This is a genomic window from Bradyrhizobium sp., from assembly GCF_035652035.1.
Lineage (GTDB): Bacteria > Pseudomonadota > Alphaproteobacteria > Rhizobiales > Xanthobacteraceae > Bradyrhizobium.
This window is the reverse complement of sequence record NZ_DASREO010000041.1, coordinates 1-54628: the sequence shown is the minus strand read 5'-3', so window position 1 is coordinate 54628 and position 54628 is coordinate 1. Positions and strand designations below refer to the sequence as shown.

General features: G+C 61.6%; 54 protein-coding genes and 1 pseudogene. 33 read left to right on the top strand and 22 right to left on the bottom strand.

Going from position 1 to position 54628, the window contains the following annotated elements; all coding sequences use genetic code 11:
* Positions 1 to 179: 179 nt before the first annotated feature.
* Entirely contained in the window at positions 180 to 605 is a 426-nt protein-coding gene (locus tag VFB05_RS13225) for a SufE family protein (RefSeq protein WP_325013029.1), read from the bottom strand.
* Between the two features lie 96 nt (positions 606 to 701).
* Positions 702 to 1133 (bottom strand): DUF5330 domain-containing protein, encoded by a 432-nt coding sequence (locus VFB05_RS13220; protein ID WP_325013027.1) that lies wholly within the window; start codon positions 1131 to 1133, stop codon positions 702 to 704.
* A gap of 448 nt (positions 1134 to 1581) precedes the next feature.
* On the opposite strand from VFB05_RS13220, the gene VFB05_RS13215 reads away from it, so the two are divergent.
* The 5 genes from VFB05_RS13215 (at position 1582) to VFB05_RS13195 (ending at position 5754) form a co-directional block, all read left to right on the top strand.
* Positions 1582 to 3435, top strand: coding sequence for a PAS domain-containing sensor histidine kinase (locus VFB05_RS13215; RefSeq protein WP_325013024.1), 1854 nt, complete (start codon positions 1582 to 1584; stop codon positions 3433 to 3435).
* Positions 3428 to 4165, top strand: a complete 738-nt coding sequence (locus tag VFB05_RS13210; RefSeq protein WP_325013022.1) for a peptidoglycan-binding domain-containing protein — start codon at positions 3428 to 3430, stop codon at positions 4163 to 4165. Before VFB05_RS13215 ends, VFB05_RS13210 begins: the two co-directional genes overlap by 8 nt.
* A gap of 121 nt (positions 4166 to 4286) precedes the next feature.
* Positions 4287 to 4631 (top strand): DUF1491 family protein, encoded by a 345-nt coding sequence (locus VFB05_RS13205; protein ID WP_325013020.1) that lies wholly within the window; start codon positions 4287 to 4289, stop codon positions 4629 to 4631.
* A gap of 205 nt (positions 4632 to 4836) precedes the next feature.
* Positions 4837 to 5142 carry a hypothetical protein gene (locus VFB05_RS13200; RefSeq protein WP_325013018.1) on the top strand — a complete coding sequence of 102 codons (306 nt, stop codon included), beginning with the start codon at positions 4837 to 4839 and terminating at the stop codon, positions 5140 to 5142.
* 213 nt (positions 5143 to 5355) lie between these two features.
* Positions 5356 to 5754 (top strand): VOC family protein, encoded by a 399-nt coding sequence (locus VFB05_RS13195; RefSeq protein ID WP_325013015.1) that lies wholly within the window; start codon positions 5356 to 5358, stop codon positions 5752 to 5754.
* Between the two features lie 113 nt (positions 5755 to 5867).
* On the opposite strand, the gene VFB05_RS13190 is transcribed toward VFB05_RS13195, so the two are convergent.
* Positions 5868 to 6839 carry a DUF2336 domain-containing protein gene (locus VFB05_RS13190; RefSeq protein ID WP_325013013.1) on the bottom strand — a complete coding sequence of 324 codons (972 nt, stop codon included), beginning with the start codon at positions 6837 to 6839 and terminating at the stop codon, positions 5868 to 5870.
* 565 nt (positions 6840 to 7404) lie between these two features.
* Here VFB05_RS13190 and VFB05_RS13185 point away from each other — a divergent pair.
* On the top strand, positions 7405 to 7743 hold the full coding sequence (locus tag VFB05_RS13185; protein WP_325013011.1) for a hemerythrin domain-containing protein: 339 nt from the start codon (positions 7405 to 7407) through the stop codon (positions 7741 to 7743).
* A 200-nt stretch (positions 7744 to 7943) separates the two neighbouring features.
* Here VFB05_RS13185 and VFB05_RS13180 read toward each other — a convergent pair whose 3' ends face one another.
* The 3 genes from VFB05_RS13180 to VFB05_RS13170 form a co-directional block, all read right to left on the bottom strand.
* Positions 7944 to 9077 carry a nickel/cobalt transporter gene (locus tag VFB05_RS13180; protein ID WP_325013009.1) on the bottom strand — a complete coding sequence of 378 codons (1134 nt, stop codon included), beginning with the start codon at positions 9075 to 9077 and terminating at the stop codon, positions 7944 to 7946.
* The gene (locus tag VFB05_RS13175; protein WP_325013007.1) at positions 9074 to 9715 is read right to left on the bottom strand and encodes a DUF1007 family protein; all 642 of its coding nucleotides are present in this window, start codon (positions 9713 to 9715) and stop codon (positions 9074 to 9076) included. The genes VFB05_RS13180 and VFB05_RS13175 overlap by 4 nt, the downstream gene beginning before the upstream one ends.
* 889 nt (positions 9716 to 10604) lie before the next feature.
* Positions 10605 to 11576 (bottom strand): GTP-binding protein, encoded by a 972-nt coding sequence (locus VFB05_RS13170; RefSeq protein WP_325013005.1) that lies wholly within the window; start codon positions 11574 to 11576, stop codon positions 10605 to 10607.
* Positions 11577 to 11799: 223 nt separating this feature from the next.
* Here VFB05_RS13170 and VFB05_RS13165 point away from each other — a divergent pair, with 223 nt between their 5' ends.
* The 4 genes from VFB05_RS13165 (at position 11800) to VFB05_RS13150 (ending at position 17952) form a co-directional block, all read left to right on the top strand.
* Complete coding sequence (locus VFB05_RS13165; protein WP_325013033.1) at positions 11800 to 12702, top strand: metal ABC transporter substrate-binding protein; 903 nt, start codon at positions 11800 to 11802, stop codon at positions 12700 to 12702.
* Positions 12703 to 12764: 62 nt separating this feature from the next.
* Positions 12765 to 13769 carry a hypothetical protein gene (locus VFB05_RS13160; protein ID WP_325013031.1) on the top strand — a complete coding sequence of 335 codons (1005 nt, stop codon included), beginning with the start codon at positions 12765 to 12767 and terminating at the stop codon, positions 13767 to 13769.
* Between the two features lie 351 nt (positions 13770 to 14120).
* Positions 14121 to 14537, top strand: coding sequence for a DUF2946 family protein (locus tag VFB05_RS13155; protein ID WP_325013003.1), 417 nt, complete (start codon positions 14121 to 14123; stop codon positions 14535 to 14537).
* Positions 14538 to 14727: 190 nt separating this feature from the next.
* Positions 14728 to 17952: a TonB-dependent receptor domain-containing protein gene (locus VFB05_RS13150; protein ID WP_325013001.1), complete on the top strand. Its 3225-nt coding sequence runs from the start codon at positions 14728 to 14730 to the stop codon at positions 17950 to 17952.
* A 221-nt stretch (positions 17953 to 18173) separates the two neighbouring features.
* On the opposite strand, the gene VFB05_RS13145 is transcribed toward VFB05_RS13150, so the two are convergent.
* The 3 genes from VFB05_RS13145 to VFB05_RS13135 all read right to left on the bottom strand — a co-directional run bounded on the left by VFB05_RS13145 (position 18174) and on the right by VFB05_RS13135 (position 22116).
* On the bottom strand, positions 18174 to 20135 hold the full coding sequence (locus tag VFB05_RS13145) for a carbohydrate porin (RefSeq protein ID WP_325012999.1): 1962 nt from the start codon (positions 20133 to 20135) through the stop codon (positions 18174 to 18176).
* 246 nt (positions 20136 to 20381) lie between these two features.
* Entirely contained in the window at positions 20382 to 20753 is a 372-nt protein-coding gene (locus VFB05_RS13140; protein WP_325012997.1) for a transcriptional repressor, read from the bottom strand.
* Between the two features lie 46 nt (positions 20754 to 20799).
* Positions 20800 to 22116 (bottom strand): Nramp family divalent metal transporter, encoded by a 1317-nt coding sequence (locus VFB05_RS13135; protein WP_325012995.1) that lies wholly within the window; start codon positions 22114 to 22116, stop codon positions 20800 to 20802.
* Positions 22117 to 22278: 162 nt separating this feature from the next.
* Here VFB05_RS13135 and mntR point away from each other — a divergent pair, with 162 nt between their 5' ends.
* From mntR to VFB05_RS13085, 10 genes and pseudogenes are all read left to right on the top strand, one after another.
* Positions 22279 to 22758: a manganese-binding transcriptional regulator MntR gene (mntR, locus tag VFB05_RS13130; protein WP_325012993.1), complete on the top strand. Its 480-nt coding sequence runs from the start codon at positions 22279 to 22281 to the stop codon at positions 22756 to 22758.
* A 607-nt stretch (positions 22759 to 23365) separates the two neighbouring features.
* Positions 23366 to 23755: a hypothetical protein gene (locus VFB05_RS13125; RefSeq protein ID WP_325012991.1), complete on the top strand. Its 390-nt coding sequence runs from the start codon at positions 23366 to 23368 to the stop codon at positions 23753 to 23755.
* A 564-nt stretch (positions 23756 to 24319) separates the two neighbouring features.
* Complete coding sequence (locus VFB05_RS13120; RefSeq protein WP_325012990.1) at positions 24320 to 24619, top strand: hypothetical protein; 300 nt, start codon at positions 24320 to 24322, stop codon at positions 24617 to 24619.
* Positions 24620 to 24949: 330 nt separating this feature from the next.
* Positions 24950 to 25312, top strand: a complete 363-nt coding sequence (locus tag VFB05_RS13115; RefSeq protein WP_325012988.1) for a DUF2946 domain-containing protein — start codon at positions 24950 to 24952, stop codon at positions 25310 to 25312.
* An 86-nt stretch (positions 25313 to 25398) separates the two neighbouring features.
* Positions 25399 to 26268, top strand: a complete 870-nt coding sequence (locus VFB05_RS13110; protein ID WP_325012986.1) for an outer membrane protein — start codon at positions 25399 to 25401, stop codon at positions 26266 to 26268.
* A 106-nt stretch (positions 26269 to 26374) separates the two neighbouring features.
* Entirely contained in the window at positions 26375 to 27481 is a 1107-nt protein-coding gene (locus tag VFB05_RS13105) for a hypothetical protein (RefSeq protein ID WP_325012984.1), read from the top strand.
* A gap of 77 nt (positions 27482 to 27558) precedes the next feature.
* Complete coding sequence (locus VFB05_RS13100) at positions 27559 to 28323, top strand: outer membrane protein (RefSeq protein WP_325012982.1); 765 nt, start codon at positions 27559 to 27561, stop codon at positions 28321 to 28323.
* Between the two features lie 93 nt (positions 28324 to 28416).
* Positions 28417 to 28956 (top strand): TlpA disulfide reductase family protein, encoded by a 540-nt coding sequence (locus tag VFB05_RS13095; protein WP_325012979.1) that lies wholly within the window; start codon positions 28417 to 28419, stop codon positions 28954 to 28956.
* 30 nt (positions 28957 to 28986) lie between these two features.
* The gene (locus tag VFB05_RS13090) at positions 28987 to 29505 is read left to right on the top strand and encodes a hypothetical protein (RefSeq protein WP_325012977.1); all 519 of its coding nucleotides are present in this window, start codon (positions 28987 to 28989) and stop codon (positions 29503 to 29505) included.
* Between the two features lie 306 nt (positions 29506 to 29811).
* Positions 29812 to 30003: pseudogene (locus tag VFB05_RS13085) on the top strand (copper chaperone PCu(A)C); the annotation flags it as partial.
* A gap of 111 nt (positions 30004 to 30114) precedes the next feature.
* Here the strand turns inward: VFB05_RS13085 and VFB05_RS13080 are convergent.
* Entirely contained in the window at positions 30115 to 30375 is a 261-nt protein-coding gene (locus VFB05_RS13080) for a KUP/HAK/KT family potassium transporter (RefSeq protein WP_325012975.1), read from the bottom strand.
* Between the two features lie 335 nt (positions 30376 to 30710).
* On the opposite strand from VFB05_RS13080, the gene VFB05_RS13075 reads away from it, so the two are divergent.
* Both VFB05_RS13075 and VFB05_RS13070 read left to right on the top strand, forming a co-directional pair.
* On the top strand, positions 30711 to 31355 hold the full coding sequence (locus tag VFB05_RS13075; protein ID WP_325012973.1) for a hypothetical protein: 645 nt from the start codon (positions 30711 to 30713) through the stop codon (positions 31353 to 31355).
* Positions 31356 to 31427: 72 nt separating this feature from the next.
* Positions 31428 to 31706 carry a hypothetical protein gene (locus tag VFB05_RS13070; RefSeq protein WP_325012971.1) on the top strand — a complete coding sequence of 93 codons (279 nt, stop codon included), beginning with the start codon at positions 31428 to 31430 and terminating at the stop codon, positions 31704 to 31706.
* 235 nt (positions 31707 to 31941) lie between these two features.
* On the opposite strand, the gene VFB05_RS13065 is transcribed toward VFB05_RS13070, so the two are convergent.
* From VFB05_RS13065 to VFB05_RS13030, 8 genes are all read right to left on the bottom strand, one after another.
* Positions 31942 to 32241, bottom strand: coding sequence for a hypothetical protein (locus tag VFB05_RS13065; protein WP_325012969.1), 300 nt, complete (start codon positions 32239 to 32241; stop codon positions 31942 to 31944).
* Between the two features lie 139 nt (positions 32242 to 32380).
* A complete protein-coding gene (gene dapA / locus VFB05_RS13060; protein WP_325012967.1) occupies positions 32381 to 33301 on the bottom strand; it encodes a 4-hydroxy-tetrahydrodipicolinate synthase in 921 nt (306 codons plus the stop codon).
* Positions 33298 to 33774 carry a hypothetical protein gene (locus tag VFB05_RS13055; RefSeq protein WP_325012965.1) on the bottom strand — a complete coding sequence of 159 codons (477 nt, stop codon included), beginning with the start codon at positions 33772 to 33774 and terminating at the stop codon, positions 33298 to 33300. Before VFB05_RS13055 ends, dapA begins: the two co-directional genes overlap by 4 nt.
* Complete coding sequence (locus VFB05_RS13050; protein ID WP_325012963.1) at positions 33764 to 33982, bottom strand: hypothetical protein; 219 nt, start codon at positions 33980 to 33982, stop codon at positions 33764 to 33766. The genes VFB05_RS13055 and VFB05_RS13050 overlap by 11 nt, the downstream gene beginning before the upstream one ends.
* 355 nt (positions 33983 to 34337) lie before the next feature.
* Entirely contained in the window at positions 34338 to 34529 is a 192-nt protein-coding gene (locus tag VFB05_RS13045) for a hypothetical protein (RefSeq protein WP_325012961.1), read from the bottom strand.
* 89 nt (positions 34530 to 34618) lie between these two features.
* Positions 34619 to 35074: a hypothetical protein gene (locus VFB05_RS13040; RefSeq protein ID WP_325012959.1), complete on the bottom strand. Its 456-nt coding sequence runs from the start codon at positions 35072 to 35074 to the stop codon at positions 34619 to 34621.
* Between the two features lie 226 nt (positions 35075 to 35300).
* Positions 35301 to 35582: a hypothetical protein gene (locus tag VFB05_RS13035; RefSeq protein ID WP_325012957.1), complete on the bottom strand. Its 282-nt coding sequence runs from the start codon at positions 35580 to 35582 to the stop codon at positions 35301 to 35303.
* 31 nt (positions 35583 to 35613) lie between these two features.
* The gene (locus tag VFB05_RS13030; protein ID WP_325012955.1) at positions 35614 to 35997 is read right to left on the bottom strand and encodes a hypothetical protein; all 384 of its coding nucleotides are present in this window, start codon (positions 35995 to 35997) and stop codon (positions 35614 to 35616) included.
* A gap of 516 nt (positions 35998 to 36513) precedes the next feature.
* Between VFB05_RS13030 and VFB05_RS13025 the strand changes: the two genes are divergently transcribed.
* From VFB05_RS13025 to VFB05_RS12975, 11 genes are all read left to right on the top strand, one after another.
* Positions 36514 to 36603 (top strand): K(+)-transporting ATPase subunit F, encoded by a 90-nt coding sequence (locus tag VFB05_RS13025; RefSeq protein ID WP_325012953.1) that lies wholly within the window; start codon positions 36514 to 36516, stop codon positions 36601 to 36603.
* A gap of 40 nt (positions 36604 to 36643) precedes the next feature.
* On the top strand, positions 36644 to 38347 hold the full coding sequence (gene kdpA / locus VFB05_RS13020; RefSeq protein ID WP_325012951.1) for a potassium-transporting ATPase subunit KdpA: 1704 nt from the start codon (positions 36644 to 36646) through the stop codon (positions 38345 to 38347).
* 26 nt (positions 38348 to 38373) lie between these two features.
* Positions 38374 to 40485 (top strand): potassium-transporting ATPase subunit KdpB, encoded by a 2112-nt coding sequence (gene kdpB / locus VFB05_RS13015; protein ID WP_325012949.1) that lies wholly within the window; start codon positions 38374 to 38376, stop codon positions 40483 to 40485.
* A 10-nt stretch (positions 40486 to 40495) separates the two neighbouring features.
* Positions 40496 to 41101 carry a K(+)-transporting ATPase subunit C gene (locus VFB05_RS13010; RefSeq protein WP_325012947.1) on the top strand — a complete coding sequence of 202 codons (606 nt, stop codon included), beginning with the start codon at positions 40496 to 40498 and terminating at the stop codon, positions 41099 to 41101.
* 37 nt (positions 41102 to 41138) lie between these two features.
* On the top strand, positions 41139 to 43859 hold the full coding sequence (locus tag VFB05_RS13005) for a sensor histidine kinase KdpD (protein ID WP_325012945.1): 2721 nt from the start codon (positions 41139 to 41141) through the stop codon (positions 43857 to 43859).
* A complete protein-coding gene (locus VFB05_RS13000) occupies positions 43856 to 44545 on the top strand; it encodes a response regulator transcription factor (protein WP_325012943.1) in 690 nt (229 codons plus the stop codon). Before VFB05_RS13005 ends, VFB05_RS13000 begins: the two co-directional genes overlap by 4 nt.
* 25 nt (positions 44546 to 44570) lie before the next feature.
* Positions 44571 to 45047: a PTS sugar transporter subunit IIA gene (locus VFB05_RS12995; RefSeq protein ID WP_325012941.1), complete on the top strand. Its 477-nt coding sequence runs from the start codon at positions 44571 to 44573 to the stop codon at positions 45045 to 45047.
* A gap of 902 nt (positions 45048 to 45949) precedes the next feature.
* On the top strand, positions 45950 to 49954 hold the full coding sequence (locus tag VFB05_RS12990; protein WP_325012939.1) for an autotransporter domain-containing protein: 4005 nt from the start codon (positions 45950 to 45952) through the stop codon (positions 49952 to 49954).
* A 194-nt stretch (positions 49955 to 50148) separates the two neighbouring features.
* Positions 50149 to 50337, top strand: a complete 189-nt coding sequence (locus tag VFB05_RS12985) for a hypothetical protein (protein ID WP_325012937.1) — start codon at positions 50149 to 50151, stop codon at positions 50335 to 50337.
* Positions 50338 to 50449: 112 nt separating this feature from the next.
* Positions 50450 to 51211 (top strand): hypothetical protein, encoded by a 762-nt coding sequence (locus VFB05_RS12980; protein WP_325012935.1) that lies wholly within the window; start codon positions 50450 to 50452, stop codon positions 51209 to 51211.
* Between the two features lie 101 nt (positions 51212 to 51312).
* On the top strand, positions 51313 to 52053 hold the full coding sequence (locus VFB05_RS12975) for a hypothetical protein (RefSeq protein WP_325012933.1): 741 nt from the start codon (positions 51313 to 51315) through the stop codon (positions 52051 to 52053).
* Positions 52054 to 52117: 64 nt separating this feature from the next.
* Here the strand turns inward: VFB05_RS12975 and VFB05_RS32165 are convergent, their stop codons facing one another.
* From VFB05_RS32165 to VFB05_RS12960, 4 genes are all read right to left on the bottom strand, one after another.
* Positions 52118 to 52225, bottom strand: coding sequence for a 4Fe-4S binding protein (locus VFB05_RS32165; RefSeq protein WP_414643194.1), 108 nt, complete (start codon positions 52223 to 52225; stop codon positions 52118 to 52120).
* 137 nt (positions 52226 to 52362) lie between these two features.
* A complete protein-coding gene (locus tag VFB05_RS12970; RefSeq protein WP_325012930.1) occupies positions 52363 to 52956 on the bottom strand; it encodes a DUF1254 domain-containing protein in 594 nt (197 codons plus the stop codon).
* Positions 52953 to 53531 (bottom strand): DUF1214 domain-containing protein, encoded by a 579-nt coding sequence (locus VFB05_RS12965; RefSeq protein ID WP_325012927.1) that lies wholly within the window; start codon positions 53529 to 53531, stop codon positions 52953 to 52955. Before VFB05_RS12965 ends, VFB05_RS12970 begins: the two co-directional genes overlap by 4 nt.
* Before the next feature lie 12 nt (positions 53532 to 53543).
* Positions 53544 to 54628, bottom strand: a 1085-nt coding sequence (locus VFB05_RS12960; protein WP_325012925.1) for a transglycosylase domain-containing protein, incomplete at its 5' end; no start/stop codon positions are given.

Genomic DNA, 54628 nt, shown 5'->3' with positions numbered 1-54628 from the left:
ATTGCGCCAAACTGGGTGCGGATAGCGGTCGGTCTGTCGGTAGCATGATCGAGCAACATCGTTCGTCTCCAGGTGAGTGGTTTGAGCAACCTCAGTCTGGCTTCAGAACTGGTCGCTATCCACTCCCCATGGAATCTTCGCTTCGCTCGCAATGACGGCTGGGTTCGAAATGACGGCGGTCAGGCCGTCGCCAGCGCCGCGCGGGCGTCGTTGCGGATGCGCTCGACCATGGAGCGCAGGCCGTTGGAACGCTGCGGCGTCAGGTGATCGCGAAAGCCGAATTCGTCGAACACCTCGATCGCGTTGGTGGCAAGGATGTGCTGCGGGCTCTTGCCGGAATACAGCGTGAGCAGGATCGCGATCAGGCCGCGCACGATATGGGCGTCGCTGTCGCCGCGATAGTTGAGCACTACGTCGGCGCCATTGCGCTCGAGTTGTTTCGATAGCCAGACCTGGCTGACGCAGCCCTGCACCTTGTTCTCGGCCGAATGCTCGGCCTCGGGCAGCGGATCCAGTGTGCGGCCGAGCTCTATGACATACCGGTAACGGTCGTCCCAGTCCTCCAGCAGCGCAAAATTGTCCCTGATATCGTCGATCGTGGTCATGGCAGCCCGTGTTGATCCCATACGGTCTATATAGGATCGCGCGGCGCCGAAAGCGATATGTTCCGGCGGGCGTTTGCGGCGTCCATCAGGCGGTTTTCAGGGCAATCCGCGCCATTCCACCGCAAGATCGTCCGGCGTCAGGGTGTCGCGCGGTACATCGGGCTGCAGGATGTCAATACCCTCGCCGCCGATCGAGCCGGTGTGGTCCGGCGACTTCTTGTCCGCTTCGGGCTTCCTGTCCGTCTTGTTCTCGATCTTGTTCTCGGGCTTGTCGGTGATGGTCTGGTAGATCTTGCGCGCGCCTTCCTGGGCCCGCACGCCGATCACGGTTGCGGCCTGGCCGCCGACCTCGCAGGCCTGCGGCTGGCGCTTGCAGAACTGGCTCATATCGGACACGGCGGCGCTTGCAGCCGTCACCGCGTCGGACACGCTGATCTGCGGGAGCTTCTGCGATTCGGGCGTCTTGTCCCGCGGCAGCAGCACGAGCACGAGCCCGAGCCAGAATGCCATGCGCAGCAGAAAGAACATTGTCGCGACCCCGGTCGTCCTTGCGTCACGTCCGCTTGTTGTGCTGCGCTTTGCGATTCCGGCTCGCAAGGCGCGCGGCCCTTTGAGAGCCTTCGATAAAGCCCAAGTGATTGCGGTGAGCTTAATTTGAGGCGCATTTGGCCAAAAAAATCGCCGGGTGGTTCCGCGCCCGCAGGTTTACGGTTTCCTGTGATTCGCTTGAGGCGTGCTGCAAGCTCCGCGCGCATCGAGCCTTTCGAAATCGTAAAAGGCTGCGCGCAGAAACCTGTCGTTCACCATCCGCGTCGAATAGCGTGCACGTTTGCGGGCAAAAGCGCCGCGAACACCCGGTGTTTTGCCGCAGTCCGCTCCACCTTAGCGTTCGTTTAAGGTCACTCTGACACGGTGCGGCATGCGAAGGGGGGCGTACCGGCACGTCTGACCGACGAACAGCCGAGGCGCGAGTGTCGTGACCGTTTTGAACATCATCCGCGATTGCCTCGATGCGCTGCTGCACCCGTCGGCGCGCTTCGATGCGTTGACCCGCGCTCGCCATCGCGCCTTCATCGCCCCGCGGCTGCTCGGAAGCCTCGCGGCATTCGCAGCCTTTCCGGTCTATCTGGTCGCGCGCGGCGCGCCAAGCGCGCTGGAGGTTGCAGGGTTCACCTGGCTGACCGCGCCGATCCTGTTGTCCTGGTTCCTGTCGCGCACCGGCCGCTATGAAAGCGCCCACGTGCTGTCCTCGCTCGCGCTCGCCTGTCTCGTCATGGCGGTCGCGATGACGACCGGCGGGATTGCATCCTTCGCAGCCGTCTGGCTCGTGCTGGTTCCCCTGGAAGCCGCGCTGTCGGCCTCGCGCCGCGTGGTCGCATTCGCTTCACTCCTGGCCTTATCCTGTGCGGCGCTTCTGATCGCGCTCGGCCATTTCGACCTGCTGGCCCAGGCCGAGGCCAGCACGCCGCGGCAGGCCATGATGATGGCGTTCGGCGTGGCCTCCGCGACGCTTTACGCCGCGGGCCTGGCATTCGGCGCCGAATCGCTGGCGCGCACCAGCGTTGCCTTGATCTCGCGCGAGGAGGAGCGCTATCGCCTGCTCGCGCTCAACATGAGCGACGTGATCTCGCGCCATCGTCGCAACGGCGCGGTGCAATTCATCTCGCCGGCCGTCGAAACCTTGCTTGGCGTGCCGGCCCTCGAGCTGAATGGGCATGGCCTGTTCGACCGCGTCCATGTCGCCGACCGGCCCGCTTATCTCACCGCACTGTCCGAGGCCGCACGCGGCGGGGAGGCCAGGAGCGTCGAGTTCCGCGTCAAGCGCGACACCGCGCGGGGCGTCGTCGACTTCATCTGGGTCGAGATGCGCTGCCGGCCCTTCGAACATTCGACCGCGGATTCCGGCGAGGCCGAGGTCGTCGCCGTGATGCGCGACATCACCGACCGCAAGCTGCAGGAGCAGGCGCTGGATCTCGCGCGCAGCGCGGCGGAAGCGGCCGACGCTGCCAAGACGCGCTTCCTTGCCACCATGAGCCACGAGCTGCGCACGCCATTGAACGCGATCATCGGCTTCTCCGAGATGATCACCAAGGAAGACGGCCTGAAGCTGGATGCGGCGCGGCGCAAGGAGTATGCGCAGTTGATCAATGATTCCGGGCAGCATCTGCTCGACGTCGTCAACGGCATTCTCGACATGTCCAAGATGGAGACCGGCAATTTCGAGATCGCGCCGGAGCCGTTCGCGGCGCGCTCGGCCGTGATCAATTGCTGCAATCTTCTCGCCTTGAAGGCGCGCGAGAATGGCGTCGACCTCGTCGCCAATGTGCCGCAGGACCTGCCGCTCTTGAGCGCCGATCCGCGCGCGTTCAAGCAGATCGTGCTCAACCTCGTTTCCAATGCCATCAAGTTCACCGAGCGCGGCGGCAAGGTGACGGTCGCGGCGGAGGCGGAGGGCACGCGGCTTGTGCTGCGCGTGACCGACACCGGCGTCGGGATCGGGCCGGACGATCTGAAGCTGATCGGTGCACCGTTCTTCCAGGCCGGCACCACCTATCAGCGTCGCCACGAAGGCACCGGCCTCGGGCTTTCGATCGTGAAGAGCCTCGTTGCATTACATTCCGGTGAGTTTAAGGTGCAAAGCAAGGTGGACGAGGGCACCACGGTTACCGTGGTGATGCCGCTGGTGTTCGAAAAGCCGCAAGCCCCGCCGGTCGCCAGCAAGATCGCAACGCTGACACCGCCGGCGCGTCTCCTGCCGCAAGAGACGACGGTCCAGACGGCCGTCCAGACAGATCAAAGCGTGAAGCAGAGTGTGAAAAAAAGTGCCTAGGAAGAAAGCCGGCGATGACGAGACCCCGCGACGCCGCCGTGGCGCAGCTGCAGCCGTGGCTGAGCCCGAGCGCGGCCTGTTGCTGCGCGTGCTGCTCTACAGCCCCAAGGACATGCTGGCAGGTCTGATCGCCTTTGCCGCCGCGAGTGCCATCATCGCCAATGCGCTGTTCCTGCAGAGCGGCCCGCATCCGGCGCCGATGTTCGGCAGCGCCGTCCCGTCCTCGACCGCCCTGTTGATGCCAAATCCGTTGCCACGGCCGAGGCCTGCTGAGGCCGATGCGCTGGCGATCAATGAGCCGAAGCGGTCCGACTCCAGCCTGTTCGATCCCAAGCCGGTCGAGCCGCCGCCGGAGCCGAAGCAGGTCGAGCAACGCGCGGTGGTGCCGCGGGCGGCCGAGCCGAGAGGCAATGACGCGCGCGCCAACGATCCCATGGCCAACCTGGTCAAGGCCACCACGTCAACGCCGGCGCCGCCGTCAAACGCGCTGCGGCCACCGGCATCGATCCCCGTCACCGGCTCGATCGGTGGTGCCAAACGCATACTCGCCGTGCAGCGCGTGCTCACCGAGTACGGCTACGCGCAGCTCAAGCCGACCGGCATTCTCGGCCCCGATACCAGGGCCGCGATCGAGCATTTCGAGCGCGAGCGCCGGCTGCCGGTGGATGGCCAGGTCTCCGACCGCCTGGTGCGCGAGCTCTATGCTGCGACCGGGCATGCGGTGGAGTAGGGGCGAGTGGCGAATAGCAAATGGCGAATAGCGAGTGGCGAATAGAAGAAAAACTATTCGCCATTCGCTACTCGCCATTCGCCCCTAGCCTTCGCTTCAGCGCTCGCCTATCGTCCGGTCCATGCGATTGAAAACCAACATATGGGTCGGCGCCTATCTGCGCCGCTGTCAGGTCGCGGGCGCCTTCAGCGCGGTGCGGCGGCGTGGCGCGGAGGAGGCGGGCGCCGTCTTTGTCAAGGTCGCGACGCTCGACGGCAATGCGATGCTGTATGTGCCGGCGCCGCAGACGGTCTATGACGACAGCCGTCCGATCGACCGCTTCTTCGTGCCCATCGCCAAGGACCCGCTGCCGGAATCCGCGGTCGAAGAGCGCCTCCTCAGGGAAATCCGCTTCGATCCAGATGCCTGGATCGTGGAGACCGAGGACAAGCAAGGCCGGCATTTTCTGGATCTGGCCGCCGCGTGACCCCGTCATTCCGGGGCGCCTCGAAGAGGCGAACCAGGCGTGTACCCATAAACCAGAGCGGGATTGGTCTCCGCTTAGGCCCGAACAACAGCGCGAGCGCAGACATTCCGGGACGGGCGCGTCGGGCCAACAGCGGACCTCGCCGCGCGCTAAGCCATTATGGTATTGTTACGCGCAGCGCTTCCTGGCCAAACGAGACCAATCCATGAAAGATGAAAGGCCGAGGGGAACTTTGAAGCTTTTCAGTCCGAAGGCTGAGGCGTCGCCCCTTCCTGCTTCGATAACCGCCCGCGAGCCGATGCGCAGCAACGCCGAACTTGAGCCACTCGCTAAGCAGGTCGCTGAGAATGTCTCCTTAATGAAGAAGTTTCACGCAACGGTCGGGGCTGACGACGAAGCTCGCATGCGCTCGGTAATCGATGAAATCAGAAAGTACGCGGCAGGCATTGATCCCACGTTGACATACGCTGAAGGGGCCAAACTGGCTCTTTTGCTTAGGGACTATCGATGATTGTCCGTCGCACAGTTTAGGCCAGATCACATCAGCGATGATGCCGGTTTCGGGTCAGAAGGGGATTGCTGACTTACACGACGCCACCTCGATCTTCACCTTCGGGCCTGCGCGCCGCATCGATGCTGGCTCCTGCTGACAGGATGCTGTCAGCAGCATGGTGTTACGAGGCAATCGTCGCAACAGAGCCATAGGGAACCTGCAGGAGATCGCATGAAATTTGCTTCGACCCGTCTAATTGCTGCTGACATCAAGACGCTTGTCAGCTTTTACGAGAAAGTGACAGGCAAAACGGCGGAGTGGCTGGCGCCTGTGTTCGCCGAAATAGTCACCCCTTCGGCAACGCTCGCCATCGGTAGCGTCGAGACGGTCGCGCTATTCAAGGAGGGGAGCGCAGAGCCTGCTGCCAATCGAACCGCTATTCTCGAGTTCCAGGTCGATGACATCGAGGCCGAGTTTGCGAGATTGAAAGATCAAGTGGAGGTCGTTCAGGAGCCAAGGCTGATGCCCTGGGGAAACTGCGCGGCTCAATTTCGCGATCCCGAAGGAACGCTCGTGGGACTTTACACGCCCGTCAGCGAAGCCGCCAAAAAACGGTTTGGATCGCGATGAATCGGGAAGGAGGATTTCGTGCTCCTTCCTCGATTAGGCCAGTCCGAGAATCCTGAGATTCCGGGTTCGGTGCTGTGCACCGTGCTCGCATGACGAAGAACTCGCCATAGCGCCTACGACCCGTCCGTCCCGGTGCGCGCGGGCGGGCTTGCGCCAGGCTGCACGGTGCTGCGCGCGATGGCGCCTGCGCCGCGGGCGCGCTGGCGTTCGTCGTCGTAGAGCGTCGGGCGGAATTTCGCACGGGCCGTTGCAGTCGTCGCGCCGCGCCAGGCCGCCAGCATCACCAGCGCCGAGCGCTCGCTGAGGCGATCATAGAGCCGCGACAGCCGGTAGACCATGTGCACGGAGCTGCCGATCTCTTGCTTGAGAAACAACAGCACGCGTTGAAACGCGGGGCTCGGCATCGCAAGGGCGCGCATCGCCACCGCCAGCGGCTCGCCGCCGGCATCATCGACGATCTCGCCCGCAAGCCGCATCGGCAGGATCAGGCTCTCGCTGACCTCGAGCTTGAAATTGTCGACATCGGCGGCAAACGCCGCCATCTCGAGCGTCTCGATGGCGCGCTTTGTCAACTTGTCCGGAATGCGCGGCGCGGCCTTCAGCGGAGCGTCGGCAAGGCTGTGCAGGATCGAGACGCGTTCGCTGCCGCTCGCACGAAAGAACAGCTCGTGGATTTCGGCTGCGTCCTTCGGCTGCATGGCAAGATGGTTCGCCATTCGCGGGGTGATCTCGGCGAGCCCGCGCGATGTTTCAACGACGGGTGCGGGTGCGGCGATTTCCTCGGCGAGCGGCACCGGCAGATCGGGATCGACAGGCCGCAGGCCGAGCTTGCGCAGCACTTCCGGCGGCGTGCCCGGATAGACCGCAAGTCGCGCGCGCACGGCCGCGCGCGTTGCGTCGTCGACCTCGTCGATCAGGCGCGAGGTGAGCTCGATGAATTGCCGCGCCTCGTCGCTCGAATGGGCGCTGGCCTGGACGTAGAGATCGGTCAGCACGCGCAACAGCGTAGGCCTGATGTCGACGCCTTCACGGCGCGACAGCGTCAGCAACCCGTCGAAGCCCGGAAAGAGCGGAGGTCTGGTCATGAAAACTGAACGCGACTTGTTCGAACTTCGCACAAGTCTAGGGCAAGGTGCTTTAACAGCTCGTTAAGATTAATGCGTCCTTGGCATTTTTAACAAACTGAAATTCCTAAAGAATTTCGATTGCACGGTCCGTGGTCCCGGCCGCCCCTTGTGATGGAACATCGGCGCGCAGGCTGCTTCTATGCCGAGGGGCTGTTGGAGATTGTGCCATGACCCTGACCAAACCCCCACGCCGCGCCCTGTTGCAAGCCGGATTTGCTGCCGCATCTGTCACGGTTGTCTCGCATGCCTGGGCGAAGAATGAGAGGCACGGTGAGCAGGCCGAGGACGTCACGCCACCGGAAGACCTGATGCGCGAGCACGGCGTGCTCGACCGCGTGCTGCTCATTTACGATGCAGCGGTCAGGCGACTTTCGGCCAATGAGGATTTTGACCCCGCGGTGATCTCGGATTCCGCCAAGCTCGTGCAGGATTTCATCGAGAACTATCACGAAAAGTCCGAAGAGGATTTCCTCTTCCCGCGTTTCCGCAAAGCGAACCGCTTGTCGACCTCGTCTCAACACTATTGGAGCAGCACCAGGCCGGCCGTAAAGTCACGCGCAAGATACTCGAATCTGCGGGGCAGGTCCGTAGCGAGGCCGAAGCAAAGCGGAGCTGCGTCAGCGCCACGCAGGCATTCATCACGATGTACCGGCCGCACGCGGCGCGTGAGGACACCCTACTGTTTCCGAAGCTCCGCGACATCGTCTCCGGCCATGAGTTCGATGCCATCGGCGAAGAGATGGAGAAGCGCGAACATCAGCATTTCGGCGAGGACGGTTTCGAGAAGGCCGTCGCCCAGGTGGCCGAGCTTGAGAAGAAGGTCGGGCTCTACGACCTCACGCAGTTTACACCGAAGGCATAGCGCAATCAGCATCACGCGGCGTGCTAGGCTCGGATGGCCGCCGGATCCGCTCGGGCTTCTCGTTGCGACCGGAGGTGCGTAGTCGAGCGCAGACGGCGCGGCTCGATGCCCTGGTAACCGAAGCGGTGTCGGTTGATCGCCCGAACGCAAAGTTGAGGCGGGATCACAGATCTGGTCCAGTGTGCACAATCGCGCTAAATCTACCCGGTGAACATCCAGAGTTGCTCGCTGGCCATGTAGCCCGCGAGCAGCAGGATGCCGAACGCGACAATAAGCGCCGCTGCGCCGGCCTCGATCGCGCGCATCGCCAGCATGCCGAGCCCCGCCCGCGTTCGGGCGAAACGGCTAGCGAGTCCGCGTGCACTGACTGCGAGGGTTGCGATTGCCGCGACCGTCGCGGCCGTCCCCAATCCCATGATCAGCGTTGCGCCCACCCCGGTCCAGAACAGATCCTGCGCCAGTGCGAAGATCAGGACGATGATCGCGCCGGAGCAGGGCCTCAGGCCGACCGCGATTACTGCGGCGAGCCCCCGCCGCCACCCGCCCGCGCCGGCGAGCAAGGCCGGCTCGGGCGCATGCGCGTGGCCCCAGGCCGATTCATGGTGCTCATGATCGTGGTGGCACTGGAAGCCGTGGGCATGAGCGGTGCATCCATCGATCTGGCATTGGCCGCCGCGCATGGCCACCGCGCGTGGCCTTTCCTCGGGCAAGTGGAAGGTCGTGGTACTCGGGCCCTTTGCAGTCGAAGCCGACGCGAAGGCGAGGTCGGACGCTTGATGCCAACTCAGTTCGCGGGAGGCGATCAGGAAGCCGCGGCCTTTGACATAGAGAAGGCGCAGGCCGATCAGGATGACGAGAGCATAACTTGTGATCTCGACCAGATGGACGGTCAGTCCGATCGCCTTCGCGGTTGCACCAAGCAGGATGGCAGCGATGGCTACGACGATGATGGCGACCATCGATTGGACGGCCGCAGACACAAATGACAGCACAACACCGCGGCGCCAAGTTTCCTCATTGGCGACGAGGTAGGATGAGATCACGGCCTTGCCATGCCCTGGGCCGACTGCATGGAAAACGCCATAGACGAAGGAGATGCCGAACAGCTCCCACATCGCGGTGCCGTCCTCCTTGGCTGCCAGGATGAAGCCCGAGAGCGAACGGTAGAAAGCGGCCTGCTCGGCAAAAATCCAACCCATCAGGCTGGACGTGGGTATAGCGGCTACAGGATGCGGCGCGCCAAACGGCGCGCTCCATGCTGAATGGATACCGGTCGTGCAGGCGATGAGGATCGCCGCTAGCGCAGTCAGGGCGGCAGCATGCGATCTGTTCATGGGCATTTCACCAGGATCTTGTTGGCGAAGATTTCGCCATAGGTGCTGGAGGCATCGAGCGGCACGGCATCGAGCTGGCTGAGCCGGGCCTGCTCGGCCGGCGTCGGCTGGTGCGGCAGATCGTAGCTTACGACGCATTGCGGCGCGCCGCTCAACGAAACCGGACCGTCCTTGGCGAACTCGAAATCCACAAAGATCGAGGGGTCGTAGACCTCGATCTTGATGGCCTTGGCGGAGGCGGGCGCTTTCAATGGCAGGGTGAAATGCAGCGTGAGGGCGGCCTTCTTGTAGTCGAGCCAGTAGTCGACCGCGTCACCGAATTTCAGCTTCTTGCCGTCGTCGGCGCGTGCATAGGTGAAGTAGTCGTATTCCTTGAGCGAATCCACGTTGGTCTGGGCGAGCGAGGCCAGTTCCTGGCGTGTGTACTGGCCCTTCTTGGCGTGGGAAGTGCCCTGCAGCGCATAGGCCGAAAACATCTCATCGAAAGTCCAGGCGTGGCGGACACCTGTCATGGTGCCGTCAGCGGCGTAGAGCACGTCGCTGTGGAACGTGACCCAGACATGCGGATGCGCCTCGGTGCGGTTGACGGATAACAACAGGAGAAGGATCGCGCAGGAGCAACATGTGCGTTTGATCATGATAGATCTGCCGAATCGAGGAATGAGGGCTCCGCAACAAGCGGTAACGGTGGTCTCAAACGCGCATCGGAGCGTGATCGCGCACTATTTGACGCATGCGCCTTGTGCCGTGCCACACCAGTCTTGTGAGGCCGCAGGCGCGGAGGTGGCAGCAAGTCAGGAGTCAGGCGACGGGGGGCGCGCGCGACAGGAATGCCACGTGGCGCGGTTGAACCACCTGGTAGGAAACCGGATTGAACCTACGGTCAACCTCGGCGAATTGCAGCGAACGCAGGTTACCGGAGCATCGGGCAGCGACGAGTTCGACAGCAGGAAGCCCGAGAAGCAGATTGGGCAGTGGTCATCGTCATCGGCCAGGCGCGACGGCTGCTGCGTTACGGCTTGCCGTGTTGGCCGGGCGGGTCCGGCGCTCACGACATCGGAGCGGTTGAATCCTGAAAAGGCGAGATCATGCTTGTGGACATGCGCGAATGACAGCGCGAGCTGCAGCAACAGCGCCACGAGCGCAAGACAGGCTCCGCATCGCCGGGCGAACGCCCGCGCGAACATTGCTTTCGCCCCTGCCAACGAGCCGTCCCCCTTCCAAGGTCTGGAGCCTCGAGCTAACCCCATCGGCCGAATGCGCGCCATGGCCGCTGCATCGGCAATCACTCCGGCAATGGACGAGCAAAATGTGGCGATCGAGGGGCTACGAACGCCCCGTCACGCGGACGTTTCCTTTCGACGAGCCGGCGTCTCCAGCCCGCTTCCGTTACCGTCCGGCCCCGCGCGGACCGCATCGGCCGGTGGAAAGATGCTGTCGTATATCGCGCGGGCCTCGCGAATGAGCCGAACCCGCTCAAGCTCGGACTTCGAAACAAATCCTACGATCTCGCCCATCCACATTCCCTCAGGCACAGCAGGCTTCAAAGCCTTGCCTCAGCAGGTCCTTTGGCAGGTCACGCCCGATGAAAACAAGCCGCGTCTGCCGCGGCTCCTGCTCCTTCCAGGGACGCCGGCTTCCTCCCTCGATGAGCATGTGCACGCTCTGAACGACGAACTGCCGATCGTCATCCTCGATAGATGCGATGCCCTTCATGCGCAGGATGTCCGGACCAAAGCGCTGGGTGACATCCTGAATCCATGACACGAACCTGTTGGGCTTCATCGGTCGATCGGCGACCAGGGACAGGCTGCCGATCCTGTCGTCGTGCTCGTGATCGTGGTCTTCTGTCAGGAATCCCGGCTCGGCTTCGAGGATGCGCTCGAGACTAAAGGCATCTCGGCCCAATACCTTGGCGAGGTCGAGACCACAACGCTCCGTTCTGTGAATGGTCGCATATGGGTTGATGCTTCGGACACGGCGTTCGACCGTTGCGAGGCCCTCCGCATCGACAAGATCGACCTTGTTGACGAGCACGACGTCGGCGAAAGCCAGTTGTTCCTGCGCTTCCGGCGCCCGATCAATCTGTTCGAGGAGATGCCTGGCATCCGCGACGGTGATGATGGCGTCGAGCTTCGTCTTGCGGCGGACGTCCTCATCGACAAAAAAGGTCTGAGCTACAGGGGCAGGGTCTGCGAGCCCCGTGGTCTCGACGACGATGCCGTCGAAGGCTTGGCTACGCCGCATCAGCCCCGCGATGATACGGATGAGGTCGCCGCGAACCGTGCAGCAGATGCAACCGTTGTTCATCTCGAAGATTTCTTCGTCCGCGTCGACGATGAGATCGTTGTCGATACCGACCTCTCCGAATTCGTTCACGATCACGGCAAACCGCTTGCCGTGCGTCTCGGAAAGAATGCGGTTGAGCAGTGTCGTCTTCCCGGAGCCGAGATAGCCCGTCAGAACCGTGACGGGAATCCGTGTCGCAGCATCGGGCATGGCTATTTCCCTCCGGGATATGCAATGTTATAACATTACATCAAATCTCAGAGGATACAAGGGAAAGAAGCGGGTCAGCTACCGCCAGATCCGGGTTCCATCATTCAAGCAATTCGGAGTGCCACACTTGTATGAGTTGTGTCGCGACAGTCGAGCACCCGCCGACGGCTTCTTTCGACGGTCTCTGTTGTTGATTTTGGTTGGCCTCGCAGCGGCCGCGGCGATGTTGCCCGCCGCTGCCCAACAGGAAGCATCGAAGCTAAAGGTGGTGGCGACATTTTCGATCCTCGGCGATTTCGCCAGAAATGTTGGCGGTGATCGGGTCGACGTCACGACGCTGGTCGGTCCCAACGGTGACGTACACGTCTATTCGCCGACGGCCGCTGATGCGGAAGCGATCAGGAACGCCAGGCTTGTGATCGTCAACGGCCTCGGCTTGGAGGGTTGGCTACCGCGGCTGGTCAAGTCATCCGGCGGCAATGCCACCACCGTTGTCGCAACCCGCGGCATCGTGCCTCGCAAGGTCGCCGCCGGCGAAGGACTGAGCCGTGATCGTGGCGCAGGGTCGGTGGATCCGCACGCCTGGCAGTCTGTTGCAAACGCCGAGATCTATGTCGCCAATATCCGCGATGCCATGGTTGCCGCCGATCCCACCAACGCCGCGACGTATAGAGCCAATGCCTCGGCCTATCTGGCCAAGCTGACCTCGCTTGACCACGAGGTTCGCAAGGCGCTCGCGACGATCCCTGTCGAGCGGCGCAGGGTGATTTCGACCCATGATGCCTTTGGCTATTTCGCCGCCGCCTACGACATCATGTTCATGGCGCCCCAGGGCGTTTCGACCGAAACCGAGCCGAGCGCGCGGGATATCGCGACCATCATTGCGCAGATCAGGAAAGAGAAGATCCCAGCGGTGTTCCTGGAGAATATCAGCGACCCCAGACTGATGCGCCAGATTGCCTCCGAGACGGGTGCTGCGATCGGCGGAACGCTTTATTCGGATAGCCTGACCGGGGAGAATGGCCCGGCTCCGAGCTACATCGAGATGGTCAGGCACAACGTCAGGACGATTGTGCGCGCCCTAGCGAACTCGCCGGCTTTGTCCAGCCGCGTGATCCAGGAGTAACGGTTGAGCACGCCACAATGCTTGAACAGCATGCAGCACGCTTCGACAGGAGTATTGATTCGATGCGGTTAAGACCACTCCTTCACGCTGTCGGCTGCATCTTCGGCCTCCTCATCATCGTCGCCCTATTGGCGTCGCCGCGGTCATTTGCCGCGCAGCAATCAACGGACATTCCGGCTTGGCTGAAGGTCCATGTCGGCGACGGTGAGGGGCAAATCGCCCAAGTGGTCTTGCAAAGGGCGCGCGCGCTCTACCAGCAAAAAATGAGTAACGGTGCTATCAAAAATCCCTGCTACTTCGCCATGGACGCTACGCGTCCCAACGATCTAGGCGACGGCAAATTGGGACGCCGGTTCTACGTCATCTGCGAACGCGACCGATCATTTCAGGCGATTTCGGCGGGGCACGGCGGCGGGCGAGACTTGAAAGGCATCGCGGATTTCGCAAATGGCAGGCGGTGCGCAAAGAACTTCGGCAATGCGATGGATTCGAGACTGACGGCTGGCGGGGCCTATGTGACGAGCGAGACGAAGACGTCTTTCAAAGGTTACTACCGCGTCTCAGCGAAACAAGACGCGGTTTTGATACGCCCATTCGTTCAGTTTGACGGCGAAGGCGAGACCGCAAACGCCAGGGAGCGCGAGATCGGCGGGCATCCGGCCGAATTGTTGAGGAACGTCTGTCTTCGAAAAGATCCGCGCGGTCCATCCGCAAACCATGACGGTTACGTCCCGTTTGGAACCCTGGTGGAATACGCTGGCGGCCGCAGCAATGGCTGCACCAGTTGGTCGCCATCAGACGCCGGGCAAATCATCGCGATGGTGAAGGACGATCCGACGACGCTCTACATTTACCCTGATTCTGCCGACATTGGAGCCGTCGCGCGAACAGTGGCGGCCGGCCGGTTGCTGTCGGTCGCGGGATTGTATTGGAACGCCTCCTGCTTGAGAGAAATCGGCTCTCCGAAGTTTTGGCCAAGGGAAACCCTTGAGCCGATCATCGCTCAATACAAGAAGGATCATCCGGCACCGCCGCAAGGGACGACGCCGATTTGCAAGGGGCAGTGAGCTTTTGCCTCTTGCGCGACAAGGTCCCGATCGAGTTCGAAGACGTCGGCAAGGTGACGATCTCCCTCGATGTCCCGGGGCCGCGCCAGTCCGTTTCCCGCTTTTCCCGCCGCCAAACCCTAGCGTCTCGAAGCTCCACGCATGCAGGCTCGCAGGGTCTCGCGACCGGCAGGGCATGGCGGATCTGTGACGACAGATCGTGCAAGGCGTTGCGCAAATCCCACAGAGTGGCCGAAATCTGGCGAGACTTGGATCGCTGCCGTTGACACTGTTCAGACAAGTCCGCGAAACTTGCCGCAACGTTGACAAGGTCTTGACCCTGAGGCCTTTCGACACAGGGTGCGTTACCTCATGACGTGGGTTCGGTCGAATATCAAATGCGGGTCCTGGATCGCGCTCCTTGCGCTTGTCGTCCAGTTCGCGTTGTCGTTCGGTCATTTCCACCCGATCGCTTCCGCTGCGGCGTCGGCTCCTGAAGTCGGCTCGGTCCTGTCGGGGCTCTCAGTCGCCAGCCGCCTCTCGGGCCAAGTCGCGGAGGTCAGCTCCAAGCGGCAACCTGCGTCCAATCATGACTCGGACGAGCGCTCGGGCGACGTTTGCGCGATCTGCGCCGTCATGGCGATGGCCAACGCGGCGTTGTTCGCGTCGCCGCCAGCATTGCCGTTGCCGCAGGCCATCGAGCTCTCGCATCCGGCCACCAGGGGCGAATCAGTTCGCGTCGCGTCCGTTCGCATCGCGTTTCAGCCGCGCGCCCCTCCAATCTCCTGACATCCATTGACTGCTCCCCAGGGATCGCACGCGCGATCCTAGGGATGAATTGGAATCAGCCCGTCGCGTGTCGACGGCAGGCGCTTCAGGAATCCGTCCACGACGACGGATCCGCTCGCGCCTCATTGGAATTGGGATGATGTCAGCACTTGCAAAACGAATGTTAGCAGCCACGAGCGTGGCGTCGCTCATGATCTCTGGCCTCGGCGGCACCGCGCGAGCGCAGACGCCAGCGCCGTCAGAGACGCCGGCTCCGACGCCGTCGCCGGCCCCGTCGCCTGCGGAAAACGCACCGGCACCGCCGGCCGGCAATGCACCCACAACGCCAAGCGGACATGTGCTTCCCGAGACCAGGGTCGTAGCGCCGAAGCAGGCCGCCAAGCCCAAGCAGAAGCCGCGCGTGGTGACGCGTGAGGCAGCGCCGGCGGCGCCCGCGCCGACCGCGGAGCAGGCCCAGGCCGCGGCCAATCGTCAGGTCGTGCAGCAGACCCAGAATTTCGACCAGCGGCGCGACAACGTCATCCTGCCGAAGACTGGCACCACAAACTACGAGCTCACTCAGAGGGACCTCGAGAATATCCCGCAGGGAAACGCCGCTCAGCTCAGCGACATCGTGCTGCAATTTCCGGGCGTCTCCCAGGACTCGACGAGCGCGGGCGATTTTCACATCCGCAACGAGCATGCCAACGTTCAGTACCGGATCAACGGAATTGTGCTGCCCGACGGCGTGTCCGGCTTCTCGCAGCTTCTGGAGACCTCGTTCATCGGCAGCATTGGGCTGCTCACTGGCGCTCTGCCGGCGCAATATGGCCTGCGTACGGCCGGCGTCCTCGACATCACGACCAAGAGCGGAGCGGCGCTGTCCGGCGGCAGCGTCAGCATCTACGGTGGCAGCCGTCAGACCATCACGCCCAGCTTCGAGTATGGCGGAGTCGAGGGAAAAACCGACTATTATGTGACCGGCCGCTATCTCAGCACCGGACTTGGCCTTGAGAACCCCATCTCTACCCCCAACGCCATTCACGATCATTCGGAACAGGGCAGGTTCTTCGCCTACACCTCAACGGTCCTCGATGATCCGACGACCCGCGTGGTCACCATTTCAGGGTTCGGCCAAACCCGTTACCAGATTCCCAATAATCCGGGACAGCCGGGCAACGCGGGCGGCTTTTGCGGTGGTCCGTTTGACCCTGCAAACCCCTGTGTCAACCCGGATGGCACTCCGAACCCGAACGCTCCCGCCTATACGGCCTTCGGCAAAAGCGCATTCGATTCGGCCACCATCAACCAGAACCAATATGAGAAGAATGCCTACAACGTCATTGCCTGGCAAAAGTCGGAAGGCAATTTCGATGCGCAGCTTTCGTATTATTCGCGTTATAGCGACCTTCATTTCGTACCCGACCCGGTGGGCGATCTCTTCACCAACAACGTCGCATCGGATGTTTACCGCAGCTCGTTCCTGAATGGCGTTTCCGGCGACTTCGCATATCGCCTGAACGATGCGCACACCCTTCGCGCCGGATTCTACACAAACGGCGAGCAGACCCAGATCGCAACCGTAAGCACGGTTCAGCCGCTGGACCCGAACGATCCGAGCGGCCTGACCGCGATCGACGCGCCGTTCAACATTCTCGATAGCAGCAAATTGTTCGGCTGGCAGCTCGGGGCCTATGCCGCGGACACGTGGCGGCTGACCCATGAACTGACGTTCGATTACGGCCTGCGCTTCGATCAGATCTACCAATATGTCGATGCGAACCAGTTCAGTCCGCGCGCAAGCCTGACCTATAAGCCATGGTGGTCGACCGTCTTGCATATCGGCTACATGCGGACTTTCGAGCCGGCGCCGCAGGTGCTGGGTCGAACGATTCCAACCCAGATCTTCAACGGGACCACTGCGGGTGCCCCGACCGTCACCCCCGATCAGGCCGCCGTGCTGCCCGGCCAGGTGGCCGGCCAACCGCTCCAGAATGTCGGTGCGATCCAACCCGAGCGGGCGAATGTGTACGACGCCGGCTTCGTGCAGCAACTGCTGCCGCAATGTCCGACGACGCCAGGCGCAACGCCCACCAAGGCGCCAGTCCCCGCCGCCAATTGTCCGAGCCTCGAACTCGGGGGCAGCGTCTATTACAAGACAGCCAGGGACCTGCTTGACGATGGGCAGTTCGGCCAAGCCTACGTGCTCACGGCGTTCAACTACGACACAGCGTACAATTACGGCGCCGAACTGAAGCTCAGGTTCAGGTACGGAGGCTTCTCCGCCGACACCACTTGGGCCTATGGAGTCCAACACGCGAACAAGGTCGTATCAAACCAGACCCTCTTTAGTCCGGACGACCTAGTCTACATTCAGAACCATTACATCAACACCGACCATGAACAACTTTACACAGGTTCGGGAAGGGTCGCATACCGGTGGACCGATACACATAGCTGGTTAGATGGCACCACCGCGAGCGCAACTTTCATTTACGGCAGCGGCTTGCGTACCGATCTTGTAAATCCAGATGGCACCGTTGTTCCGAACGGTGACCACCTCCCATCCTATTGGCAGGTGAACACCGGCGTCTCGCATGAGTTTGACCATGGCTGGAACGGATTGCCGGTGACGGTCCGATTCGATGTGGTCAACGTGGCCGATTACATTTACCAGATCCGCAACGGCAGCGGCATCGGCGTGTTTGCGCCGCAATACGGACCGCGGCGCGGATACTACTTCGGCCTGTCGCAGAAGATCGGGAATCCGGACAAGACTGTCGGTGTCTTGCCCGGCGTCTACACTAAGGCCCGGGCCTCAGCCCCCACTACCTATTATTGGGCCGGTCTCTATGCCGGCGCCAATTTCGGCGGCGCGTTCAGTGCGGGCGAGAACATGCTCACGCCGATTGGCTACGGCACCACCAATCCAAGCGGCGTGCTCGGCGGTTTGCAGTTCGGCTACAATTATCTGGTCACACCGAACTGGCTGGTCGGACTCGAGGGTGAACTCGGCTGGACGTCAGCGCAGGGCAAGGCCAATTTCGTGGATACTGCAAGCGCAACGGCGCTCTCGATCACCAGCGACCACAACTGGTATGACACGGTGAGCGGCAGGTTCGGCTTTGTCAGCGGACCGCTGATGCTGTTTGCGAAGGGCGGCGCCGCGTGGATGAATGCTGATTACCGGATGGACGTGAACAGCGGGCTCGACGGTTCAACCCAGGTCAGCAGCACCAGGCCGGGATGGGTCGTCGGCGGCGGCTTCGAATACATGCTGGGCTCTCACTGGTCGGCAAAGCTCGAATATGATCATCTCGACTTCGGCAGCAAGAGCTTGAGCTTGACGAACCCGTTCAGCAGCAGCGTGAGCGTCGAGACCTCAGTCAACCAGGTCAAAGCCGGCGTGAACTACCATCTTGATGGATTGTTATAGCCGCTGCTTCGAGCGGGCGCCCGACCAGAAAAAATTGGACGCGCAGATGAGGCCGCGCGTCCGAACTTCCGCTATGCGCTGGTGTAATCGCGCCGAGCCGCAACACATCGATAAAGATGGGCATTCCTATTTTATAACACAGATGACTGCCGTTTGCTTTGATGTAGTCCGCAATGAAGACAAGGCAGGCCACCTCCAGTCATTGCCGAAGGCGCATTTTCTCAGAACTGCGTATGCAACCGTGCACCCAGTACCGACACCGGTCCACGATCGCGGTTGTATGCAGGATTGACAATGAGCTGATAGTCCAGCGTGACCTGGCAGAACGATAGTGGGAACGCATAGTAGGCTTCGATGATCTGTTCGGGGCCGGGATGTGGCAGCTTTCCATCGCCGACGAGAATGCCGAGCCCGCCGGTGTTGAGAAAGGCTTCGTGCTGGGCCGAAATGCCGTTGATAACCCCGGCAAATCCGAAGGTGTCATCCGGCCGGCCCCATTTCGTGCCCTTGAGCGCAAGCCCGCCTGCCAAGGTGCGGTCGATGTCGGTGAACTCGTAAGGCTCGACATCTCCGTTTGCGAGGCCTGCGCGGAGGAATGCACCCAGGTCCGGCGTGATCTCCTGCTCGACATTCATGCTTACGCCGCCGCGGCCTCGATACTGCCGGACCGCGGTGATATCGGCCGGACCTCCAGTGATCTGCGCCAATGCTATGGCGTCCTGGTAGCTGCCCATGCGTCCGCGGCTCAGAAATCCGGTGACCGCGACCTTGCCGGGATGCCCCCATAGTTCATACCGTCGCTCGATTTCGCCGACCCACTGAAACTGCTCAAAGTTCGGATCGAGCTCGGTGCTGTTGGGGACGATCGAAAGGTCGAACACGCCGCCGCGCAGCGTCCAGTCTCCCGCATACCACTCCGCTGCGGCGCCGAGCGTGTAGCCCCAGGCATCGGCGGCATAGTCGAACGTGCCGGTATCGACCACCGCCCAGTTCAGGAAATCACTGCGCGGATCGTGCGCATATTTGTTGGTGTCGAAAACATCGGCGACGCTGAATTTTCCAACCGTTATCACAAGGCGATCGGCAGTCTGGCTTCCGGCAAACTGATTAAGGCCCGCGGCCACTTTTTGCGTCTCGCCGCCGAGATCGATGGTTTGTCGGATGAAAGCACGCTGCAGCCGCGTGTAAGGGTAGTCGGCCCCCAGTTTGTAGGCCTCGCCGCTGGTGAAGCCGGCAACGCCCAGCGTGCCGCTGAGGCCGAATCCCTGGTCGATCTCCGGATTGATCCACAGCTCTGCGCCCTTCCACAGTCGCAGGCCAAGAAAAGCGGTTGCGTCCCACGTCTCGCGTGCCTGATTGGGGACGAGGCTGTTGGCGCCGGCATATGGCGCCCGGAAGGGCGGCGCGTATTGCGATGTGAACGTGGTCTGGCCGTGGACGTTCCAGATGTCTTCCTTCGGACCGATCGCCACGGTCTCGTTCTTGTCCCCCGCGGTCCCAACATCGAAGAAGTGGTAGTTCAGTCCGAACCGCAACTGTTGCAACATCAGGTCGGAAGCGAATGATTGCGGCGTTGCCTGAAAGACCCTGCCGTCCTTTCCGAAACCGCTGACCAGATATTCGGCCTTGGCGGTCCAGTGCGGCGCCACCGGCAGTTCGGCCCCGACGCCTGCCGTCCAGCCCATTCGCCATAGCAGCGCCGTCTCATCGCTGCCAGGATCGAGCGTTCCGCCGGCAAGCTGTGTGCGTGTGAGCTTGTCGTAGCTCCAGGCGAAGCCGCCGGTCGCGTAGAGGAGCCAAGGGTCGAAGGCATAGCCGATGCGCCCGCGCACGGTTCCTGAATGGAGGACCATATCGGTGAAATTCGCCGTTCCTGCGAACGTCGATGTTGCGGTCGAGGAGCCGGCGAACGTGTTTGGGAACGAGGCGTCGGCCTCAATGCCCAGCAGGAATCGAGACGGCAACATGAAGTTGTAGCCGCCCTGAAGTCCGGCAAGGAAGCTGCCCTTGCCTTTGAACAGGTCGAAGCCGTTGAAGAGGTCGAGCGTGCTGCTTGTTCCCGCTCCGACGGGATCGGCAGCGGCCCAGGACGAAGATCCCCCGCCATAGCCGACGTGTCCGCCGACATAAAATCCGGTCCAATCAAGCTGGTTCGCAACAGTTGGCGGCGCCTTTGCCGCCAATTGACTGCCTGGATCATCAGCTCTGGCCGAAGTGCCGACGACGGCCGGCAGAATTGCGAGTCCCAGCCGAAGCGTCGCCGCTTGCGCTGTTCCAATCCTTCGGAAGACGACGGTGTGAGGTTGCTCAGCTCTGATTTGCGATTGCGTCTTATTCGCAACTCTACGCGATAATTTTGCCGGAAGATTCATCCACCCGCCCCAACAATAACCCTAAGCAGTCTTGAGCCGCCGACCTTTGCCTGCCGATCACTGGCGTCCTGTGATCAGCCGCTCGACAACAAACCAGGCCTTCTTTGATCCGGGAAAAACGATACGCTTGAGCACACTCGCCTGTTCACGCCGGCGCAACGTGTAGGTCACTGGCGCCCTTGAGATCTGATATCGCCCTTCTGCGACGTCGGAATAGAGCGCGTCTGCAGTGACCCAATGCCCGCTATACCGATCCAACAACTCCACGAGAGCGATACGCTGGCGAGTTGGCCGCAGTTCAGCCTCACGGAGCCTGCGCCGGATGTAAGCACCGGGGAACGTCGTTCGCCGCTCTCTGCGGTGAGCAAGCGGAGTCGTGTCGAACGGCTCGCTCACAGCAACGATCAATTTGCGATTATGAACATGCATCGTTCATCACCAACCACAGCGTTTCGCGACGATCCTGCTAACCCGCTCAGGCGCCACCAGGTAACCCCGGAATCGATAGGCCGAGGGTTTGCACGATCAGGAAGATATTGAGTAGCAGCACCACGACCATCCCTGCCGCGGCCGCGACAAGGGTCAATCGGCTGTTCACGAACTGACCCATGATGACGCGCCGGCTGGTGAAGATCAGCAGCGAAATCATCGGTAGCGGCAGCGCGATTGAGAGCACGACCTGGCTGATAACGAGCGCATTGGTTGCGTTCGCGCCCATGGCGACCACGACAAAGGCAGGCACCATCGTAACGAGCCGGCGAACCAGGACCGGGATTCTCCAGCGGATGAAACCCTGCATGATCATCTGGCCAGCCATGGTGCCGACAGTCGAACTGGAAATGCCGGAGGCGATGAGCGAGACCAGAAATACGCCTGCGGCGCCGGCTCCGAGCAGCGGCGTCAGCGTGTGATAGGCCGTTTCGATTTCCGCCACGTCCGGGTGACCTGCGTGGAATGCGCTCGAAGCCATCATGACCATGGCCATGTTGACGAGCCCCGCCACCGTAAGCGCAATCACGACCTCCTGGTTGGAGAAGCGCAGAACCTTGCGCCGCTCGTTGTCGTTACGCACGGGCATCCGCGCCTGCGTCAGGCCCGAATGCAGATAGACCGCATGCGGCATGACGGTGGCGCCGATGATGCCGACTGACAGCATGAGCGCCTCGGCATCCGGGATTTGCGGCAGGACGGTATGGACGGCAGCGGACGCCCAGTCGACGGGCGCGATGAACAGCTCGACCACGTAGCAGAACGCGATGATGCTCACCATGCTGCCGATGATCAGTTCGATCGGGCGGAAGCCGAAGCCTTCGACCATCAGCACGCCGTAGGTGATCGTCGCGGTCACGGCCATTCCGGCAAATAGCGGCAGGTGAAACAGCAGCGAGAGACCGATGGCTCCGCCGAGAAATTCGGCGAGATCCGTCGCCATGGCCGCAATCTCGCTCACCACCCACATCGCCCATACGACCGGCTGGGGAAAATGCTCCCGGCACATCTCCGCGAGATTGCGACCGGTCACGATGCCGAGCTTGGCCGAGAGCGCCTGGAACAGCATGGCAATCATGTTGGCCGCCAGCACGACCCAGAGCAGCGTGTAGCCGTATTTCGCGCCCGCCTGGATGTTGGTCGCGAAGTTGCCCGGGTCCATGTAGGCGATCGAGGCGATCACCGCAGGACCGACAAACGCCAGATAGCCGCGCAGGCCCCCGCGCTGGCCCGCGAGCACTTGACGGGCCGAGGAGATAGTCCTGTCAGAGAGCGACTCTCGGCGCGCGACGATTTCGGTCATTCACAGGTTCCGGGTAGAGACACCAAAGTGTAGCCTTGGGAACAAGGTAGGGATCGCTGATTAATTGTCAATGCTATACAATGTAGCACATGCTACACTTTGACACGAAAATCGAAATATGATCTCTGGGCTCCGCGATTCCAACGACTTAGGATGTCGGACATGCAGCCGCCAACGCAGGGGAAGTCACGGCGGAACGGCGGCGTCACAGCCGAGCTGCCTACCGAACTCACTCAAGCACGCCGCTTCGGCAAGACGCGCTCGGCCCAATCGACCGCCCTGTTCGAAGACTACGTCGAGCTGATCGCGGATCTTTTGGCCGGCACAGGCGAGGCGCGTGCAACGGATATCGCACGCCGCCTGGGCGTGTCGCATGCAACCTCCATCAAAACGATCTCTCGCCTGAAAAAGGCCGGACTGGCGACGTCGCGGCCCTATCGTGGGGTATTCCTAACTGAAAAGGGCCACGCGTTGGCCGAGCGGGTCCATCTTCGTCACAGGCTCGTTGTCGACTTCCTTCGCGCGGTGGGAGTTCCCGCCGAAGCGGCCGAAGCCGATGCAGAGGGCATCGAACACCACGTTTCGGAAGTCACACTGAAAGCATTTGCCCAGTTCATCAAGTCGCATGGGAGCGGTCAGTAGTGCTTCAAAAGGTGCTTTGCTGGAAAATAGACGCCACTCCGGGCGTTCTCTCGCGGAGCGACGAGCCTTGGCCGCGGAGAGATTGAGAGTATCGGCCGCGCAATCAATCACGCCTCGTTCGCGCAAGTGGATTGTTCGGTCCGGGAATTACGGGCGTGACCTGCCTCGGCGACGGGTCATACATTGTCCACTTCTGGATACGCCCGTGTTCTGCGGGCGTCACCCGCGCGCACGGCCGCGAAAGGTGTCCTCCGCGCTTCAGGCGTACGCCGCGAGGGCGAGCAGCAGTGCAGAATCTGGTTCTGTCCGAATGCTGCCAGCAATCGTCTACGAGTTCTTCGCCGCGGCTGATCTCGCCCGCTGCATTTGCCGGAGTGCATAAAAGAGCCGTCACGCCCAGTAGTGACGCAGCCGCCTTTATGCGTAGCTGTGCTTGTTTGATTGTTGACCATGAATCTCTCCTGCTTGCGACATCGCGCGGGCGAGGACTCTTGTGGTCTCGGTCTTATTCCCGCGTGAAGGGACCAAATCACGGATCTTCTCGGAATAATTTGCTGGGTCAGGTGTTCGACCGGATGTAAATCCCCTGGCGGAGAGGAATGATCCAATGATCAAGAGCGCGGGAGTTCTGCTGGTCAGCACAGTTCTCATGGTTTCGACGGCCTTTGCGCAGATGGCGCCGGCCAGAACAGGCGACACCCCAAAGGGCAAGGCGCTGGTCGATCCCAAGGGCATGACTCTTTATGTTTTCGACAAGGACAAGAGCACGCCTGGTAAATCGGTGTGCAACGGACCGTGCGCCGAAAATTGGCCGGCTCTGCTTGCGTCCGATACCGACAAGCCTTCGGGCGATTGGACGATCGTCGTGCGCGACGATGGAAAGAAGATGTGGGCCTACAAGGGAAGGCCTTTGTACACATGGAAGAACGACAAAGCGCCCGGCGATACCGATGGTGACGGAAAACTCAACGGCGCTTGGCATATTGCGGCGCCCTGAGCTGAGAGCGCCCCCTATGCGTCTCACGACCGCCGTGAAACGCTGGGGTAGGGAAGCGATGCAATGTGCGAAGGCCTGGCGGATGGTACCGGTGAATGCGACGTGAATATCGCTATACGGGCTAAGGGGCGGCAGCAGTCTTGCGAGAGAGGCTGTGGCAGCGATGGGCGAGCCCGAATTTAGGTTCGATTTCTTAATTCGACCGACTGTGAAACCGGCCGGGCTTGGTTGTGCGAGTGCTCGCGCACGCATATAGTTGGACTTGGGACGATCCGAACGAGGAGCGAGACCATGTCGCATCGAGCCGCCTTGGCCCTTCTGGTGGTAACAGTCGTTATCTCAGTGGGCACAACGAATGCTTGGGCGCGAGGCGGCGGAGGCGGAGATTATCCCGCATTTGGGAACTATCCCGCATTCGGCTATCCCTATGCGTACAGCTTCAATTCGGAACGCGACTGTCATCTCGCCCAGCGACGTGTGCTGACACGCCATGGATGGCGTCTTTGCCCGGTTCGGATCTGCGGTTAGGTGTTTACCACGTGATGGTGGAGAGCACCGGTCCTGTTGGCGGTTAATTCGATTCCGGCGCAACTATCTGAGCCGATCGCGGCAGATCGTCTTGTCTCGAACGCAATCAGTGATCCCCTTTGCGCAGCTTTGAAAATGGCTAATACTTTGAAAGTGGCTAATACAAAGGCTCGGAGCAAAATGGCCAGAGAGCGGGGATACATTGCTCCCGCTTTGGTGCGCTCCGCAAATCTCGTCGTCATAAAGGTCGGCCTGACATTGACAGCCGCCTTCGTGGCACTCGCGATCGGCATGACTTTCTACTATCGCACGATCATGTCCTGGCTCTTTTTCTGAAAGCGAGCCATCTCGAGCCTCTTCGAGCAGGTGGCGTCGCATGGCGCGTGCTCAAATCGAGACGAATGGCCCCAACGAAGATTCCACCAGCGGCAGGGCGTTCCATGGCGGCGGCCGGTCGGTGGCCGTTGTCGGTCGGGGCGCCTGAATCGACCGCCCAGCCGCCGCCAACCTTAGATTGACAGCGCTTAAGGCCGATCACGACGACCGGCGGCGAGCGACTCCAAAGCCACACTCGACCGCCTCGTCACTTGGGGGCCTCATGGTCGCCTCGACTTTGAATTTCCATGGTGATATTGGGTCATTTAGGGGACGCTAATGCGGCGACATTTGCGCAAATATTTCCCGGTCATCCTGACCGTGCTGATGGTCCAGATTTTGGCGCCGGTGGCAGCCTGCTGGGCCGCCTTCGTTGCTGCTTCAGACCCGCTCGGCGCCGCCGAAATCTGTCATAGCAGTCCGGCTTCCGTCCCAGGGAATTCCGATCAGGGCGGTGATACCGCTCATGACGGCGCCTGTATCGTTTGCTGCGTGCTGCATGCGAGCGCGTCCGTTGACCCGCCGCTGGTCGGAACGTTAGCTAGCCCGTTTCGTGAGATTGAACGAGTGGTTTGGGGCCACCGTGCGCTCCAATTCTTCGCCGGGCGTACCGGTTCGAACTCTCAAGCCCGCGCTCCTCCGCTGTCGATCTGACGCGTCTTCCTCTCCCACATCGTCAGTTCGCCACACTCTGGATTTGAGTCATCCGGACTCGATCCGCATTTCGCGGAGCATGCGCCATGCGCAAAAAATATAGATCGCATCTGATCGAGAAAATAATAGCCATCTGCAACCGACCAGCTTCTCCACCCCGCATGGCACCAATGCTGTGGGCCGGTTGCGTTGGGGCTGTCTCGACCCTGTCGGCCTGCATCACGACGCCCTCATTCGCCGCGGACATGGCCATGAAGGCTCCGCGGCCGGCCGCCTATCAATGGTCTGGTTGTTATGTCGGCGCCAATGTCGGTGGCGGCGCTAGCGGCTCGAATTTTGATACGGCCGTCGATCCGGGAACGCACCTCCTTGATCCCGATCCTGCCGTCGTTGCCACGAGCGGCAGCGGCTCGCATGGCGGTGATGGACTCATTGCCGGCGGCCAGGTCGGCTGCAACTGGCAATCGGGCCTGTTCGTTGCGGGGTTGGAAGGCGACTTCGACTATTTTCACAGCAACCCCTGGTTCTCCAACAACACCAACACGCTGAGCGACGGCGTTACCCCCTTCACGATCACGCAATCTATAACGACCGACTATCTCGCGACCATCCGCCCGCGGATCGGCATCGCAGCTGATCGGAATCTTGCTTACCTGACCGGCGGCGTCGCCTTCACACGCGTCAGCTACCTTGAAAGCTATATTGACGGCGCCGCGCCCGCCGGCATCGGAACCGCGGCCGCCTCGAAATCGCTGGTCGGCTGGGTCGCCGGCGCAGGCTGGGAGAACGCCATCACTGACCACTGGATCTTCCGCGCCGAATATCTCTACGCGGGCTTCTCCAAGGTCAACGCGGTGGGGGCCATCACCGACGCGGGCGGTGGCGTCAATACGCTACATGGATCCAGCGATTTGACCGTGCAGATCATTCGTGCCGGCGTGAACTACAAGTTCTGATCGCGGGCGCGCCATGCGCTGGCCCGCGCGACACACCCATTCATCGCCGGACTGGGACCGAGAATCCGTCCAGCAGCATCAAACCATTCGATCAATCGGTGAAACCATGTCTTCCATTCGCAACATAACGGAATCACGCAAGGTCGGCGTCCTCATGCGCCCGATCCTTGCCGCGTCGGCGACATCGCTGACAACGCTGTTTCTCGCCTTCGGGTCGCTCGTCGGAGGCACCACGACCGAAGCGAATGCCTGCGCCTGCGGGTGCAGCGTATTCGACGTCAGCGGCTTGGACATGATGCCTCAGGAGCAGGAAAGTGGCGGCCGAATCTTCTTCGAGTATTGGAGTCAGGATCAGACGCAGAACTATGTCGGAAGCTCGAAGGCGCCGGCGGCCCTCAACGGCGACAAGGAGATCAAGACCCAGTGGTACAATGTCGGCCTGAGCTACAATTTCAATCGCGACTGGGGCATCATGATCCGAGTGCCGATAACGGCGGACCGCTCCCTGACTACCGAGACCGACTACCTGTACCAGGGCCAGATCCAGACCTTCAATGCCAAGAGCTTCGGCGACCTCGAAATCATGGGTGTCTACACCGGTTTCTTTCCGGATATGTCGACGGGCCTGATCTTCGGTCTCAAGCTGCCGACGGGTACATATACTGCGCTTGGGATGGATCGCGACAACCAGATCGGAACGGGAAGCACCGATCTGATCCTGGGGGCCTTCCACCGCGGCCTGCTCAGCGGCGACAATGCCTGGCAGTATTTCTCGCAGTTCGTGTGGCGCCAGCCGTTCGCGTACAAGTCGGCCGTTGACGCGCAGGGCTTCTTCGATGGCAGCCTCGGCGTCGTACAGACTTATCATCCGGGCATGCAGATCGATGGCGCTGTCGGCATCGTCTACAACAATTGGTACAATGTGCTCGGCTTCGACAAGATCACGCCGCTTGCCCAGGTAATCGTTTCCCATCGGGATAGCGACAGCGGCACTGGTGCCGACCCCTTAAATTCAGGCTTCGACCGCGTGATGGTGTCGCCGGGCATCGAGTTCACCAAGGTGATCGATGAGGCGAATAAGTACGTGCTCAAGACCTACGTAGACGTGGAAATTCCCGTCTATTACCGCGCAACGGCCGCAAGCAATGGCGGACAAGAAGGGCAACTTGTCGCGCCGTATCTGCTGAAAATGACGTCAAGCTTCAACTTCTGATTATCCCAGCGCGCGGCTGCGGCTGGCTTGGACCGGTTCGGTCAGCGTGATGATGATGAACGAATGGAGATAGGAACATGAAAAACGTTTTGATCGCGACGCTCGGCTTGATGGCCTTTGCTTCTGCGCCTGTGCGCGCAGCCGACCTGCCTGCGAAGGTTTATTCAAAGGCCCCGCCAGCGCCCGCGGCTATCTACGACTGGAGCGGCGTCTTCGTCGGGTTCAACGCCGGTGGCGGCTCGAACAACAACTGCTGGACCAACTCGTTTGCTGGAGGCGCGCCAACGGTCCCGAGCGTAGGCGAAGGTTGCGTCGATACGACGGGTGCCTTGCTCGGCGGGCAGATCGGCTACCGCTGGCAGGTGTCGAACTGGGTGCTTGGCGTAGAGGCGCAGGGTGACTGGGCCAATCTGGACGGATCGAACGCCAGCGTCTTTTTGGCCGCGCCGCAGGTGACGAACCAGAGCAAGATAAATGCCATAGGTCTCTTCACCGGACAGGTCGGCTATGCCTTCAACAACGTTCTCTGGTTCGTGAGGGGCGGCGCCGCAGTGACCAGCAATAAGTATAAGGGTCTCGACACCGCATCAGGTACCGTACTGGATCAGGCCAGCGAAACCCGCTGGGGTGGGACGGTCGGGACAGGCCTCGAAATCGGATTCGCGCCAAATTGGTCCGTGGGCGCCGAGTTCAACTACCTGTTCATGGGTACCAAGACCGTCAATCTCAATGCAGTTCCCGCCGGCGGCCTGTCGCGAACCGATAGTATCCAGGGGAACGTTTTGACAGGCCTGTTGCGCGTGAACTACCGCTTCGGGGGCCCTGTGGTCGCGAGGTATTGATTGATTGATTCGTCTGCTCTCAAAGGTCGATGCTTGGAGGCTGGCGCCGCTATGACGACCTGGCTTTCGGGCTTGTGATGCGAGGACAAGGAAATGATCGTTGGCCGTAAGACGCAGCTCGGGTTTCACACGATGAACCCGAGCTGGGGCCAGTTGCTATTTGCTGCCTGTCTACTGCTGGTGTCAGCAGGTTTTGCTACCGCTGGCGCTGCGCCGTCGATCAACGACGCGGCGCCGGCGCTCGTTCTGACCGAATTGGGAGGGGAGACTTTCGATCTTTCGAAATTGCACGGCAAAGTCGTGCTGGTGAACTACTGGGCGACGTGGTGCGCACCCTGCAAGAGGGAGATGCCGGTGCTCAACGCCTTCTATCGGCGCTATCACGAGCAGGGCCTGGAGGTCATCGGGATCAGCGCCGATCATCCCGAGGATTTTGCCAAAATGCGAAAGATGAGCACCACGCTCGCTTATCCGACGTCGACGCTGGACAAGATTTCGCAGAACGGTTTCGGCGCACCCGAGGGGTTTCCTCTGACCTATGTGATCGATCGCGACGGGGTCGTGCGAGACAAGTTTATCGATGTTCGCGAACAGTTGCTGCACGATGTCGTGCTGCCGTTATTGCAGCATTGACGGCAGATCGGTGCAGGCAAGGAGTTCTGGGTGAAACGCGTCGCTGGGACAATATCGCTGCTCTGGCTATGGTTGGGTTGCTCGGCGGCCACCAGCCAGGCGGTACAGTCTGGCGCTTTCGTCGCCGATCCCGAGAGTGGTTGCAAGGTCTGGAATCCTCATCCGGAAGCCGGGGAGACGGTGCATTGGTTTGGGAGTTGCGTTGACGGGCTTGCTCAGGGCAAAGGCAAGCTTGAATGGTCGCGGAACGGTGTGCCGTCTGAGAGGGATGAAGGCGAATGGACCTTGGGTCGCCAGACAGGGCAGGGTATCCAACAGTGGTCAGGTGGCCGTTACGACGGTGAACTGCTCAATGGTGAGCCGAATGGCCACGGCGCGATGACGCTGCAGAGCTCTCGCTATGAGGGTGAGTTCCGTAACGGGAAGCCGAATGGCGACGGAGCCGTCACCAATTATCAGGGGGTGTTCAAGGGGAAATGGCAGGACGGATGCCTAACGGACGGGAAACGGAAGATGGCGTTCGCCGTATCGTCTTCGACCTGTCGATAGAGCCGCCGGCTCACGAGAGAGAACCGATAGGAGCTTTTCGATGAAGAGACTGACAGCAACAGCAATCGTGGCCCTTGCATCACTGTCCAGCGCGATGGCGGCCCCCCCGGCCTCGCCGCAGGATGGAAAGGGGAAGGTGTGCCGCATGGAGCAGCAGTGCCATTGGGAGAACTTCAAGAAGATATGCGTCTACGTCAAAGTGTGTCGTTGATCAGTCGCGATCGGAAACATGCAGTCGATTTTTATGAACAGAGAGGTCAATACCATGAAAAAGCTGAAGCAGATTGGTTTCGCACTGGCTTGCCCTCGCTGTCGCCCGGCGGCTATCACATGATGCTCATGGATCTGAAGACCCCGCTCAAGCAGGGTGACAAGCTGCCGATCACGCTCGAGTTCGAAAAAGTCGGCAAGGTCACAGTCTCGTTCGACGTCGAGAGCGCCGGCGCCCAAGGTCCGGGCGGTGCGTCCGGCGAAAAGATGGACATGAAGAAGATGTAGCGCGATCGCCGGGTCATCTGGGGGGCGTGAACTCCCCAAATGCCAGATACTCAACGAGCGCGCTCCTTGAGAAAGGCGATCAGATCCGCGCGATCCTGCGGATCCTTGACCTCATAGAACATTTTCGTCCCAGGGATAAAATCCTGCGGGTTGGTTAGCCACTTGTCGAGATTCTCTTCGGTCCAGACGATTTTTGCGTTCGCAAATCTCCGTCTGGATGCCGAGCTCGATCAAACGGTTTGGTGGGATTCGGAAGAGGTCGGTAGCGGCGAGCGCGTTGCGGTGCGTCAGTTCGAAGATCCGGGAACGGAGACGGCCGAGCGCCGAATCCTTTGCTGGCACGAGTTTGACGCGGCTGGCGAAGAAGGACATGTCCATCAACCACGAGCGACAGCATCCCAAGCGCTGCGTCGGCAAGAATGCCGGAGTCGAAAAGCAAGCGAAGGTCTGGGAGCAGTAGTGATATGGGCTAGTGGCCGATCTCGATTATCAGGCCAACTGCCAAGAGCAGCGAGACGCAGAACAGCGGTGAATATGGACTGTTGCCGATCGCAGGCCAGTCCCGGAGGTATTCCAGCCAAAGCCGAGTCCGGCGCCAGGCGTTATGAGGTTCCGGATCAACAGATAATGCACTCATGGGAAAGTCCGAAATTGTTATCGGCGGAATGTGCTCTCGACGGCATTCGAATTCCAGGCGGAGAGCAGGTTTGCGTTATAAAGACCGCATAAAGGCGCGCCCGCCGAACACCACTGGCTTTTATACCTTCCTTATGCGGGGCGATAGCGAGCCATCTCGCATTCCTATGGCGTTCTCAGCACATCATCACCATTGGGTTCGTGAGGAGGCCACCGCGGCCGCCACTATGATGAACATCGCCTATCAGAACGAACGGCTCCTGAAGCAGCAGTTCAGACGTCTTCCTTTCGCTTGCCGGGAAGTGCTTGACGCGTTTGTCAGCGGCCGGATGCAGAACGCAGTCTCCGCAGCCAAGCACATTCGCCCGCACGGAAGCCGCCCGCCATCCGATCAAGCTAAAACGCCTGCGGTAAAATTTGGACCGTTAGATCCGAACGTTGTCAGCGAGTCCATCCCTGCATTCTTCATCGGCCGCAACACGGATGGATTATGGGTGGCGCGGGAAGCGAACGGCGGGGTCGGTGGCCTATTTATGCTCAAGAGTTCTGCAGTTGCGTTCGCGCACGATCAAGGTGGAACGGCAGGCTGTGCGATGATCTTTCCGTCAGAACGGATCGAGCTAGACCTGGAAAATGCGGGCAATCAGCTTGCCCGCTATCTTGCGCAGCTTCTGAGGTTGGGAAGTCTCTGCTGGATGATCCGACGTGGAAGCTAGTGCTCGCCAGATGATATCCTATGAGTGCCTGCGCATCTTCGTCGCAATCGCACACGGGCGAGGGGGGCTGAGGTGATTCATTACACCTCTGTCGACGACAAATACCGCGGATCGTCTTGCGGCGACGAACGTGAACTGCACCTGCCGCGCTACCGATTCGGCCGAGGCTGCGGGAAACATGGGCGCGGCCGTTCCGCGCTAAGCAGCGCGAATAGCTACTTGAAGAACCTGATCCAATCGATTGCCGAGGCTAAGCTGCGCCGGATGCGACACGAGCTTGAGCTTCGCGGAATTGAATTCGACGGCTCGAATGAAGAATGGATCCCCAGTTCTCTGCGCAAAGGGAAATAGGTCGGAGCGACGCATGGCGGCACTCTCACGCTCGGCCGGTCGTACGAGTGCGCGCTTGCGCAGCTTCGCTACCGCACTGCTGCGATTTCTGTTTCCTTCTTGGTATGAAGAGGACAAATATCGGCCGGAGCACCATTACATGCGTGGCCCTGGACCAAAATGGCGCGCTAAGCATCTCTCCGATAGCGCCTCGTCTCGCAAGAACTGACATTGCACTGCGATTGCGCTGGACTGGCTAGGCGCGCTGGCGCGACGGCAGTCCCCGCGTCCGCCATAACGCACTATAAGCCTTTGAGCGCCGCTTGTCGGAAGCTTGCTCCGGATGCTCGAGATTCAAAACAGCCGCAACGGCGCGCTTCAGCTCAGGTTCGTCGATTCGTGCGAGGTATTGCCGTAGCAGTGTCTCAGCGCCGATTTCTTTCGGGTGAAGAATAGCCTCGCATAACCGCGTGCTGGTCCGCCGGAAGAAATCGAAATCCGCCCGTTCATTCTCTCGTTGGCCGAGCCGGTCGATTTCATTGGCGATCGCGAGCATGCCGAGCCGATCGGCATTGTCCCGCGTCAGGGCGAAGCGCAGGATTGCCAAGTGCCAGGACCGCAGACTCCTGGCTTGCCACTCGATTGGATCTTGCTGATCCATCGTACGCTGCCTCACGAGACCACCACAAGAGATATCAGGCTCGGGCGGCCCCGGCCACATCGTCATCGACCCCGGCAATTGCCCTCGCGAGCGCAGCTTTGGCGGGGCCATCCAGGGGCACGATCGGCAGGCGCGTGCCTGGAACGATCAAGCCGAGCAAGCTCAACGCATATTTTACGGCAGCGGGGTTCCCGTCCAAAAGGCAGGACTCCAGATAAGCGAGCTGCTTCTGAAGGTGTCGCGCGATCTGCGGTCGCCCCAGCCTCACGTTGGCAAAGATGGCCTGGCACAGGTCCGGCGTCACATTCGATATCGTCGAAATGCAAGCATCGCCGCCTTGGGCAAGATAGGTCAACGCTGTTGCATCGTTCCCGGATATCAGCCGAAAACTCTTTGGCAGAGCGGAGCGCAACCGCAGGAGACGGGCAACATCGCCTGTCCCGTCCCTCAGTCCGATAAATTGCGGGGCTTCGGCCAGCCGGATCGGCGTGTCGTCGGCCAACTCTCGGGCGCTCCGCGCGGGAATGTCGTGCAGGATGATTGGCAATTCAGTCGAGGCGGCGATCGCCCGAAAATGCGCATAGAGGCCATTCTGCATCGGCTTATTATAGTAGGGCACGACCGAAAGAACTGCATCGGCTCCGGCCGCTTCGGCGCGCCGTGTCAATTCAATGGCGCGACTGGTGCAGTTTGAACCCGCGCCCGCAATGATCCGCGCGCGCCCACTTGCGACCTCGACAGCGACACGGATGATCATGTCGCGCTCTGCCGTCGATAGCGTCGAAGCCTCGCCGGCAGTCTCGCAAATCACCAGGGCCGAGGCGCCCGCGGCGATCTGTCGTTGGCAAAGCCGCGCCAAGGCTCGCAAATCGACCCGGTCTGCATCATCAAACGGAGTGGGCAGATCGGGTATGTAACCCGTCAGCCACGTGGTTGAAGTTTCCGGTGAGATCACGCCGCAAGCTCCAGCTGCGAGAAGCCTCGGCGGTCCGCGGCCAACACAAGCCCACGACGGCACCTCACGCCTGCTTCGATCCGAAAGCCCATTTGCTGCAGCTTGTGGCGTATGTTCATGGCGAGTTCACCATCCCGGGATTCGATCAGAACGGCAACATTGGAATTCGTGCTGAGAAAAGGAGAGGCTTGGACAAGCGCTGCCACCGCATTCTGACCCGTGACCAGACCGACCGCGTGCTGCCTTTTTGGTGCGCGACATGTCACAGGTGTGGCGACCCGACTGTATCCGCGTCGCCGGAGCACGAGATACAGCTCCATGCTTTCGCTACCCGTGATGATGATGCCACCCAGAGTGGACGGGTGGGTGAGCGCGATCATGGTATCGACAGTCTGCTCCTGGTCCAATGCGAAACATGGGTCGATCATCGCAGTCTCCTGAATTTGCACCGGCGCTTCAGGTTCAGGCGTCAAGCTCGATTTCAGATGATAGTTCGATGATGGTTTCGGGATGGCGGCCGTTCTCGAACAGCGCGTATTTGACAGCCTCGGCGCGGTTGACGAACAGGCCACCAAACAAGCCGTTCTGTTCGCGGACAATCCAGCTGCCGCGGCGGTTCCTGCCGATGAGGACAACGTTGGCTACCGCAGAGCTACACGAGGGAGGTTCGACAGGCTTCACGTCCATAATCCTTGAAGTTTGATATCTACACCAGTCACCGACTTCGCCGTCCCGACCTGCTCTCAAGGACATGAGATCGTCGACTCGGAGAAAAGCTTCATGACGGCTCCAATATCTGCTCGGTCGAATATGAATTCGATTGCGAGGGCATGCCGATCTCATAAAGGCCGCATAACGTCTCGTGTCGCATGATGCCGGAGCAGCTGGGCTGCTGCTGGTGATGGGCCAGAACAAGGCATGGACCTTGCAGCTCCGGCGATTTACAGGACCGAAGCGGGGCGAGGCCTCTCGCCAGACCATGGCAAGGCCGCGCTCGGCATGGTCGACACCGATCGATTGATCTGCTGCGTGGTTCTCAAATCCGTCCTATGCGCGGCCGCAGCCATGCCATGATGACATCGTGCGGCGGTCGTCTGCTGCGCGGCAGACGGTGACGCTGCAGGGCGGCGTCCGCGAAAGCGTTCGCCTGCTCAACCGATCGGCGCTTCTCGCGGGTAAGCGATGTCCACTCACGAATGATCGCGCGACGCGGGTTGGACTTTGCCATTTCGATCTCCTTGAGAATGTGGCGGCGGGACTGTTCGCAATCGGACCGGGATCCCGCCGTCAGTTCCCATTTCCCCGGGCTATAGCCCGTTATGCCGCCCTCTTGAGCGGAGTGTCCTGTTGCGTCCGGGCAGAAAGTGCACACCCGCACTCATGCACAGTCGCCTGCTCAATGATGTAGCCGCGCTTCTCTAGGGAGGCGCGAAGGCTCTGATTGGCCGAAGGCTTCTGGGCATCGACCCAGACGACCAGGACGCCCCTTGGGCGAAGGAACTTGCCCAGCCAGTCCAGCGTCGTCTCCAGATCGGGAAGGCTCCGCCGTCGCCAATCGACCAGTGCGAAATCGTATTGAGCGGCGGGGCGACCGCAGTTGCCGGACGATGCCGCCCCGACGTAACCGCGCCGATGCAGCTCGATCATCATCTCGATGCTCTTTGATCCAGCAACGAGGATGCGATCCCGCGTGGAGCAGTTCGCAAGCGCAATCATCGGATCAATAATTCTGTCGCCAGTAGCGATCCTCGAGGTAGCCATAATATCACCCATGCTCGTTACCCCTCCATTCTTGAGATCCAGGCCGATTGCGCTCTGGAAGGGGTTCTGCGCATCGGAGCCGCGGAAACGTCCGCTGCTTTGGTGCGCCCGCGGAGTTCGATGGCTATCGTCGGCTGGAGAGTGTTTGGATCATGCGTGCAATATGCGTCGGCTCGCATATGAATTCGATTGAGGCACGAGGCCCATCGTATAGGCGCCGAATAAGGATGCGATGGCGTCAGATCGCAGACGCGTGCGCGAAGATGCTGACTAAGCAAAAGATGGCCGCGTAACCGACCATATCATCCCAATGATTGAGGGTTGATTCGAATGGCCGTTCTCGTCTGATGACAGCAACGGCCGAGCTGACGATCATTGCCATCCACGTCAGCGTGCCGAGGCTTCCGGCAAAGCCAATGCCACTGAATGCGGCAGCGCTCACCAGAATGGTTGTTGTCACACCAAACCGAATCAGCACCCGACCGGATCCGAGTTGCGGCAGAGGTTGCGGGTGTGCCAAGGTTCGACGCTCCGACGACGAATAGGACGGATTATGCGAAATCGTCGCAGCAAAGGGGGATATAGTCCGAGCTCAGCTTGCCGGAGGCCATGGGAACGCTAGTGCCGCTCGGTCCGGTAACCGTCGCAACTTCCGCAAATGCGGTCAGGATTGCCAGAGCGAGGTCCGGATGCCGAGCCTCGATCGATTGATCCAGCCAGTCGGGAAGCTCTCGCTGGCGGGATAGCGCGCAATGCCATTCGCCTGCGTCGTAGGCGATGCGGCGGACCTGCCAGAGGGGCAGCTCCAATTCGATCAGCGCCAGCGCGACGTCGGTCCAGGCTCGGGCCTGTGCCAACTGCTTGAGGCGGAGAACCTTCGCGCTGCGCCCCTGAAACGGAGTGCGCCGGCAGGTGATCTCGAGGAGTTCGGCCATTAGTTCGGGTGTCATATCATCGACAGCGCGGAGCCTGTCGCTGAGGGCCAATGAAGCGCAGCTTTCAGAAGCAAATCGCATAGCATTCTCACGCACAAGCTCGTTGCAGCGGTAAGAAGTGGTGGGCTGAAAGAATGCCCCAAAGCACATTTAAAAACGATACGGACCAGCGAGCCCAAGCATAAGCGCGGCATAAAGGGGCGCCGCCCGTCGAGCTGGTTCCAGCCCCTTTATGCGATTCATATATCTTTCCGTCCGAAGACTTCTCGAAAAAATATGCGCGGAGTGGCATTCAGCGCGCTTGATGCGGCATGGCCCTGCGGTCCCAGTCGGATGTTCGTTGATTTGCCGCAAGGTGCCCTGCCGAAATGCGCTGATGCTTATTCGGCAACAACCAGGCGCAATGGGAGCATTCCATGATGGACGTTCTAATGCTGGCGCTCGCGATCGGCTTATTCGCGCTTGCGATCGGCTACACTTACGCCTGCGAACGGCTCTAAAAGGGGAGAATAGGTCATGATCTTTGACTATTCGCTTGCCGCGGCCGTATCAGCCGGCCTGCTGATTTATCTCGTTTACGCGCTGCTGCGACCCGAGCAGTTCTGACCGGCTTCCCGCTCAGCGCATCACTTGAAGGCTTGATCCCATGACCGCTATCGGCTGGCTGCAAATCATTGTCTATTGCGTCATCATCGTCGCGCTCGTGAAGCCGCTTGGCGGTTACATGACGCGCGTGTTCAACGGCGAACGAACATTCCTGTCGCCAGTGCTGCGCCCGGTCGAGACCGGCCTGTACTGGATCAGCGGCGTCGACGAGAGGCGCGAGCAGCATTGGCTGACCTATACGGTTGCCATGTTGCTGTTCCATGTCGGTGGTGTTCTGATCATCTATGGCTTGATGCGGCTGCAGGCATTCTTGCCGTTCAATCCGGCCGGACAATCCGCGGTCGCCGAGGATCTGTCGCTCAATACGGCGATCAGCTTCATCACCAACACCAACTGGCAGAACTACGGCGGCGAGAGCACGTTGTCCTATCTCGTGCAGATGCTGGGGCTGACACATCAGAACTTCCTGTCGGCTGCGACCGGTATTGTCCTCGCGGTCGCGCTGATCCGCGGCTTCGCGCGTGCCTCGGTTCGCACAGTCGGCAATTTCTGGGTCGATGTGACCCGCTGCACACTCTATGTGCTGCTACCGATCTGCATCGTCTACACGCTGTTCCTGGTCTGGCAGGGCATGCCGCAGACGCTCGGCGACTATGTCGAAGCGACCACTCTCGAAGGCGCCAAGCAAACCATTGCGGTCGGTCCGGTGGCGTCGCAGATCGCGATCAAGATGCTGGGCACCAACGGCGGCGGTTTCTTCAATGCCAATGCCGCGCATCCGTTCGAGAACCCGACCGCGCTGTCGAACTTCGTGCAGATGATCTCGATCTTCGCATTGGGCGCCGCGCTCACGAATGTGTTCGGGCGCATGGTCGGCAACCAGCGCCAGGGCTGGGCAATCCTTGCCGTCATGGGCGTGTTGTTCGTCGCCGGTGTAACCGTCTGCTACTGGGCGGAAGCCAACGGCACCACCATACTTTCTTCGCTGGGGCTCACCGGCGGCAACATGGAAGGCAAGGAGGTCCGTTTCGGCATCCCCGCTTCATCGCTGTTTGCCGTGATAACCACTGCGGCTTCCTGCGGCGCGGTCAATGCCATGCATGACAGCTTCACCGCGCTCGGCGGCATGATTCCGTTGATCAACATCCAGCTCGGGGAAATTATTGTCGGTGGCGTCGGCGCCGGCCTCTACGGCATGCTCATCTTCGTGATCATCTCGATCTTTGTTGCCGGCCTGATGGTCGGTCGCACTCCGGAATATGTCGGCAAGAAGATCGAGTCGCGTGAGGTCAAGATGGCGATGCTTGCCATTTTGGTCCTGCCCCTGATGTATCTCGGCTGGACTGCGGTGGCGGTGGTGTTTCCACCGGCGGTGGCCTCGATGGCGAATGCAGGCCCGCACGGCTTTACGGAGGTGCTCTACGCCTATACCTCGCAGACCGGTAACAACGGGTCGGCCTTCGCTGGCCTCACGGGAAACACGCTCTTCTATAATCTCACCGGCGCCGTGGCGATGTTCGTCGGTCGCTTCTTCATGATCATTCCGGCCATGGCGATTGCGGGCTCGCTGGCTGGCAAGAAGTCGATCCCGCCGTCGGCCGGTACCTTCCCGACCACCGGTGGCCTGTTCGTCGGCCTTGTGGTCGGCGTGATCCTGATCATCGGCGGCCTGACCTTCTTCCCGGCGCTCGCGCTAGGCCCGATTGTCGAGCATCTCGCGATGAACGCGGGTACCACGTTCTGAACGATCTTTTTTTCGGAGCTATCTCCATGGAACCTGTTGCTAAGATGAACAAGCGGATGCCGGTGGCCACGATGCTGGATCCGAAGATCGTGATGCCGGCGATCGGCGCAGCTTTCGCCAAGCTTGATCCGCGGGCGATGATCAAGAACCCCGTGATGTTCGTGGTCGAGATCGTGGCGGCGCTGACCACCGTGATCTTCCTGCGCGACGTTGTGACCGGCGGGGCCGGCCTCGGCTTCACCTTCCAGATCATTGTCTGGCTGTGGTTCACAGTGGTGTTTGCCAACTTCGCCGAAGCCGTGGCCGAAGGTCGCGGCAAGGCGCAGGCAGAGACATTGCGCAAGACGCGCACCGAAAGCCAGGCCAAGCTGCTCACCGGCTCCGGTAGAAATTACAAGCTTGTACCAGGCACCGGCCTCAAGGTTGGCGATATCGTCCTGGTCGAGGCCGGGGATACGATTCCTTCTGATGGCGAGGTGATCGAGGGTGTTGCCTCGGTGAATGAAGCTGCAATCACAGGCGAATCAGCGCCCGTGATCCGAGAGTCCGGCGGCGACCGTTCGGCCGTGACCGGCGGCACGCAGGTGCTGTCGGACTGGATCCGCGTCCGTATCACTGCCGAGCAGGGCTCTACCTTCATTGACCGCATGATCCGCCTGGTCGAGGGTGCCGAGCGGCAGAAGACGCCGAACGAGATCGCACTGAACATTCTGCTCGCAGGCCTCACCATCATTTTCGTGTTCGCGACCGTCACGATTCCAAGCTACGCGACCTATGCCGGCGGCTCGATTCCGGTCGTGATCCTGGTGGCGCTCTTCGTGACGCTGATTCCCACCACAATCGGTGCGCTGCTGTCAGCGATCGGCATTGCCGGCATGGATCGCCTGGTTCGGTTCAATGTGCTGGCGATGTCCGGCCGAGCGGTCGAAGCCGCCGGCGATGTCGATACGCTGCTCTTGGACAAGACCGGGACCATCACGCTTGGCAATCGGCAGGCGACTGCGTTCCGGCCGGTGCGCGGCGTGAGCGAGCAGGAGCTTGCGGATGCTGCGCAGCTCGCTTCGCTTGCGGACGAAACGCCCGAAGGCCGCTCGATCGTCGTGCTCGCCAAGGAGAAGTACGGCATTCGTGGCCGCGACATGGGCGACCTCGGCGCCACATTCGTCCCCTTTACCGCGCAGACTCGCATGAGCGGTGTCGATGCCGGCGGATCGTCGGTGCGCAAAGGCGCGGTCGATGCGATTCTTAACTACGTCACGGGTGGGGCGCAGGCCGTCGCTTCCGGCAATGTGGTGCGAGCGGTCCCTGCCGCGCAGTCGGAAACGGCTCGCGAGATTCAGACCATCTCTGACGAAATCGCCAAATCCGGCGGAACACCGCTTGCGGTCGCGAAAGACGGCCGGCTCCTCGGCGTCGTGCAGCTCAAGGACATCGTCAAGGGCGGCATCCGCGAGCGCTTTGCCGAACTGCGCCGCATGGGCATCCGCACGATCATGATCACTGGCGACAACCCGATGACCGCAGCGGCGATCGCGGCCGAGGCAGGCGTCGACGACTTCCTGGCGCAGGCGACGCCTGAAGACAAGTTGAAGCTGATCCGTGACGAGCAGGCCAAGGGCAAGCTGGTGGCGATGTGCGGCGACGGCACCAACGATGCGCCGGCCTTGGCGCAGGCTGATGTAGGCGTCGCCATGAATACCGGCACTCAGGCGGCGCGCGAAGCCGGCAACATGGTCGATCTCGACTCCAACCCGACCAAGCTGATCGAAGTCGTCGAGATCGGCAAGCAGCTCTTGATGACACGCGGCGCCCTGACCACGTTCTCGATCGCCAACGACGTGGCAAAATATTTCGCCATCATTCCCGCCATGTTCCTGGCGTTCTACCCGCAGCTCAGCGTGCTCAACGTCATGCACCTGACGAGCCCGCAAAGCGCGATCCTGTCGGCGATCATCTTCAATGCGCTGATCATCATCGCGCTTATCCCGCTGGCGCTGAAGGGCGTGGCCTATCGCGCCGTCGGCGCGGGCGCGCTGCTCCGCCGCAACCTGCTTATCTATGGTCTCGGCGGCATCATCATTCCGTTTATCGGCATCAAGGTGATCGACCTCGCGGTCGCCGCCTTGCACCTCGCCTGAGGAGACAGTCATGTTGAGAGAGATTCGTCCCGCCATTGTTCTTCTGGTCGGCCTTACAGCGATCACGGGGCTCGCCTATCCGCTGGCGATGACCGGGATTGCCGAAGTGCTCTTCCCGAAGCAGGCACAAGGCAGCCTGATCGAGAGGGATGGCAAGGTCGTCGGTTCCGCCCTGATTGGACAGGAGTTCAAGGACGACAAATATTTCCACGGCCGGCCGTCCGCGACGACGGCGCCGGACCCGAATGATTCGACGAAGACAGTTTCGGCACCATACAATGCGGCCAATTCGGGCGGCTCCAATCTTGGCCCGACCAGCAAGCCGCTGGCCGACCGCATGAAGGAGGACGTCGACAAATTGAAGTCGGAGAATCCGTCCCAGCCGGTGCCGGTCGATCTGGTGACGACATCCGGCAGCGGACTTGACCCCAACATCTCACCAGAAGCCGCGCTCTTCCAGGTGCCACGGGTTGCCAAGGCGCGGAACATACCGGAAGCTAAGCTGCGTCAGCTCGTTGACGAACATGTCGAGGGCCGCACGCTCGGAATGCTGGGCGAGCCGCGCGTCAACGTCCTTCTTCTTAATCTGGCGCTGGACCAGCTCGGGACCGGCTGAACGGTGACCGCAACTTTAAGGACTCACTCTTTGTCAGATGGCAGATCAGCGGCGCGATCCCGATCAACGACCATCGCCGGAAGCGTTGCTGGAGGCCGTCCGGCGTGAAGAGCCTCGCGCCGGGCGGCTAAGGATCTTTGTCGGAGCCGCGCCCGGCGTTGGCAAGACCTACGAAATGTTGCAGCAGGCGCGCGCACGCAAGCGCGACGGCTACGACATCGTTGTCGGCGTGATCGAGACCCACGGGCGAAAAGAAACTGAGGCGCTTCTGGAAGGCTTGGAGGTCGTGCCTCGCCGGAAGATCGAGTACAGAGGTCAGTGGCTCGAGGAAATGGACCTCGATGCCATCATAGCTCGGCATCCACAGATTGTGCTTGTCGACGAGCTGGCGCACACCAACGCCCCGGAGAGCCGGCATCCTAAGCGGTATCTGGACGTCGAAGAATTGTTGAGCCATGGCATAAGCGTCTACTCGACGGTCAACATCCAGCACATTGAAAGCCTGAACGACGTCGTCGCGCAAATCACGCACGTTCGGGTGCGCGAGACCATACCGGATTCGATCTTTGATCGAGCTGACGACGTTGAACTCGTCGATCTAACGCCAGACGATCTTATTCAGCGTCTCAAGGAAGGCAAAGTGTACGTTCCAAGACAAGCGGAACGCGCCCTTGAGCATTTCTTCTCGCCCGCGAATCTCACGGCCTTGCGCGAACTCGCGTTGCGGCGCACCGCCGATCGCGTGGACGACCAACTGCTATCGCAAATGCAGGCTCGCGCCATTCAGGGGCCTTGGGCAGCCGGAGATCGGATTCTCGTATGCGTTAGTGAGGACCCCCGTGCTGCAGGCCTGGTGCGCTACACAAAGCGCTTCGCCGACCGGATGCATGCGCCCTGGACGGCGCTCTACATCGAGGGTCCCCGAAGTCTTCAATTGAGCGAGCGGGAGCGCGACCGCATTGCGGACACGCTTCGCCTTGCGGCAGCGCTCGACGGCGACGCCGTCACCATACCGGGTGGAAGGCGCATCGCCGATGACGTCCTCTCATATGCCCGCAACAATAACATCACCCACATCGTGATCGGCAAATCAACCCGCTCAAGATGGTTCGAGATGGTGCACGGCTCCGTTGTGCACGAACTGGTTCGGCGTTCAGGCAACATCACAGTTCACGTCATTGCTGGCGAAGAGCTTACGGCGGACCCAATTCCGCAGAAAACGGTGCGAACGGCAGAGATATCTGAATCGCTTGACCCCCGCGCATATCTCGCTTCGTTGCTCATCATCGCCATTGCACTCGGAGCGGGTGAAATCATTCATGTCCGGCTAGGGATCGAGAACATTGACCTTGTATTCATGACTGCTGTCGTCGTGGTTGCGGTGAGGTGGGGACTATGGCCATCACTCCTTGCAAGCGTCGCCGCCTCTCTTTGCTACAACTTCTTCTTTCTGCCTCCGGTCTACACTTTCACGATTACCGATCCAACCAATATAGCGGCATTCATGTTCTTCGCGGTCATGGCCGTGCTCGTTTCCAACGTGGCGGGACGGGTCCGCACGCAGGCCGTTGCCGCGATGTCGCGAGCGCGCACCACCGAATCTCTCTACGCCTTCAGCCGCAAACTCGCAGGCGTAGGGGTGCTCGATGATGTTCTCTGGGCAACAGCGTACCAGATGGCGCTGATGCTTCGGGTCCGTGTTGTTCTCCTCTTGCCTGAGAATGAGACTATCACCGTCAAGGCCGGCTACCCGCCCGAAGACATGCTGGCTGACGGGGATCTCGCGGCGGCTAAGTGGGCTTGGCAAAACAACCGGTCTACCGGGAGAGGGTCTGATACGCTCCCGGGCGCAAAATGGCTGTTCCTGCCGATGCGAACAGGCCGGGGCGCAATAGGCGTGGTCGGAATAGACAGCGATAGGCCGGGCCCGATGCTCACGCCTGACGAGCGCCGTCTGCTCGACGCCTTGATGGACCAGGCAGCCTTGGCCATCGAGCGGGTTTATCTGGTCGAGGACATGGACCGTGTCAAGCGGACGGTGGAGACCGAACGGTTGCGCTCAGCCCTGTTGACCTCCATTTCCCATGACCTCAAGACGCCGCTTGCCGCCGTCTTGGGTGCTGCAAGTGCGATGCGCGATGTAGGTGTCCGTCTGAATGATGCGCAGAAAGAGGATCTGCTGGCTACGATCGTTGATGAATCGGAACGCCTCAACCGCTTCATTGCCAATCTTCTCGATATGACCAAGCTGGAATCGGGAGCGATCACTCCGAGCCTCGCGTTGCATGATCCAGGGGAGATTGTCGGTAGTGCGTTGAGGCGCGCTGCCAGAATTCTCGCTCAGCATAAGGTCGAAATCGAGATTGCAAAAGGTCTCCCAATGCTGGAACTGGATCCTGTCCTGTTTGAGCAGGTGCTGTTCAATCTGCTCGACAATGCTGCGAAATATGCAGCTGCTGGCACAACTATCGCGATCCGCGCGTGGTCAGAAAACGACAGCATTCGCCTTCAGATCCTTGATGAGGGGGATGGAATTCCGCCAGGCGAACTCGAGCACATCTTCGATAAGTTCTATCGTGTCCACAAGGCGGATACTGTGCGCGCGGGTACCGGTCTCGGGCTCGCGATTTCGCGCGGGTTCGTGGAAGTGATGGGAGGAACGATTACGGCTGCCAACAGGGCCGACAGAAGCGGGGCGGTATTCACCATTGTCTTGCCTATTCCAGGCAATTCGAAAAGAACGGATGCCGCAGCATGAGTGCCGCGCCGCTTAAGGTGCTGGTCGTGGACGACGAGCCGCCAATTCGAAAGCTGCTGCGCATGGGATTGGGCACCCAGGGTTATGAGGTTCTTGAGGCGCCGAACGGAAAGGCAGCTCTGAAACTGGTCGAGCAGAAGCCCGATTTGATCATCCTCGACCTTGGCCTGCCAGATATCGAGGGCCATGATCTCTTGGGGATGATCCGGGGACGAGATGAGCGCGTCCCGATCGTGGTGCTGTCGAGCCGCGGCGACGAGGCTGGCAAGGTATTGGCGCTCGACCTTGGTGCTGACGACTATATCACCAAGCCGTTCGGGATGAATGAACTCCTCGCGCGCATCCGAATGGCATTGCGCCACCAGCTTCAGGTGCATGGGGAGCGTCCAATATTCAGGACAGGCGAACTTTCGGTCGACCTTGTGCGGCGCATCGTCAAGGTGGGAGATCGTGAGGTAAAGCTATCCCCGAAGGAGTACGACCTCTTGCGGATTCTCGTGCAGCATGCGGGCAAGGTCCTCACCCACAAGTTTCTGATCGCCGAACTATGGGACGAGACCGTCGACGCCCAATACCTGAGGGTCTACGTTGGCCAGATCAGGAAGAAAATAGAAGCTGATCCGGAGAGGCCACAATATATCTTGACCGAAACGGGGATCGGCTATCGCCTTCGTGCGCCCGACTGATTTTGCCTAGCTAGAACCTGGATATTTGGCAAAGAACGATCACATCGGAAGTGCAATGGATATTAGAGCTTTTCTGTCACAAGACGGTGTCATTCTTGACGTGCGCGCCTCCGATAAGGTCCAGCTCCTGAAGGATCTATCGGCGCGAGCCGCCTTGGAAGTCGCGGTTGATCCGGACGTGATTTCGGCCGAAATTTTAAAGCGTGAGGAGCTTGGGTCTACGGGCTTGGGCTCCGGAGTGGCGATCCCGCACGCGCGTATTCCCGGCCTCAGCAAACCCTATGGTGTCTTGGCCCGATTAAAGCGCGCTCTCGATTTTGCCGCCATCGACGGAGAGCCGGTCGATCTTGTCTTCCTTCTCCTGCTTCCGGGTTCCTCCGGAAGCGAACAGCTGAACGCCCTTGCAGCCGTTGCACGGCAACTCAGAAAACCAACCACTGCGGCGACGCTGCGGAAGGCACGTGATGGATTGGAAGCTTACGAGACGATGGTTGGGCCGTGAGCTGTAACTGACCCGTTTCGTCAGACCCGCTTCGGATGTTTTCTAAAGCGGAGGAAGGCACGCGAGATAAAGTTCATGGCCACTTGGTGAAGTGTCCACGACTAGATCACGGGCTGGCACCTTGACAGCGCTATCGGCGATCCTCATCGCATGCGCCACCGGTGTTTCGTTGGCGTGGAGCGCGCCGTTTGGTCCGCCCAACCCGCGGCCGGCAGGTTCGCCTGGTGCCTCACAGGTTGGATTTTCGCCGAGCGGGCCGGCCATCTACCGCTCGCTGTGGGGCTTCATCCGGGCGGCAAAGGATGATAGGGCAAGCGAGTGCGAGGAGTTCGGCATCTCCTTCTTGCATAGTGTTTTCTTGCATAGTGTTTCCACGCTGTCTCGGTCCGGGGCATGGCAAGGAGTGATCTCCTTTTGCCTCGTCGCCAATGGAGTGACCTTTTCCGGCTGCAACTGGATCTCTGCCGGTAGCTGGCCGCGAGGCCCCTAGAAACCGCGATCGAATAACCGCTCGCCTGTGCTCAGAAGCTAATCAGCCGACTCTCGTCGCGGCAGCGGGAGGCATGATACAACTAATCGTTGAACAACCTCGCGTTGTTCCCGTCAGGGAACCGCTAAAGAGGTTGTTAACCACGCCGCGCGTAAATGACTGGAGCTCGGGACGTGGTGTCGAGAGTCGCTCCGCGAGTGTACGCGCTGACGAGAATCCCTCACAGGCGCTTTCCGTAAGTATTCGTAAGGCAAGCAGCAGCTTGTCCAGATGTCGTCAGGCGAGGTCGTCCACATGAATGTGGACGACGGCGGTCGTCGACGGCTGCGCGGCTGCGCTCCGAAGGAATGTGCCGAGGGAGGGCTCGTCCGAACGGAGTCGTGTTGCGGACCGGATCGATTTTGGGGGCTTGGTGCCAGTCGCCGTTGCGAAGCCACATTCCGTCAGCCGCCGCCTGCTTCTGCTGGCCTCGGTCTCCGCGGCGGCGGTGATGGCGGACAGGGCTGCCTCGGCGGCCTGTCCCCCCGGTCCGATTTCGATCGGACCCGGCGTCTCCACCGGCGCGCAAACGGTTTCCAATTGCTCCTCCTTTGCCGGCGGCGTCAGCAATAGCGGGACGATTTCGGGAGGCGGCATCGGCGTCTACGTCAACGCGGTCTCGACCTTTGCCGGCGCCATCAGCAATGGCGGGACGATCTCGGCGGCGAACAGCGGCATCTTCACCAACCTTGTCTCGCTATTCGCCAATGGGATCAGCAACAGCGGCACGATCTCGGCGGCGAATACCGGCATCAATGTCTATGCCTCCACGTTCGCTGGCGGGATCGCCAACAGCGGCTCGATCGCCGCGAGTACCGGCGTCGCGGTCATAAATGGCTCGACCTTTGCCGGCGGGATCAGCAATAGCGGAAATATCTCGTCGGCGAACGACGGCATTTGGATCGCGAACATCTCGACGTTCGGCGGCGGGGTCAGCAATAGCGGCACGATCTCCTCGGTGAGCACCGGCATCATTGTCATCAGTGTCCCGTCCTTCGGCGGGGGAATCAGCAATGGCGGTACGATCTCGGGCGCCAACACCGGCGTGCTCGCCTACGGCCTCTCAACCTTCGCCGGCGGGCTCAACAACAGCGGGACGATCGCATCGGCGCGGACCGCGATCGACGTCCAGACCATCTCGATCTTCGCTGGCGGGCTCACCAATTCCGGGACGATTTCCGCCACCAACTACGGCGTCCTCGTCCTTGGTGTTTCGACCTTCACGGGCGGAATCGCCAACTCCGGAACCATCACCACCCCAGGCGGGTCCGGCCTGATCGCCCTCTCTCTCGGGAGCTTCGCCGATGGCGTGACCAACGCCGGCACGATCACGGCTGGCATAGGCATCAATGTCCAACAGGTCTCGGCTTTTGGCGTCGTCACGTCCGGCGGCGCGATCTCGCCCGGCATCGCCAACTCCGGCGCGATCGTGGCGAGCACCTTTGGCGTCTTCGTCCAAGATGTCTCCACATTCGCCGGCGGCATCAGCAACAGCGGCACGATCTCGTCGGCGCATAGCGGCGTCTACGTTACAAGCGTCTCCACATTCGCCGGATGGATCAGCAACGGCGGAAAGATCTCGACGGCGTACACCGGAATCAACGTCAACGACGTCACGACCTTCGCCGGGGGCGTCACCAATTCCGGGACGATTTCCTCCGGTGGCCACGGCGTCGCTCTGATCGGCATTTCAACCTTCGCCGGCGGGATCAGCAGCAGCGGCGCGATCTCGTCGGCGCATACCGGCGTCGTCGTCCAGAGCGTCTCGACCTTCAGGGGCGGGATCGGCATCCGCGGGACAATCTCGGCGGCGAATAGGGCCGTCAACGTCAAGGTCGTCTCGAACTTCGCTGGCGGCATCAGCAATGCTGGAACGATCTCGGCGCGTACTGCAGTCGACGTCACGAGTGTCTCGACCTTCACCGGGGGCCTCAGCAATTCCGGGACGATTTCCGCCGGCGGCTACGGCGTCGTAGTCAATGGCATTTCGACCTTCATGGGTGGATTGGCCAATTCCGGCACCGTCACTGCCTCGGGCGGGGCCGGTCTGTTCGCGGCCTCTGACGGGACCTTTGCCGATGGCATAAGTAACGCCGGCACGATCACCGCCGCCGCGGGCATATACATCCAAAACGTTTCGGCTTTCGGTGTCATCACGTCAGGCAGCACGGTTGCACCCGGGATCGCCAACTCCGGCGCGATCGTCGCAAGCACCTATGGCATCTTTGTCAACAACGTCTCGACCTTCGCCGGCGGCATCAGCAATCGAGGGACGATCTCGTCGGGCTATTACGGCATCACCGTCGGCCGCAACGCGTGGACCAATACCTCGGACTGGGTCTCAACCTTCGGCGGCGGGATCACCAACACGGGCACGATCTTGGCAGCGCATACCGGCGTCTATGTCAATGCTGTCGCGACCTTCGTCGGCAACGTCAGCAACGCCGGCACGATCAGCGGAGCCCAGGCGGGCATCACCGTCGACAGCGGCGTGACGTTCGCGTCTGGCTCCTTCATCGTCAACAGCGGCACGATTTCAGGCGCGGCGGCGGCGATCGACGCCAGCCAGGCAACGAACGCGGTGACCATCGTCCAGAACGCGGGGCTGATATCAGGCGCAATCAAGCTGTCGTCGCAGGCCGATGTCCTCACTATCGCCGGCGGCACCATCGCCGGCAATATCGTCGGCCAGGGATCGTTGGATACGATCAACTTCAATCCCGGCGGCGGCAACACCTTCAGCTACGGCCCGTCCTATGGCTTCAGCGGCATCAACCAGGTCAATGTGCTGAGCGGTGTCGCATTGCTCAACGGCACCAACAACGGGAACAACCTTTCAGTGTCGAGCGGTGCGACGCTCGGCCTCGGCGCCGCCGCGCGAATGAACCTCTCCGGCAATCTGGTCTTCGCCGCTGGGGCGATCTTTCAGGACGCATTCACCGTGTCCTCCGCCGGCCTTGTCACCACCAGCGGATCGGCGGCCTTGAACGGCGCCAAAGTGACTGTCGCTACGGGCAGCAGCATCTCGATCGGAACGAAATACAAGATCCTGACCGATTCGGCGGGTGGCCTCGGCGGCAACAATCTCTTCGCCACCTCGGCCGTCATCTATGGCGCGACGACCGGAACGCTGAGCTACTCCGCCGACGACGTTTACATCACCTTCGAGCCGACGCCATTGAATCCGGGATCCGCTGCTTCGCTCAATGCGCTGGACGCCGCAGCGGCGCTCAACCGTTTCATGGCTGGCAACAGGATGCTGCCGACAGGGTTGCAAGGCCTGTCGAGCCTCTCCGGCACGCCGCTCAACGCCGCGCTGGGCGATCTGGCAGGCCAGACTCCGGGCGCTTTCGAGCTCGGCGCCTTCCAGGCCGGCGGCGCCTTTCTCGGGCTCATGCTCGATCCCTCCGCCGAGGGCCGCGGCGGCTCCTTCGCCGCCCCATCTGCCGCCTACGCCTATGCCGGCGACGAGATCGCCGCTCCGGCCGCGCGCGCGCTTGCCGCGCTTGGGCCCGGGCAGGGGGCGTCCGCCGCGTCCCCGTACACCGCCTGGGGCTCGGCCTATGGCGGCGGCGGATCGCTCGCCGGCGACACCGCACTCGGAACGGCGCGGACCTCAAGCTCATACTACGGCATGGCGGCTGGCGTGGACTACCGCGCCCGGCCCGGCCTCACCATTGGCGCGGCGGTCGGCGGCGGCGGCACCGGGTTTTCGGCACAGGGGCTGCTCGGTGGCTCCGCGCAATTCGCGCAGTTCGGCCTCTACGGGCACTATCAGCAGGGACCGCTCTACCTCTCGACCGCGCTTGCAGGCTCCGCCTTCCAGGTTTCAGCCACCCGCGCCGACGCGTACGGCTTCGTCGGAGCCCAGACGGCGAGCTTCACTGTCCCGGCGCTGTCGATGCGCAACGAGGTCGGCTACGGCCTCGACGCGGCCGGCGGCCTCAGGCTGACGCCCTATCTCGCCCATCAGATCCAGACCGCCTTCCTGCCGTCCTACGCGGAATCCAGCACCTTTGCTCCGGCAGCTTCGCTGTTCTACGATTCGCGCCGAAGCTACGACGACCGGACCGAGTTCGGCGCCAGGTTCGACCAGGTCTACGCTCAGCCGTACGGGACCGTGAAACTGTTCGGCCGCGTTGCGTACGCGCATGACGTCTCCAATGCCGGCGTGAGCAACGTCAGCTTCGTCGCCATGCCAAGCGGCGGGAGCTTCACGTCCTACTCGGCGAAGATCGCGCCCGACAACGCGCTGGCAACGCTCGGCGCCGACTATCGCCTGCGCGGCGGCTGGTCGCTCGTAGGCAAGCTCGACGGACAGTTCGCGTCCTCCGGCACGATTGTCGCCGCCCAGGCCTCCCTGCGAAAGACCTGGTGAGGACGACGCAAGGCCACCCGGTATTCTTGCGGTGTTGTCCGCCTGCAACGCGCGCGGCCTTTGTCGGAACCCGGCGCCGCACGGAGAGCCGCTTAAGATGCCGTTAACCACGTCCTGATCTTAATCGCTCCCAGATCGCCGCAACGAACGATCCGCGGCGGCAGTCAGAGAACTGGCTTGAGAAGAGAACCGATATGGGGACCATCATCGAATTTCCGGCGGCGCGGCGGCTGGGCTCAACGACCGAGTTCGCCCCGCTGGAGACGGTCGGGACCGTCCTGATCCTGCCGGTCGTTCGCATCGAGCGCCACGCCGACGGGACCAATGGGGACCGCGGGCCCGAGCAGGGCACCGCAACCGGCCGCCGGCGGCGCCGCCGCTAAGCGCGATCAAACTGAAGCAGCACCGCGCTTCAGCTTTTTTGGACTGAGCATGATCTTGTCGGAAAACCGGCATCCACGTTTCCGGATCATGCTCCAAAAGATTGGACATGCAATGCCGGCGACGGTTTCTCCGATCAGGTCGCTGCTGCCGCTGCCGGCATTGCTCGCAACGCTCCTGCTCGCGGGCTGCAGCGGCGGCGACTTCTGGCGCACCCGCGACGACATGCGCAACGACGACATGCACAGCTGGATCGGCCGCGAAGCGACCGCAAGCGTCGGCGTCGTGCCGTCCCAGTTCCAGCTCACCGAGAATGAGCGTCAGCTGCGCGATTACGCCTATCCGCTGATCGAACCGCCGCATTCGCGGCCGGCCTGGAAGGCGGTGTTCGGCGACTACACGACGATTGCCTCGCCCTGGCGCCAGGCGCCGGTATTCGACCGCACCGCTTATGGTCGCGCGCTGATCGACGAGCCGCATCGCACCCATGCCTCGCGCTATGCGCAGCTGATCGACGACGTGCGTGACGACATCACCCGCTTTGAATTTTTCTACTCCACCGCGGTGCGCGTGATCGATCTCGACCGCAAGCGCAGCGCCTCGATGGCGCATATGTCGGAGCTGTCGCCGCGCGAGCATGCCGACGCGGTCAGCCGTATGCAGGAGAATGCGCTGATCGTGCAGTGGGTGCAGCAGTGCCTGGAGCGGCGCGTCTCGTCCTATCGCTGGGCGCTGGAGCGCTTGGTGCTGCAGGCCCCCGACGGCATGGCCGCCGACGCCGACCGCCTGATCAGCGAGCTCGCCGCGCAGACCGCGAACCCGCCGATCACGGCGCAGCCCCCGGTGATCGGCCGTCCGCTGACGACGCGGGGGTGAGATCGACCGGCGCGACCGTCATTGTGGTGTCTCATTCGTGGAAGATAGCGTCGCGGCATGAAGCGGTCCGTGTGCCGCAACCTAAATCGAGGGGGTAGATTGTGCGCCTGATTGCAGCCGCGGCCGGCATCGTCGCCGCCGGCTGGTGTTTTTCCGCTTTCGCCGATGACAGGCCGTGTTACGGCATGCCGACGCTCGGGGTCGACGCCGGCGTCGCCCCCTATCTCGCAATCGTCAAACCAGGCGTTCGCGCGCGCTTCGTCAAGGGCGGCGAACAGGCCGGCTGCCCCAACGCGAGCGCGACCTGCGCGACACGCGCCTTTGTCGTTGGCGGCGATGCCGTCATCGTTTCGGCAACGGTCGGCGACTACGCGTGCGCCACCTTCACCGGTCTCGGGCCGAAGGCGCTTTCCACCTCCGGTTTCCTGCCGCGTGCCCAGCTCGGCGCGCCGCCGCCGGAGGCGCAGGTCAATGCATCGACGGCCTGGGCCGGCACCTGGCGGTCCGGCGACGAGCAGACGATCACCATCCGGCCGAAGCCGGACGGCCGCATCATCATCGAGGGAGACGCCACCTGGGGCGGCCATGATCCTGATCGGATCAAGCGCGGCGCCGTCAATGCCGGCAATTTCAGCGCCGAAGTGGCCATCGCCGACGGCATGGCGGCGTTTACCATGGACGGCGACGGCGCGACAAAACCGTTCGACCTCAAGCTGCCGGACGACAGCGTCGTCTGCCGCGTCAAGCTGTGGCGCCTCGGGCCCTACCTCGTTGCTGCCGACAATCTGGGCTGCGGCGGCATGAACGTCACCTTCACGGGCGTCTATCGCAAGACCGGATAAGGCTGATCGCTGCGCTCTGGTTCCGATCGAGGCCGATGTCGATCACGGCCCCATCATGCTTTGCTCAGCGCACCGCAATTGTCATGGGCTCTCCGCGCATTGCGATGCCGGCCGGCGCCCGGGTCGGGCAGGCCTCGACGCATTTGCCGCAGCGGATGCAGGCCTCCCCCATGTCATGACGCGCGCATCCAGCGCCGCTTCGAACGAGATGTCGTCCATCGGACGCGCTCCTTGCCGAGCCACGCGCAAGAGTAGCTGGCGGATGATGCAATGGCCAGAATGATCAGCGGATCGCCGCGTCGCGCCGGGTCAGCGCCGCGCGGACGGCTTTGGCGGCGGCTCGACTTGCTTGGGCTCGTCGGCCTGCACGCTGCAGCTCGAGGCGGCGAGCGAGGCTTGCGCCTGCGCCATCAGGCCGGGTTCGGGCGCCAAGGCCTTCATCACGATCAGGCCGGTTGCGGTCGGGGAATCGATGATCAGCCGGTCGGCGGAGGTGACGTCCTCCTCCTCCGGCAAATCACTGTGCTGCGCCTCGGTCATCAGGTCGAGCTCGATCACCTTCTTGCCGGCGGAGCGGTCGTTGATGGCGTAATAGGCGAGCTCGTTGCGGGTGTAGAACGACACCGAGGTGTAGGCCTGGCTGACCGGAACCTTGAGGTGGATCGGCCCGCTCGAGAGATCGTAGCGGCAGATCGCGACCGCAAACGCCGGGTCGAGATACGGCATCAGCGTATTGCCGGGATCGGCGGCCGGCAGCTGGGTGACGGCGTTGAGCTTGCTCAGGGGCGTCAGCCGCGAATAGGCGTCCTCGCTTGCGATCTTCGGCAGCGCCAGCACGCTGACCAGATGCACGATGAGGCCAAGCAGCACGCCGGCGAGAATGGTGAAGGCGAGCCGGATCATGAGCAGCCCACCGTGGCAATCGCGGGCATCGGCGCATCGCGCTTGGAGCGGGTCGCGACCCCGACCGGCGTGTCGTAGAGGCGCAGCATCAGCGCATAGCGCTCGATGCCGCCGGTGGGCAGCCAGTTGCCGGCGCGCGCCCGCGAGGCGATGTGGATCTCGAAGGTGCCGTCGGCCGCGCGCACCACTTCCTCGCTGGTGAAGCCATAGCGCTGCAGCGAATTGGCGACGAGGCGCCCCTTGCTGTCATAGAGCGTCAGCGTCCAGAACCGCGCCGCAGGCGTCACGCCGCTCACCACCACGTCGCAGCGGCCGTCGAGCCGCCGGTGGCGGTCGTCGGTCCGCGCCGTGAAGGCGATGCCGTCGCCGGTGCCGATCGGCAGCTCGCCGTTGCGGGTGATTGTGGCGCGCGAATAGGGATCGATGTCGGAGGTGCCGATGCGCGGCCGCGCGGTCCAGGCGCCGATGGTCAGCGTGCCGATCTCGGTGCCGCGGGTGGTCGTCATCCATGTGGTGCCGACGCCGACGACGGCGGCGATGCACAGAGCGAGGAGGGTGCTAAATATCAGCCGCACGGTTTTATAACGTCAGTTCTTGCGCGAGGCGGGCGCATCGCCCGAGGCCGCCGCCAGATTGTCGGGGAAGGGCAGGTCGCTCGACACGGTCTGGCTGGACTTGGTCTGGCTGGATCTGGTCTGGCCGGAATTGGCCGGCTCGTTCGCCGAGGTCTTGTCCGGCGTCTTCTCCATCGACTTCGCCGCGTCGTCGAGCATCTTCTCCACCTGCACCAGGACCTCGGCGCCGCGACGGGTCAGGACCGGCGGCGGCCCCGGCTTGATCTCCGGCGCCTTCTCCTTGCCATTGGCCATGGTTTGCGGCTTCTCGGACGCGGGCACCTTCTGGCCCATGCCGACGCCGGCCAATTCGCGGATCTCGATGCCTTGATGGGCGGCCGACATGATCTCGTGCCAGGTCTGCGCCGGCAGCGAGCCGCCGGTCATGCGATTGGTCGGCGAATAGTCGTCATTGCCGAACCAGACGGCGCAGGCGAAGTTGCCGGTGTAACCGACGAACCAGGCGTCGCGATAATTGTTGGTGGTGCCGGTCTTGCCCGCGGTCGGGATGCCGTCGAGCGCGGCGCGGCGCGCGGTGCCTTCGCTGACCACGTGGCTCATCATGCCCGCCATGTCGGCGGCGATATTGGCCGGGATCGCCCGCCGCGGCTTCGGCCCGTCGCGATCCCAGCGCCACACCAGATCGCCCGCGCCGGTGCGCACCTCGAGCACCGCATGCGGCGTCACCGCGAGCCCCTTGTTCGGGAAGGTGACATAGGCGACCGCATGCTCGAGCACGGTGACCTCGTCGGCGCCGATCGGCAGCGACGGCGTGTCGGGCAGCGGCGCCGTGATGCCGAACTTGCGTGCCGTTTCCACGATCATCTGGCGGCCGAGCTTCGGACCGCCGCCGGCCTTCTTGCCCAGCTCGATCGAGAGCTTCACCGGCACCACATTGATCGAGTTGGTGATCGCCTGGGTCAGCGTCACCGGGCCCGAATAGGAGTGGCCGTAGTTCTGCGGACACCAATTGCCGATGCAGATCGGACCGTCGATCACGATCGAGTTCGGCGTGAAGCCGTTGAGCAGCGCCGTGGTGTAGACATAGGGCTTGAACG

Bases quoted from the DNA above. Each gene is read 5' to 3' on its own strand.
- VFB05_RS13100 (WP_325012982.1), top strand. From the start codon at position 27,559: ATGAAAAACGTTTTGATCGCGACGCTCGGCTTGATGGCCTTTGCTTCT.
- VFB05_RS13190 (WP_325013013.1), bottom strand. From the start codon at position 6,839: ATGACCAGACCTCCGCTCTTTCCGGGCTTCGACGGGTTGCTGACGCTG.
- kdpB (WP_325012949.1), top strand. From the start codon at position 38,374: ATGGAACCTGTTGCTAAGATGAACAAGCGGATGCCGGTGGCCACGATG.
- VFB05_RS13110 (WP_325012986.1), top strand. From the start codon at position 25,399: ATGCGCAAAAAATATAGATCGCATCTGATCGAGAAAATAATAGCCATC.
- mntR (WP_325012993.1), top strand. From the start codon at position 22,279: ATGCAGCCGCCAACGCAGGGGAAGTCACGGCGGAACGGCGGCGTCACA.
- VFB05_RS13175 (WP_325013007.1), bottom strand. From the start codon at position 9,715: ATGATCAAACGCACATGTTGCTCCTGCGCGATCCTTCTCCTGTTGTTA.
- VFB05_RS13005 (WP_325012945.1), top strand. From the start codon at position 41,139: ATGGCAGATCAGCGGCGCGATCCCGATCAACGACCATCGCCGGAAGCG.
- VFB05_RS13225 (WP_325013029.1), bottom strand. From the start codon at position 605: ATGACCACGATCGACGATATCAGGGACAATTTTGCGCTGCTGGAGGAC.
- VFB05_RS13040 (WP_325012959.1), bottom strand. From the start codon at position 35,074: ATGGGTGATATTATGGCTACCTCGAGGATCGCTACTGGCGACAGAATT.
- VFB05_RS13140 (WP_325012997.1), bottom strand. From the start codon at position 20,753: ATGCATGTTCATAATCGCAAATTGATCGTTGCTGTGAGCGAGCCGTTC.
- VFB05_RS13065 (WP_325012969.1), bottom strand. From the start codon at position 32,241: ATGCTCGCGATCGCCAATGAAATCGACCGGCTCGGCCAACGAGAGAAT.
- VFB05_RS12985 (WP_325012937.1), top strand. From the start codon at position 50,149: ATGGGGACCATCATCGAATTTCCGGCGGCGCGGCGGCTGGGCTCAACG.
- VFB05_RS13155 (WP_325013003.1), top strand. From the start codon at position 14,121: ATGACGTGGGTTCGGTCGAATATCAAATGCGGGTCCTGGATCGCGCTC.
- VFB05_RS13000 (WP_325012943.1), top strand. From the start codon at position 43,856: ATGAGTGCCGCGCCGCTTAAGGTGCTGGTCGTGGACGACGAGCCGCCA.
- VFB05_RS32165 (WP_414643194.1), bottom strand. From the start codon at position 52,225: ATGGGGGAGGCCTGCATCCGCTGCGGCAAATGCGTCGAGGCCTGCCCG.
- VFB05_RS13095 (WP_325012979.1), top strand. From the start codon at position 28,417: ATGATCGTTGGCCGTAAGACGCAGCTCGGGTTTCACACGATGAACCCG.
- VFB05_RS13160 (WP_325013031.1), top strand. From the start codon at position 12,765: ATGCGGTTAAGACCACTCCTTCACGCTGTCGGCTGCATCTTCGGCCTC.
- VFB05_RS12980 (WP_325012935.1), top strand. From the start codon at position 50,450: ATGCCGGCGACGGTTTCTCCGATCAGGTCGCTGCTGCCGCTGCCGGCA.
- VFB05_RS13195 (WP_325013015.1), top strand. From the start codon at position 5,356: ATGAAATTTGCTTCGACCCGTCTAATTGCTGCTGACATCAAGACGCTT.
- VFB05_RS13165 (WP_325013033.1), top strand. From the start codon at position 11,800: ATGTTGCCCGCCGCTGCCCAACAGGAAGCATCGAAGCTAAAGGTGGTG.
- VFB05_RS13045 (WP_325012961.1), bottom strand. From the start codon at position 34,529: ATGGCAAAGTCCAACCCGCGTCGCGCGATCATTCGTGAGTGGACATCG.
- VFB05_RS13030 (WP_325012955.1), bottom strand. From the start codon at position 35,997: ATGGCCGAACTCCTCGAGATCACCTGCCGGCGCACTCCGTTTCAGGGG.
- VFB05_RS13170 (WP_325013005.1), bottom strand. From the start codon at position 11,576: ATGCCCGATGCTGCGACACGGATTCCCGTCACGGTTCTGACGGGCTAT.
- VFB05_RS13200 (WP_325013018.1), top strand. From the start codon at position 4,837: ATGAAAGATGAAAGGCCGAGGGGAACTTTGAAGCTTTTCAGTCCGAAG.
- VFB05_RS13135 (WP_325012995.1), bottom strand. From the start codon at position 22,116: ATGACCGAAATCGTCGCGCGCCGAGAGTCGCTCTCTGACAGGACTATC.
- VFB05_RS13125 (WP_325012991.1), top strand. From the start codon at position 23,366: ATGATCAAGAGCGCGGGAGTTCTGCTGGTCAGCACAGTTCTCATGGTT.
- VFB05_RS13180 (WP_325013009.1), bottom strand. From the start codon at position 9,077: ATGAACAGATCGCATGCTGCCGCCCTGACTGCGCTAGCGGCGATCCTC.
- VFB05_RS13010 (WP_325012947.1), top strand. From the start codon at position 40,496: ATGTTGAGAGAGATTCGTCCCGCCATTGTTCTTCTGGTCGGCCTTACA.
- VFB05_RS13205 (WP_325013020.1), top strand. From the start codon at position 4,287: ATGCGATTGAAAACCAACATATGGGTCGGCGCCTATCTGCGCCGCTGT.
- VFB05_RS13105 (WP_325012984.1), top strand. From the start codon at position 26,375: ATGTCTTCCATTCGCAACATAACGGAATCACGCAAGGTCGGCGTCCTC.
- kdpA (WP_325012951.1), top strand. From the start codon at position 36,644: ATGACCGCTATCGGCTGGCTGCAAATCATTGTCTATTGCGTCATCATC.
- VFB05_RS13025 (WP_325012953.1), top strand. From the start codon at position 36,514: ATGATCTTTGACTATTCGCTTGCCGCGGCCGTATCAGCCGGCCTGCTG.
- VFB05_RS13220 (WP_325013027.1), bottom strand. From the start codon at position 1,133: ATGTTCTTTCTGCTGCGCATGGCATTCTGGCTCGGGCTCGTGCTCGTG.
- VFB05_RS13150 (WP_325013001.1), top strand. From the start codon at position 14,728: ATGATCTCTGGCCTCGGCGGCACCGCGCGAGCGCAGACGCCAGCGCCG.
- VFB05_RS12970 (WP_325012930.1), bottom strand. From the start codon at position 52,956: ATGATCCGGCTCGCCTTCACCATTCTCGCCGGCGTGCTGCTTGGCCTC.
- VFB05_RS13080 (WP_325012975.1), bottom strand. From the start codon at position 30,375: ATGTCCTTCTTCGCCAGCCGCGTCAAACTCGTGCCAGCAAAGGATTCG.